This window comes from Flavobacterium ginsengiterrae, from assembly GCF_039539785.1.
In the GTDB taxonomy this organism is placed as follows: domain Bacteria; phylum Bacteroidota; class Bacteroidia; order Flavobacteriales; family Flavobacteriaceae; genus Flavobacterium; species Flavobacterium ginsengiterrae.
In genome coordinates this window covers 461,371-518,318 of sequence record NZ_BAABDU010000004.1, presented here as the reverse complement: position 1 = coordinate 518,318, position 56,948 = coordinate 461,371, and the positions used below count along the sequence as shown (strand labels likewise).

Genomic DNA, 56,948 nt, shown 5'->3' with positions numbered 1-56,948 from the left:
AGTTGTACCAGAACCGTCGGCATTTTTAAATTTATCTAACTGCCAAGTATGCGGGTGTATGTTTAATGTAAAAGTATTTGGAACACCAATTACATCTGAAATGTCCTGCATAGCACCAAACTCCCAGCTTCCAAGTTTTGTTTCTCCTGTTTGGTTGTATAAAGTATTCCAGGCAGTATCAGTTCTTTTATGGTTCATATTTAACCACGGCTTATTTTGTTTTGTTGCAATGTTATACTGCCACACATAAGAATCGTGTTTTGCATCTGCATAATAGCTGTCACCGTCTTCCTGAATATAGACATAGTTTTCTGTAACACAAAGGTTATCTGGGTTAATTACCCCGGTTCCCGGCGTGCTGTCACCTTCGACAACAAGTTCTAAATTTCCTTTTAAAGGATCTGCTGCATCCATTTTCAGCCTGTAAACTCTTCCCCACATAGTAAAACCATCAACTGGAGCGTTGTTTGTTGCTTGTCCTGTTGCAGTAAAATAGATTTCTCTGTTATTGGCAGCGCTTCCTTTTCTGTAATCTACGTCTTCAACTCTGGAAAAACGAATAGCACCAGCAGCATTTACTGTAGTATTAATTTCGGCACCAGTAAGGTTTTTTGCGTTTGGAATTTCAACAAAAGTTACGGGATATGAATTGTTTAATGTCATTGAAGTTTCTACCTGATTTCCGTCAGTTCTTTTCAATGCATATAATTTTCCATTTGAAAGATCACCAACAGTACTCATATACATAATTAACTGACCAGCACTTGCATGTGCAGTTGTATACGATTGATCTTCTCCGATAATGATAATGGTTTTACCAGGATAAGCTTCTTTTGTTAACGGAACCGCATTTTCCATACTTGCTTTGCCTAGAGCAGGAAGAATTCTGTCTTTTCTGCTTTTTTCAGATGTTAATCCAAGCGGATTAATTCCGTGAACCATGCTTTCCTGGTTCGTTTCTCCTGCTGTTAAGAAAAGCGGTCCAAAACCGTGAACTTCCGGAGTAGCCAAAGTTGCAGAACATAAACGCGTCATTCCTCCAACTGCATCTACAATATAATCTCCTTTTACAGGTTTAAAAGTTTTATCAAGATAAACTCTTGAAACTGATTGTATTATTTCGTGATTAGTAATCATGATATAGCCATCTCCATTTGGATCTTTCATTAATCCGGCACCATCTGGCTGAGCACCATAAATAAAAGCTGGAGAATCTGTCAATACATCTTCACTACTAATTAAAGTGCTGATTTTAAGATTTTCAAATCCTGACATAGCATAAACGAAAGCAGGAGTTTTTGAATGTGATGTAAAATCGACAGCAGAATTTACTGTATCCGAATTTTTGTTGTCGTCATCGTTGCAGCTTATTACAGCAAAACTGGTAATGCCTAATACTGCGATTGACTTTAGTAAGTTAACTTTCATAATTGTTTTGTTTTTTTGATCAACACAAAGCTATCTTTCAAAAACAAAATACATGTTATGGCTAGTTTTCCTTTTTGCTAATATTTATAAGTCTAGTATTACTAAATAGTAAAATACAACGACTCAATGTAAATTTAAGATTGATAAAAAAATCTTAAAATAATTTAAAAAGCTGATTAAGATTAATCGCTTTTTTCTCTTTTAATTTCTTAACAATTTTTAAAAATGCAATGGCGGTTATGTAAGCATCGCCAAGTGCGGTATGACGGTCTTTTTTTGAAATATCAAACTTGTCTGCTAAATCGTCTAATGTATAATGATCTTTGCGTTCAAATAAATGAGACTGAATTAAAGTTTTCTTATATAAATAAGCAGTATCTAAAGTTTTGTTAGTGAGCTGAGGCAGATTATTTCTTTCCAATGCCTTGTTAATCATTGTAACATCAAAAATGGTATGATGCGCTATAATGATAGAATCTCCCAAAAAAGTCAAAAACTGCTCTAAAGCTTCTAATTCAGAAGGTCGTTTGACCACAAAATCTCTTAAAATTCCATGAATTTGTGCTGTTGATTTATCGTAATGATCTTGCTGCAGATATATTTCAAAACTATTTTTAACTTCTATTATTCCGTTTTGAAGAGCCAGAGCGCCTATACATAAAATGCGATCATTTTCATAATCAAAACCAGTTGTTTCGGTATCCAGAACCACAAATCTTGTTTCTTCGATTGTAATATTTTCATCGAATAGATTTTCTTCTTTTTTCCAAAAATTAAATAATCCCATTTATACCAGATTTGAAATATTAAAACGCACCGAAATAAGTTCCTGAAGTTCTTTAATAGTTTTAAAAGTACGTTTCAGTTTGATTTTTTCCATTTTTGTCAGAGATTCTAATTCTATAAATTGTCCAGAATCATGATGAAGTAATCCTTGTTTGGTTCTAAATTTTAGTAAAGCTTTAAACGAATACGAACACGATAAATACAATTCTCTATTGTTTGGCTCCAGTTCAGCCAGTTTTTCAAAGCGTTCAGCAGTATTGCTGATTCCTTTTACTGAATGGGATAAAATTAAAACCCTGGCAGCATCAGTTAAAGGCATTAAAGCTCTTCTTTTTATATCGAAGTTATCTTTATTAGCGCCGTCTTGTTCAACCAAAAATTGTCTGAAAAAGCCGGTAGGAGAAGGGCTTTGCAAAGCACCGCTCACTAAATGCATATAAAAAATAGGATTTGCTTTTATGGTTTCAAAAATATAATCAGATAATTGATCTACAGTTTCTGCATCGCCATAGGTTTTACTGTAATCAAAGAAAATAAAGGATAATAAAACCTCATTTTTTCCCGGATTGGTAATCCAGTGATGCACCTGATTTTTCCATTCGTCAAGACTCATACACCATTTTGGGCTCGACGCCATCATTTCGGCAGGGCAGTAATCGTAGCCAATGTCAAAAAGACCTTTATTGACTAATGAAGCAAATTTTGAGAAATAAACTCTGGTTTCATCTCTAAAAACTTCATTTACATTTTCATATACAATCGCATTATCCTGATCGGTATGCAGCATTTGTTCGCCGCGTCCCTGACTTCCCATGGCTAACCACGCAAATTTTACCGGAGGCGGAGTGCTCATTTTTTCTAAACAAATCTCGATAACACGATTTGTACAGGCTTCATTTAATTCTGTAATAATTTTAGAAATCAATGTCATAGGAATATTTTGGTCTAAATATCCTTGAAGCAATTGCATAATCTGGTTTCGAATAGGTTTTATTTCTTTGGTTTTCTTAGCTCTTTTTAAAGCTTTAATTAAAACCGCCGGATTATTTCCTAAAGCGACCATAACGTCATGTTTGGATAAAATTCCAACAGCTTTAGTGTTAACAGTTCCGTCTTTTGTTAGACATAAATGGCTGATATTACTTTTCATCATCGCCATTTGTGCTTCGGTTACGGTCATTTTTTTAGGATATGTAATAACCGGTTTTGTCATGATTTCTTCTGCAATTGTCGTGATAGGAAAATCTCCTGTTACGATTTTATTTCGAAGATCTTTATCGGTTAAAATACCTATTGGAAGCATTTCGTCTACAATCAAAATCGCGCCTACTTTTTTCTTGCTCATGATTTTGGCAATATCTTTTACCGTGGTTGACGGACTGCAGGTTACGATTTTTTTTGAATATTTTATTGGAGTTAAATCAAATGAATCATTGTTTGAATGACTGTTTTCATTTAAAAGATCATCATCACCGTATAATTTGTCTTTGTGAATATCTGAATATGGATTTCGGGTATTAGAAGCATAACTTTCAATAAGGAAATTACCAACGTTTCTGTTTTCTAACGCATAAGGTTTAAAAACAGCAATAGGGATAGCATATAAAATACTTTCTTCATGCGCCACGGCTTCCATAATGTAATTTTCCTGTGCCAAAAGCGGACGCAGCCCAAAAATATCGCCTTCGTCGCACATATCCAGAACGGTATTTTTAGTGCTCTTTTTAAGTGCAACAGCGCCTTTGTGAACCACGTAAAAGGAATCGTGAGTTTTATCATTTTCGGCAAAAATTACCGCATCTTTATCTTTATAAATAATAGAAATTTGTTCCGAAAGTTTTTCCAGATCCTTAGAATGAAGGAAATTAAACGGCGGATAATTCTTTAAAAAGTCCGCAACTCTTTGCGAAATGGTATTTTTCATTGGGTTAGATTAGAATTTTAAAAATACTATTTAAAATAGAAATGTAAAAGAAACACGATTGTTTTTTAGTGACAAAGGGGCAGAGTGGCAAAGATTCAAAGTTTTTTTAGGAACTGAGATCCTAAGTTTTCCTGAAAGAGTAAAATACTTTGCATTTTAGCGTCTTTGCGGGAGATTTAACTGCAGCTCAAAAAAAAGCTCCCAAAAAAGGAGCTTTTATTATATACAAAATTTGTTTAGTCAACTTTATAAACTTTACCGCGTTGTTTTTCTTCAGAACCTACCATACCAAATTCAAATGTGTATGAATCTTTTGCTGTAGTTAGAATTTTCATGCTGATGGCTTTTTCTTCAGCCATATTTTTAGGATGTTTTTTTTGTAAAACATATTCGCAGTCACTAACCCAGCGAATTGTTGCTGTATCTGTTTTTCCTTCAAAAGTTTCGATTTCGATACTGTCTTTGCGTTCAAAAAAAGTTGTTTTTTTTACGCCGTTTACTTCAAACTCAAATTTAAATTTTCCGTTTTTGAAATCTTTGCAATTGTGTTCGGCATTATAGCATGAAATTAAAGCCAGAAAAGGAAATAAGAATATAATTTTTTTCATTTTAAATATTGTTTTAGGAGCTTTTTGATAACGAGTTTAGATTTTTGGAATGTAAAATTCTTTTAGTTTTTTTGATTCTTTAACTTCTTCTCTAATCTCTTCTTTTGATTCACTTTTTGCAGTTTTTGGCCAGATATGAAATCCGCCGTGGGTCATTGCTTTTACTTTGTTTAAAAATGCAGGCGGATAATCGTTAAAAAAGCTGATGTCTTCCGGATTGTCCCATAATCCCCAAATACCATTTTCGTCGATATCTCCTTTATAATTAATGATATGCGTCGCGTATTTTTTGACCATGCTGATTTTAAATTGCTCAAGATTGTAATTCCCGCTCCATTTAAATGAGTTTATGTCATCAATTCCTGAACCTGAAACTACAGAATTTGCAAAACTCAATTCTATCGACATTTTGTGCTGTACTGTTTCATTAGAATAACAATAAAAACCTTCCCATTCTCCGCTTGGTAAAAAATGATGTGTTTCGTTATCGGTTGATTTCATGGGCTATTTTAAGCGCTTAAGTTCTTCATCGGTAAAGTTCTTGATTTCTTTTTCTTTGGCAAACTTTTCGGCGTTATAATTTCCTGATTTATTCTTTGGGATCGATAAACTTTCCCACGGATTGTTTTTGAGCTGTTTGGCATAAAAAACAATCTGCCCAATGTGATACGGATAATGCGCCAACTGACGATTTATGGCTTCAATAACAGTATGACCTTCGTTGCGGATATATATAATTTGAGAAAGCTGTTCTGGTTTTAAAGAGTTTAAAGCATTTTGTAAACAGTTCCAGCCTTTGTTCCAAAGTTCTAAAACTTCATCTTTAGATTGTAAGTCATTTTCAAATTCGGCATCGCGGTTTCGCCATTCTTTTTCGCCGTCAGAAGTTAAAAAATCGGTCCAGCGCGAAAGCATATTGCCCGAAATGTGTTTTACAATAGTGGCAATGCTATTTGTGTCTTCATTTACGGCAATAAAAAGCTGTTCAGGTTCAAGCTGATTTATGGCTTTTTCGCCTAGCATTTTATAATATAAAAATTGCTTTTTAACGCTTTCTAAGTAAGATTGATCGGCATTCATAGTTAATTTGTTTTACCTCGAATGGCTCAAATTTTTACAAATTCTTTCTCATTCGCAGATTGAATTGTAATTCAGCTTTTTTTATTCTATCAAACGATTTTAATGTCGTATTTATCTAAAAGTCCTGCAATTCCCTGAGTTGAAAACTGTGCTTTTCGCATGGCGTTAAATTCAGGATCGATTTTGTAATTATAAGCGGTTCTAAAATCAACCGAAGCCAGTTGTGTTTCGTTAAAAATGGCGCCATCTAAATTACAGTCGGTAAAAACAGAACTTGTTAAATTAGTTCCCACAAAAGTAACTTCGCGGACTGACGAATTAATAAACTTTGTTTTGGGCATTTTTTTATTTGAAAATATGGCATAATCCAGCGTACAATCTTCAAAATTTACCTGAAATAAAAAGTCATCGCATTCATTAAACGCAATTCCTAAAAGTTTACAGTTTCTAAAAGAAACATTTTTTAAACTCGTTCCGGCCAGACTTGTCATCGATAAGTTACAGTCGATAAATTCGCAGTCTAAAAAAGAATTCGAACCGAAATTACTGTTAGAAAAATCACAGTTTTTAAAAATACAGTCTTCAAACTCTCTGTTATTGATTCGTTTGTCGATATAAACAACTTTTTCAAATGTTTTCTGAATGTGAATTATATCTTCCATATTTTTTTTACTAAAAGTTTGATTGTAGATTTTACTTATATGACTGAATTAGTCATTAAATATACCTTTCATAATGATTTTCAAACCTAAGAAAATCAAAACCATTGAACCCAGACAAGCCGCAATTCCAATTCCTAAAACCAAATAATGCCAATTTGTATGCTGATTCATAAAAGCATTATAAATTAATGTTGGTCCTATAAACATTAAGGGCAGAGCGCCTGTTAAATATTTAATCCCTTTTCCTAATAACTGCTTGTTTGTTGCCATTTTGTTTTGTTTAAAGTCTAAGGTTTAAAGTTGTAACACTTTACCGAAACTTTACTTATTATAATTATCGACAGCATTTCTTACGCTGCCGTATTTTTTTAATAATTGAGAAGCTTCGTCGTATGAAACTGGAATTTCTCCCATAATCATTTTTACGCCTCGGTCAACCAGTTTAACATTGCTTAATTGCATATCAACCATTTTGTTGCCTCTAACTTTTCCTAGCTGAATCATAGATGCAGTCGAAATCATATTTAAAACCAGTTTTTGTGCTGTTCCGGCTTTCATTCTGGAACTTCCGGTAACAAATTCCGGCCCAACGACAACCTCAATTGGAAATTGAGCAGTCAACGCCAGCGGACTTCCTGCATTACAAGTAATACAACCTGTTATAATATTATTTTCATTGCATTTTTCTAAACCGCCAATAACATACGGAGTTGTTCCAGAGGCAGCAATTCCTATAACAACATCATTTTCGCCTATATTATAGGATTTTAAATCAATCCAGGCTTGCGTTGGATTATCTTCTGCGTTTTCAACTGCGCGTCTAATTGCGGTATCGCCGCCAGCAATAATACCATTTACTAAATCAAACGGAACACCAAAAGTAGGAGGGCACTCAGATGCATCAACAACACCAAGTCTGCCAGAAGTTCCTGCGCCTATATAAAACAATCTGCCGCCAAGCTTTAATTTTGCCACTATATGTGGTATTAAAGCCTCTATTTGCGGAAGCGCTTTTTCAACAGCGAAAGGAACAGTTTTGTCTTCCTGATTAATATTTGATAACAATTCATGAACAGACATTTTTTCTAAATGTTCGTACTTGGAGGATTGTTCAGTTGTTTTCGTAAATGTCATTTTTATGTTATTTAGACTGGTCAAAATTAATGTTTTTTATTGCAATCTCGCAAGGTCTCAAAGATTTATAACATGTTTTTCTTCTATTTTTTCTATCTGTAAAGACGAATTTAATCTGACATTGTTACAAGAACTAAAATATTATATTTGTTTAATATTAATAGACAAATGGATAAACTAAGTTTTTTAAATAGTATTGCCGTAATTGCCGTTTTTGTTTCTATACTTTTGGCTTTCTTCTTATTTACTGTAAAAACCGAAAATAAACTCGCTAATCGTTTATTTGCCTTCTTTTTTATTTTAACGGCAGTCGATCTCAGCGGTTTTTTTGTCTATGAATTTATAGAAGGACAACTAAATCTCGAAGTTTTTAGATGGACAACATGCTTACTGGGAATGCCTTTGTATTATTTGTTTGTTCTGGCTGTATGTTATTCTGATTTTCGATTAAAATGGAAACATTTACTGCATGCAATTCCATTTTTGGCTGTTAATTTAATTTTTGTTCCCAGATTTTATTTAGTCGGAGATATCGAAAAAATCCAGTTTTTTAAATTACACGATCAAATGCCCGAAATGTTGATTTTTCGTTTTGTGGTTGAGTTTCAGTACGTGTATTATATTGTAGGCGTATTTTTGATTTTAAAGAAATACAAAGACATTTATTTAGAGAATTATGCCAATACAAGCTTTTCAACTTATATATGGCTTTTTCAAATCACCACGGTTTTTCTTGTTGCGCATACAATCGTTGTATTGAAAAATCTATTGCGTTATACTGACTTTAATGAAAGTTTTATTTGGGCCAATATAGTAGTAGGAAGCGTGGCACTCCTAATTACTTGCTGGTTTATCCTGAAAGCTTTAAATCATCCTGAACTTTTTAGAGGAATTAATTCTAAACTGAAGCTGACAAAAAATATTCTGCCTGAAGTTGAAATTAAAGCAGAATCAGGAACGGAGCAAAACGATTTAATAAAAACTCAAATAATTACGTTAAAACAATATATGAGCGAAAAAGAACCTTTTCTGGATCCTTCACTTACTATTCAGGAATTGGCCAATCAAATTAATATGCCAGTTCGGGATTTATCTATTTTGATAAATCATCATATCGATCAGCATTTTTTTGATTTTGTAAACGAATACCGCATTCAAAAAGCCATGCAGATTTTAAAAGATACTTCAAAAAAAGATCTTACGGTTCTGGAAATACTATACGAAGTAGGTTTTAATTCAAAATCTTCTTTTAATACTTCATTTAAAAAATATACTAATTTAACGCCAACGGCTTATAGAAATAGTTGAAAATAAAGGTTTTGTAAAAAGTCGAACGCCTGACCTGATAAAGTCGAACCAATTTTTGAAATACAAAATGGTTCGACTTTTTTTTGTCGGTCGCACAGGGAGATTTTCTAAGGCAATTTTGCTTCAAATTAATCGAACAAGTAAAATTAGAAATCATGAAAAAATTACATCTCCTTATCTTTTTAGTACTGCCTTTATTTTGTTTAGCACAGTCATCATTTAAATTGAAAGGAAAAATAACAAGCGATAAAATTGCTTTAGAATGGGCAGAAGTTTCAATCTTAAATCTAGAAGGAAAAATTATCGATGGCACAGTGAGCAAAAACGACGGTTCTTTTGAAATTAACCTTAAAAACGATAATTACAAAATAACAATCAGCCTTTTGGGATTTGCTGATTATGAAAAAGAAATTTCCTTAGAAAAAGATACAGATTTAGGTGTTATTATTTTAAAAGAAAATGAAACGAAATTGAATGAAATTGTCATTCAGTCTAAAAAGAAAACCATCGAACAAAAAACGGATCGTTTGGTTTATAATCTGGAAAATAATGTTACGACAACTGGCGGAGATGCTTTAAATGCGATTAATACTGCGCCGGGCGTTGTGGTAAAAAACGATGCCATTACAATATTAGGAAAAGGAACTTCCCGCGTTATGATCGATGGACGTTTGATTGAATTAACGGGTGAAGAACTGAATAATTTTTTAAAATCAATTTCGGCAGCAGATATCAAAAATATTGAAATTATAAGCAATCCGCCGGCAAAATATGAGGCTGATGGTTTTGGCGGACTTATTAATATTGTTATGAAAAAAGGTATTCGTGATTCTTGGAAAAATACGGTAACAGCTTCTTACGACCAGAACAAATACGGAATTTATACTTTGAGAGATAATTTCTTTTACAATAAAAATAAGTTCCGATTTTCGGCAAGTGTGAATGGGAAAACAGGTTACAAAAATGCCGATGAAAATCTGGAAATGTATTTTCCTGACGGACTTTCTAAAATGAGCAGCGTAACGAAATTAAAAGATGAAAATTTTTCTGGAAAACTGGCTTTAGATTATGATTTATCGAAACGTACAACGATTGGTTTTCAGTTTATAAATGACAGAAATAATCCTGATTTTGGTTCAGATATTAAAATCGAAAAATACAACACGCAAAGCCAATTAGATAACGTAACGCTAAATAAAAGTTTTACTGATAAAGGTTCAAAAAACCAGACTTACAATGCGCATTTGATTACCAAACTGGATTCTTTAAACAGAAAATTATCTTTTGATGTGGATTACTTTAATTACAACTCGAAATTTGACAGGGATTTTACGGCAGATAATTATACACCTAATATGGAATTTATCGATATAAATCAGGCGGGGAGAAACATTTCAAACCAAGATATTGATAACTGGAGTTTTAAAGCCGATATGGAGCATCCATTTCAATCCTTTAATTTGTCTTACGGAGCAAAAATGAGTTTTACAAACAGTTTAAGTGATGTTGTTTTTTATGATAAAACTACAGGAACACCGGAATTAGATCCAAATCAGTCAAACCGATTTAAATACACCGAAAATAATCAGTCAATATATATTAACGGTGATAAAAAAATAAACGAAAAGTGGAATCTGCAAATGGGATTGAGACTGGAAAATACGCAGACAAACGGATTTTCTGAAACCATGAATCAGGAAAATGTAAATGATTATTTAAAGTTATTCCCAACTTTTTATGCTTCGTACAAGAAAAATGAAAACAATAGTTTTAGCTTTAATTATGGAAAAAGAATCAACAGACCGCGTTTTGATTTGCTGAATCCGTTTAGGGTTTATATTAACAGTAATAGTTATTCTGAAGGGAATCCGTTTTTAAAGCCTTCATTCGGCGATAATTTTGAATTGTCACATTCGTATAAAGAAGTTTTAAGAACAAGTGTTTTTATGAATGTTGTTACAAACGGATACGGAGTTATTTTTACCTCAATCCCTGAAACCAATACGCAGATTATAACGCGCGAAAATTATTTTAAAGGTTTAAATTATGGTGTAGGCGAAAGTTATTCAGCCAGTTTTGCAGATTGGTGGCAGAGTGAAAATACGTTGTATTTTTTAGGTTCTAAAACTGAGTTTATAAAAGATTTAAATGCAGTTGCGTCTAACAGTCTTCAAATTGATTTTACAACCAGTAACACATTTATTTTAGGTAAAAGCACCAAACTTCAATTTGATTTTAATTACAGTACGCCTTTTAAAAATGGTTTATATGAGATAGGTTATATGTCGAGTTTTGATATTGGTTTTAAACAGGATTTATTGAATAAAACGCTTCAGATTGCTTTTTTAGCCAATGATATTTTTAATACGTCTTATTTAAAAGATTTTACTTCGGTTGTAAATGGCGTGAAACAGGTTTACAGCCAAAATGAAAGTAATCGTTTTGTGCGTTTGTCTGTAATTTACAATTTTGGAAATAAAAAGATTACTATTAAGGAACGCAATTTTGGTAATCAGGATGAAAGAAAACGCGCCAATTAGAAAATGTAAAACTGGAGCTGGGAATTTGGAATTTTCTCTTGTAGTTTGATTTGCGTGAGGGATAGGAGCAAACTACCGAAGTAGTGCGGATAGCCCGGCCGGATTTGCGAAAGGCGCACATAAACGGCTTGTTAAATAGCGCCTTTTGTAAATTTGGGCACGCCCAGATTATAAAAAGAATGCCAGTAAAATTCCAAGAACAATCATTGAAACTTTGGCAATATTAAATTTATGTCCTTCGCTGCTCTCAAAAATAATGGTCGATGAAATGTGGAATAAAATACCAATTACAATGGCTGTAATTTCAGTATAATAATCATTTAAAAACTGCAGATATTCTGATGCTATGGTTCCAAGCGGCGTCATAAGAGCAAAAGTAATCATGAAAGCAAAAATTGCTTTTTTGTTTAAATCGGCATTGATAAAAAATGTAGTTAAAATAACGGCAATTGGTAAATGATGAATGGCAATTCCTACGGCCAGATCATGATGATGACTTACCGGAAATCCTTCTAAAAATGCATGAATGCATAAGCTGATGAATAGAAGCCACGGAATTTGCGACATTTTTGCATGTCCGTGAACGTGCCCGTGTTCTGCACCTTTTGAGAAAAATTCTAATACAATTTGAAATAGAATTCCAATCATTATAAATACACCAATTTTATGATTATGCGTGCTGTAAACTTCTGGCAGAAGATGCATTACGGTTAATGATAACAAAAATGAACCGCTAAAAGCCAGCAGTAATTTTAAATTGGTTTTGTTATTTGGTTTAATAAACAAAGCCACACTATATCCTAAAAGTACAGAAAATAAGGGTAGTAGATAATTCATTTTTTGTTTAATCGGTTTTTGTTTAATCGTTTAATCGGTTTTTGTTAGTTTGTTTACAGATGAAACAAGTTAACACTTTAACGATTAAAGCTATTTAAAAATCATGATTAATCTTTCGCTTTCGGTTTTATGGAATTTTTTAAGCTTGTAATCGCCAAAAATGTCTAAAAGGAAAATTCCGGCTTCGTCCATTAAATCCTGAAAATCTTGTAATGTAAGGGCTTTTACTTTTTCGGTAAAATGAAATTTTCGGCCTTGGTCTTCAAAATCAATTTCTTTAAAAATGTGTCCGTCTTCAACATATCTTTTTATATGAAAATCAATTCCGTCAACAGTTTTAACTTCCTGCGGCACGAGCGTTTCAATAACCTGATTTACGTTCATAAAATCGATAACCGCAAAACCGTATTCAGATAAACTTTCTTTAATTGCTTTAAGAGTTGTCAGGTTATCTTCGTCATTTTCGAAGTAGCCAAAACTGGTAAAAAGATTAAAAATAGCATCAAATTTTTCTTCAAAAGGTTCGCGCATATCGTGAACTTTAAAATGAAGATGTTCGTTGCTGTTTTTATTGGCTTCGGCAATGCTGTTTTCAGATAAATCGGCACCTAAAACATTATATCCTAATTGATTTAGATAAATAGAATGACGTCCTTTTCCGCAGGCTAAATCAAGGACTTTTGCTTTTTCCGGAAGATTTAAATAATGGGTTAAGTTATCCATAAAAATCTGAGCTTCTCTATAGTTTCTATCCTTGTAAAGAATGTGATAATATGGAGTATCAAACCATGATGTAAACCAGTTTTCGGTATTTCTTTCCTGATTTGGTGTTGATGAGTTAGGTGCGTCAGACATTTATTCTATTTCAATTAATTCAAAGTCCGGCAAATTTAGTGTATTTTTACCGAAAAATAACTATTAAGCAGCGATATCAGTAATCGTTCATTGTTAGAGATGTACCGTAGTGCATTTTTTAGTTTTTTTTAATTAAAAGAAAAAATGGAAGAAAATTTTAGAATGATAGCCAAATGTTTTTTTGGTTTTGAAGAAATATTAGAAAAAGAATTACGCACTCTGGGAGCTCAGGATGTAGAAAAAGGCGTAAGAATGGTAAGCTTTAAAGGAGATAAAGGTTTTATGTACAAAGCTAATTTATCACTTAGAACGGCTCTTAAAATCTTAAAACCAATTTATTCGTTTAGAGCAAATAATGAGCAGGCATTATACAAAGGAATTTCTGGTTTAAACTGGTCGAAATTTTTAAATGCCAATCAGACTTTTGTAATCGATACAACGGTTCATTCTACTTATTTTAATCATTCTGAATTTGTTTCTCAAAAATGTAAAGATGCTATTGTCGATCAGTTTAGAGAAAGAACAGGGCAAAGACCCAGTATTGATAAGCAATATCCTGATTTAAGAATCAATGTGCATATCGATAAAGATCAGGTTTCGGTTTCTTTAGATACATCGGGAGCTTCACTTCATCAGCGCGGTTATAGAACAGCTACCAATATTGCGCCTATAAATGAGGTTTTAGCAGCAGGAATTCTATTATTATCCGGCTGGGATGGTCAAAGTCATTTTCTAGATCCAATGTGTGGTTCAGGAACTTTCCTGGCAGAAGCTGCAATGATTGCCTGCAATATTCCAGCAAATATTAACCGAAAAGAATTTGCATTTGAAAAATGGAAAGACTGGGATAACGATTTGTTTGATACAATCGTAGACAGTTTAATGAAGAAAACAAGAGAGTTTCATTATACTATAAAAGGTTTTGATAAAGCGCCAAGTGCTGTAAGCAAAGCAAAAGACAATATTAGAAATGCTAATCTTGAAGATTATATTTCGGTTTCAGAAAATAACTTTTTTGATACTGAAAAAGAAGTTGAAGGTAAACTGCACATGGTTTTCAATCCGCCTTATGATGAGCGTTTAGATATTCACATGGAGCGTTTTTATGCGAACATAGGCGATACTTTAAAGAAAAATTATCCGGGAACAAACGCGTGGTTTATAACGGCAAATCTTGAAGCTTTAAAATTTGTAGGATTAAAACCTTCCAGAAAAATAAAACTCTTTAACGGAAGCCTTGAAGCTCGTTTGGTAAAATACGAAATGTACGAAGGAAGTAAGAGAACGAAATTTCAAGTTAACGAATAAAGTAACAAAGGAGCAGAGGTTCAAAGAAACAGAGGTTTAAAAACTTTGTGCCTTTGAACCTTTGTAACTCTGAACCTCAAAAAGAAAAAAAATGACAAAACTACAATTAAGAGCATTTCTCTATCAATTAGCATGTTTCGCAGTTTTATTTCTGTTAAGCAGATTTACAATTGCAGCTTATACAGGATTAACCGGAATCTGGATTCCGCTGACGGCATTTGTTATTGCCACTATTATTTCGCCTCAGTTTAGAGCGGTAAAAACAAAAGACGGCGAGAAGCTTTTTATGAAATGGATTTTTATAAAAGGAGTTAGAGAAATTGGATAATTTTTAAATCAGCAATATGAAAAAAATTGGACTTATTGGCGGTATAAGCTGGGTTTCGACTTCAGATTATTACAAACTTATAAATCTGGGAATAAATGAAAAACTGGGAGGATTAAATTTTTCTGAGTGCTTGGTTTATTCTTTTAATTATGCTGATATTAAAAAGAATAACGATAACAACGATTGGGATTCGACCTTTAACATGCTTTTTAAAGGATGCGAATTTTTAAAATCGGGCGGGGCAGAAGCTATCGTTTTATGCGCCAATACAATGCATTTAATTGCCGATCGACTTCAGGAAGCAATTGATGTTCCGGTGATTCATATTGCGGTTGAAACTGCTGCTGAAATTCAAAAACAACAGCTTAAAAAAGTAGGTTTATTGGGAACTAAGTTTACAATGGAACTTGATTTCTTTAAAGATAAACTCAAAGAAAAAGGTATTGAAGCTATAATTCCTGAAAGTGAAGAAGTGAAAGATTTTGTTCATTATACTATTTTCGAAGAGTTAGGAAGAGGAATCGTAACCGACGAAACTAAAAAACGTTATTTAGAAATCGCTGATGAACTTATTAAAAACGGAGCCGAGGGAATTATTTTAGGATGTACTGAAATTCCTTTAGTAATCAAAGAAGGTGATTTATCAGTTCCTATTTTTGATACTACTTTAATACATGCCAAGGCAGCTGTAGAATTTCAGTTATCTTGATTTATATAGTTTAAAAAAAAGCCTCGAATTTATTAAATCTGAGGCTTTTTTTTATTTTAGAGAAACTACTTTTTCTTAGGAGTTTCGTTTATCAGCTGCGGTACAACTATCTTTTTCTTGTAAATAGGAATAAAATATGAAACTGTATAGTTAAATCCTACTCCAAAACTTCCGTCATACGTTCTGTTGAAACCCGGAATGTAAAGATTATCAAATCCCGATGGTTTATTGTTCATGGCTAAAAGTTTCAGCTGTACACCAAATCCAACAAATACATTATTAAAAACTTTTGCTTTAATACCAAGAGCAACTTCAAGCCATGCAGCAGATAAACCGCTGTATTTTTGACCGTCAGCAACTGGAGGCTGTTCTCCCCAATACGGATTTGGATTGTAGATTTTATAACTGTTTAATTCCTGGCTGAAAGAACTGAAACCACCTCGTAAACCAATCGTTATAAGGTTTTCCATATCAAGCCAGTTGTCGTATAAATTATAATCAAAACCTCCTTTTATGTACGTTCCTGTTGCTGTAGAATTTAATCTGGTGTCGTCTGTAGTCTTATCTTCAAAACCTAGTTCGGCAGCAATATAATATTTCTTTGTTAAACGCCAGTCTGCTGTAAATTCAATTCCTTTATAGTCTTTGTCATAAAAGGCTCTGGTTAATTTATATAAATCAACACCTACTCTTAAACCATAGCGATCTGTTCTTACAGGAACGGGAATACTATCTTTTTTTACTTTTTGAACAGCTGGTTTTACGGGTTCAGTTTTTGGTTTTTTATCATCGAGATCTCTTACTGTTACGGTATCTTTTACTACCACCTGAGAATGTCCCAAGAACATTGATAAAAGAAAACAAAGACTAAAAATATACTTTAATGTGTGTTTCATCTTCAAATTCGATATTAGAATTTACTACATTTATATTCTGCATCCAAAAACCGTCGCCTGCCGGATCTGTTTTTATAAATCCTGAATTTGCGCTGTTATCGCGCGGATTTAATGTAAATGTGGTTTTAAAACCGCAGGCTCTTGAAACATAAACACTTTGAGTTGCATAATTAAATGTCAAAACATCTGTATTTGGGTTTGTGCTTGTTGCGTTAAAAATTAACTTATAGGTTGTCGTTGCGGCATCTGTTTTTAATGGAAGCGATATAGTATTCGCATTAGTTAAATATTTAGTTACCGAAGTTCCCGTTTCATTAAAAATAATCGCATCAGTATCTTCTTTACCTTCGCCTACTACTTTTAAATTCGTAACATTTCGAAGTGTAGTTGGGGCTGCGTTATCATAAAATGTAATTACAAGTCTGGGAGTTGTAGGCGTATTTGCATCGCAAATATCATCTTTCTCACAGCTGGACAAGCCAAAAGTAAAAAGTAATAAAAGAGAGATTATTTTTTTCATTTACAATTTTAAATTATCGAAGTTCTAAAAGTACAACATTTTCAACGTGATGTGTCTGAGGGAACATATCAACCGGACGCACTCGTGTTACCTTGTATTTTTCGTCCATTAAAGCTAAATCACGTGCCTGTGTTGCTGAATTACAACTTACATACACTACTTTTTTAGGAGCAATTTTTAAAATCTGATCAATTACCGCAGCGTGCATTCCGTCTCTTGGCGGATCTGTAATAATAACATCCGGTTTTCCGTGCTGTGCAATAAAAGCTTCGTTGAATACCACTTTCATGTCTCCAACAAAAAACTCACAATTGGTAATATTATTGCGTTCAGCATTTGCTTTAGCGTCTAAAATAGCTTCAGGAACACTTTCTACACCAATTACTTTTTTTGCTTTTTTAGAAACAAACTGCGCTATAGTTCCAGTTCCTGTATATAAATCGTAAACTGTTTCTTCTCCGGTTAATCCGGCGTAATCACGCGTGATTTTGTATAATTCGTAAGCCTGATCTGAGTTGGTCTGGTAAAAAGATTTAGCATTGATGCTGAATTTTAGACCTTCCATTTCTTCCAGAATATAATCTCTTCCTTTGTAAAGTTTGATATCCTGATCGTAAATAGTATCGTTTTGTTTTGCATTTACTACATATTGCAATGAAGTAATCTGCGGGAATTTTTCGTAGATGTGATCTAAAACTAATTCTCGGTTTTCTTTATCATCTTCAAAAAACTGAATCAAAACCATGATTTCGCCTGTAGAAGCCGTACGAATCATTAAAGTTCTTAAAAGACCAGAATGTTCTCTTGGGTTAAAGAAAGCTAAATTATGCTCGTTTGCAAAAGCTCTGATTTCGTTTCTAATGGCGTTTGAAGGATCTTCCTGTAAGTGGCATTTTTCAATATCAAGAATTTTATCCCACATTTTTGGAATATGGAAACCTAATGCATTTCTGTTTCCTAAATCTTCTGTGCTTCCAATTTCTTTTTCGGTTAACCAACGGCTGTTAGAAAACGAAAATTCCATTTTATTTCTGTAGAAAAACTGTTTTTCTGAACCTAAAATAGTTTCAAATTCAGGTAATTCAACTTTTCCAATACGCTGTAAATGATTTTTTACTTCGTTTTGTTTGTAATACAGCTGCTGGCTGTATTTCATATTCTGCCATTTGCATCCGCCGCATACACCAAAATGTTCACAGATTGGATCAATACGGTGTTCTGATAATTCGTGAAATTTTACGGCTTTTCCTTCGTAATATGCTTTTCTTTTTTTGAATGTTTGTACATCAACAACATCTCCAGGAACCACATTTGGAATAAAGATAACTTTTCCGTCAGGAGCTTTTGCTACTGATACTCCCTTTGCTCCGGCATCAAGAACCTGAATTTGATGAAAGACAACTTTGTCTGTATTTTTTCTTCCCATAGCGCAAAAATAAGCCTTTGTAAACTTTTACAAATTTTATTTTCATAATATTTTATCAAATTATGTAAATTGCTAGTTTAATTAACTTTAAAAGTTAACTTTGTTTTTGTTATTAAGCCCCAAGCTGCAGTATCTAACCTATAGTTTTGTTATGTATTATGAAATTATATCATAACCTTTCGCAAATTGGCTTTTTGAAAAAAAGTTATGCGTTTAAATTTTTGTTTGTTGCTTTTGTAGGTATTCATATTCCGCTAATCGGAATCCTTTTTTTTGTTCTTTTTTTCGAACATACAGTTTCTCCAACGTCAATTTTAGTTTTTTCTTTAATAATGACATTGTTAGCCACAGCAATAACACTTTTAGTTTTAAAACAGCTTATAGAGCCTATTTCTATTGCATCAAAGTCTCTAAATGATTACAGAAACAGTAGAAAATTGTCGATTCTTCCAACAGAATATACGGATGAAGCTGGTTTGTTAATGTGTAATATTCAGGAATCTATCTATGAATCTGAAAGCTTTATAAATGAAAAACAGGATTTGATTTATATGCTTTCGCATGATTTAAAAAATTTCGCAGGAAATCCGCAAGGTCTGGCAAAATTAATTTTAAGCGAAAATCCATCTGAATCTGTAAAACATCTGGCAGATTTGATCTGCGAATCGACCAATTTGCAGTTTCGATACATTGAAAATTTCATTAAACTTTTAAAAGAGCAGGATCAAATCTCAAAAATAACAAATGAGTCTAAAATAATTTCTTTTCAAAATATTCTGCCTTTTATTAATGAACAGGTAGAACAGCGTTTACTAGATAAAAATATAGTGCTTAATTTGAGTATTGAAACTGATGAAGCGAAGCTTAGAATTGATGAAGGACTTCTGGTTCAGGTTGTAGTAAATCTAATTAGCAACGCTGTGAAGTTTTCTTATTTTGACAGTGAAATTAAAGTCAGAATTTATAAAGAACAAGCTCATTTAATAATTACTGTTGCTGATAAAGGAATTGGTTTTGACAAACATCAAATAGATGAATTGTTTAAGAAGTTTACCAAAATGAGCCGATTAGGAACGGCAAATGAATCTTCTACCGGAATTGGACTTTATTTATGTAAAAAAATAATCGAAAAAAATAAAGGCCGACTGAGCGCTGTAAGCGAAGGTAAAAACAGAGGCGCCGAATTTAAAATCGAATTCGATATTAACTAATAAAAAAGCTTATTAAGGTTTAAAATAAACTCTTAATAAGCTTTTTTATTTCGCTTTATTTCAGGTTCTAGAAAACAAGAGATGCTTTTCCATCAACACATTTTACGCTGTTTGGCGGGTTCGTAGGAGCACAATCGCTTAAAACATTCCATTTTATCACATATTCAGATCTTAGCTTTTGATATTCTTTTATTTTAGCATCAAGTTTAATCTTATCAGCTTTTTTAGAATACAAAATGTAACCTCTGTTAGTTCCACACGCTGATGAACTGATTAATTCATAACCCCATTCGTCCGGATTTGTACAGGTTTCTGTATTGACTAATGAAATTGCGATGATTTCAGTATACATTTTGTCTAGTCTTTTTGAGGTTTCTTCTGCAGATTCTTCATCGTTACTGCTGCAAGAGGCAAATATTAAAGAAACAGAAAATAGAATAAAACTTAGTTTTTTCATGGTTAGTGAATTTTAGGGTTAGTTTTATTAGTAAGATGTTTCTTTAGTAAAAGGGTTGCGTAAAACGGTAAAAAAGATTCTAAGATGTTAAGTTCCTATGCATATAAAAGACTTAGTATCTTAGAACCTTAACATCTCAGAATCTTTTAAAAAAAATTACCAAAGATGGTGTACAGAAGGTTTTATATAATCTTCGTATATTTTATTCATTGCCGAAATTTGTTCAGAAGACAATTTCGTTAAATCATAAACAGATAAGTTAGAAAGTACATGGCTTTCTTTTGAAGCTCCCGGAATAATGCAGCTTATTTCGTTAAAGCTTAAAATCCACTGCAAAGCAATAGGAGCGAGGTTAGTGGTTTCCGGAAATAAAGCTTTTAATTCTTCAACAGCTTTTAATCCTAAATCATAATCAATTCCGGAGAAAGTTTCGCCTTTGTCAAAAGCATCTCCGTTTCGGTTGAAATTACGGTGATCCTGAGCGTCAAAAGTCGTTTTAGCATCAAATTTACCCGTTAAAAGTCCGCTTGCAAGAGGAACACGCGCAATGATTCCAATGTCTTTCTTTTGGGCTTCTGAGAAAAATAACTGCGAAGGACGCTGACGAAATAAATTAAAAATAATCTGAACGGTCGTCACACTCGAATATTCAATTGCTTTTAAAGCTTCTTCAACTTTTTCAACGCTAACACCCAGATTTAAGATTTTACCCTGTTCTTTTAAGCGGTCAAAAAGTTCAAAAATTTCAGGACGATAATATACTTCTGTTGGCGGACAGTGTAATTGAACTAAATCCAGAGTTTCTAAACCGGTTCTTTTTAAGCTGTCTTCCACAAATTTTTGAAGCACTTTTGGCTGGTAACCTTCATTTACGTGCGGGTTAATCTGGCGTCCGCATTTTGTAGCGACATAAATACGTTCAGAACGCGAACGAACCACTCGGCCCACAGCAGTTTCGCTCAATCCGTTTTCGTAGACATCGGCAGTATCAATAAAATTTACGCCATTGTCAATTGCTGTGTTTATAAGTTCATCAGCCGTTTTATCATTAAATCCTGATCCCCATTTTCCGCCAACCTGCCAGGTTCCCAGAGAGATTTCAGAGATATTAAAATTTGTTTTTCCTAGTTTTCTGTAGTTCATTTTTTCTTTTCAGTTTCAAAGGTTCAGAGATACAAAGTGACAAAGGTTTTTAGAGAGATTGAAAAAACTTTGCAACTCTGGATCTTTGTTACTTTGTATCTAAAAAAAATTAGTCAAATAAATCCGAAGACAAATACCTGTCTCCGCGGTCGCAGATAACGGCAACCACAACTCCTGATTCTAATTGTTCTGCGATTTTAAGGGCAACTGCAACAGAACCGCCGCTGCTCATTCCTGCGAAAACACCTTCTTCAAGAGCGAGTCTTTTTGTCATTTCTCTGGCTTCTTCTTCGCTTACATCGACTACAGTATCTACTTTTGAAGCATCAAAAATTTTAGGTAAATATTCCTGAGGCCATTTACGAATACCCGGAATCTGAGACCCGTCGCTTGGTTGTGCACCAATAATCTGAACCGCTGGATTTTTTTCTTTTAAATAAGTCGAAGTTCCAATAATGGTTCCTGTAGTTCCCATTGCTGACACAAAATGTGTAACGGTTCCTTCGGTATCGTTCCATATTTCGGGTCCGGTAGTTTTGTAGTGTGCTTTCCAGTTGTCATCATTTGCAAACTGATTCAGCATTAAATAACCACCTTGAGCCACTTTTTTATCGGCATAATCTCTTGAGCCAATAATTCCTTCTTCAGCAGGCGTTAAAATAACCGTAGCGCCGTAAGCACGCATGGTTTGTGTTCTTTCTTTTGTAGAATCTTCCGGTAAAACCAATTCTATTTCTATTCCAAATAATTGCGCAATCATAGCAAGGGCAATTCCGGTATTACCGCTTGTTGCTTCAATTAATTTATCTCCTTTTTTAATTTCGCCTCTTTCAAGGGCTGCTGCAATCATGTTATATGCCGCTCTGTCTTTTACGCTTCCGCCCGGATTGTTTCCTTCCAGTTTCAGTAAAAGTTTAACGTTTTTATTTTTAACCAGATTGACAGTTTCCATTAATGGAGTATTTCCAATCAGGTTTAGCAATTTCTGTGGACCCATTTTTATTTTTTTTCTTTTATTTTAACTTCTGTTGTGGTGGTGTTTAGTACGATAGAATCTTCGGGAATAGATTTAGTAATCCATGAGTTTCCGCCTATTACGCTGTTTTTGCCAATAATAGTGCCTCCGCCCAAGATTGTAGCATTGGCATAAATGCATACATTGGCCTCAACGGTTGGGTGTCGTTTAGCATTTTTCATGTCTTTGCTTACGCTTAAAGCTCCCAAAGTTACACCCTGATAAATTTTAACGTGTTTTTTAATTACAGTGGTTTCGCCAATAACAATTCCGGTAGCATGATCAATAAAAAACGGCGAAGCAATATCGGCGCCGGCGTGAATATCCGTTCCGGTAATTCTATGTGCATATTCGCTCATTAATCTCGAAAATAATAGTAAATCCAGTTTGTATAATTCGTGGCTTAGTCTGTAAATCGCAATGGCGTAAAATCCGGGATATCCCAAATAAACTTCATCAATGCTGTTTGAAGCCGGATCGTTTTCTAAAATGTAAGCCGCGTCCTGATTTAGTTTTTCTAAAACACCCGGAAGTTTTTCTACAAATCGATCCCAGATTGATTCGCAGAGATTTTCGGGCTTTTTGCAGGCTAGAACGGCAATTTCTTTAAAACGAATTTCAAGCTCGTCAATGCTTTCGTCCAGAGCGGCATTCGAATCAAAAAGTGTATAAAAAAGCTTCTCGGTAAAATCTTCTGTTTTGGTTTTGATACCGTAATTTATATTAGAATGGCTCTTTAAAGCCTTAATATTTTGTATGATATTGTCTTTTGTCACAATAAAAAAATTGAGTGGATATTTTAAAACGTTAAAAGTAAGGTGTTTTTTGTAAATAAGGACATGAATTAACTAAAGAATTTTTGTTTTAAGAATGGTATTTGTGATAAATAATGTATCTAAAATGGCTTTTATTTTATGTGATTCTTAAGAAGTTATTTGTGTAAATTAGCAGATAAAAATTCTTAAAAATGAAAAATAATTCAACTTTTAAAAGTTCGATTTCTAATATTTCCTTCCCCGAAAGTGAGAAAATTTACGGTAAATCTATTCATGATCCTATTTTAAGTCTTATTGTTAAAGAACATCCTTCATTTTGTGAAGATGATTCTATTTCGGTTCAGGAATTAAATGAGTATCGCCAAAAATACATTTCTAACTATTTGTCTACAGAAATAGGTATGCTTTCCGATCTGGAAAAAAATGTTATTTCGTCTTTAAAAGAAGATAAATCGATTGTAAGTATTGTAGAAGATGAAGAAGAAACTAGAAACCTGGGGCAAAAAATAGCCGATAAAGTAGCCGATTTTGGCGGAAGCTGGACTTTTATTATTTCGTTTGTTGTTTTTATTATCGTTTGGATTGGCTCAAATGTTTATATTTTGGTCAACAAAGGATTTGATCCGTATCCGTTTATTTTACTTAATTTGATTTTATCCTGCATTGCCGCACTTCAGGCTCCGGTAATTATGATGAGTCAAAATCGTCAGGAGGAAAAAGATAGAAATCGTGCCAAAAAAGATTATATGATTAATCTAAAATCCGAATTAGAAATCCGAATGATTCATGATAAAATTGATCATTTGATAATGCATCAGCAGCAGGAATTAATCGAAATTCAAAAAGTTCAAATTGAAATGATGAACGATATTTTAAATCAGATTAAGAAATAAATCCTACTCAAAAATTAAAGATAGAAGTGTTTGTAGTAATAACCAATGCACATAAAAATGACATTTAGAGTAGCCGCTTTCCAGATAATTTTTTGGTAATTTCTTGATTTATCTAAATAATAAAGTGCCAGTAAAATTAAAAAAAGCAGGGTAGTATAAATAGCCGGATACATATAAAAGGCGGCTGAAAATTCACCTTTAAAAAGTAAGAATAAAGAACGCTGAAAACCACAGCCCAAACACTCAAAACCAAAGAGTTTTTTGAACAGGCACGGGATCATATATTTCTCTAAATTCACTAGATGATTTTTTTACAATTTTACAAAAAAATATTGGATAACATTTCAAAAGAAAACAACTGCTAGTTTAAAGTTTTATACTTTTGGATTCTTAAACTTTGAAAAATGAAAACGTTTAAAATTTTAATTATGATTCTTGCTATTTCAGTTGCATTGTATGAGCAGGTTTCAGATCAAAAAAACATCTATATAATGGTTATTGCAATCGCTGTTTTTATGTATGGAATGATGCAGCTGAGTGCCAAAACACCAAGTAAAAATCAAGAAAAAGAAGAACAGGATGCTGACTAAAGGAGATAAGGTTTCGGTTTTAGACGAGGCGATAAACGGAACAGTACTTTCGGTAAAAAACAATGAAGTTTCGATAGAAACTGAGGATGGTTTTATGATGACATTTTTTGTCAATGAATTGGTTAAAATTCAGGATTCCAGTAATTTAATGAATTCTATTAAAAGAATTGATTTAGAAGAAATTACAAAAGAGAAAACTGAGCCAAAACCAAGAAGTTTTGTAAAGGAAAAGAAGGATAAACGAGAAATTACTGCTCCGGAATTTGATTTACACATCGAAAAACTGGTTCCAAATAAACGCGGTATGTCAAATTATGATATTTTGACTCTGCAGACAGAAACGGCAAAAAGACATATTGAGTTTGCTATAAAAAATCGTATTCCAAAAATTGTTTTTATACACGGCGTTGGCGAAGGTGTTTTAAAAGCCGAACTTGATTTTTTATTAGGCCGTTATGACGGAATTGATTTTCGGGATGCCAATTATCAAAAATACGGCTTGGGTGCAACCGAAGTTTATATTCGCCAGAATAACAAATAAAATAATTTTCGGGGTTTAAAAAACTTACTTTTTAGACGTAAAAAAACGTCTGATTTTCATGCGATTTTTGATTAAAATCAATGCAGAAAATCAGACGTTTTTTTGTAAGAAAAAAACAAGTATTTATTTTCTTAAAAATGTTTTTTTGTTATAAGTCTACTGTAATTTTTCCTAAAAGGAAACTGCTTCCTAATTGGAAATAACTGTTTCCTTTTGTTAGCAGTACATTCTTTAAAACGACAGTATGTATAATAGTGCTGTCACCTATTTTTTCTGTAGTAACTTCTATAGTTGCTTTTTTGCTTGTACTAGTATCAGCACCAATCCAGGTTTCATTTAAAGCAGGTAAAGTTGGAATTTGTGCTGCACAAAAATTATAAGTATTAGTAATACTTCCAGATCCATTAACGAAATTTCTATAAACGACTTTGTTTGTTGTTGCGCTTATTGGCTGAGATCTTGGCTGTCCCGGAAGAGTTGCTTCATTAGCCAATAAAGCAGGATCTAAGTTTTCTACCATTAAAGTAAATGATGCATTGTAGTTGTAAACTTTTGTATTGTCATCACATTTAAATGCTTCGCCGGTATCAGTATTTTGAAATGTTAAATCAGCTGGAGTTACAGTAGTTTGAAAAGTACCATATTCAAATAATGCTTCGACCTGCGGGCCTGCTGGTTTTTGAAAAGTAATATTTTCAAATGTAATTACATGATTGTATGCTTTTATTCGATATGAATCATTCGCATCTGTTTCTGTAGGAACCTGCGAACTAACAATTTTTATTTTTCCGGCAGATCCTATCCATTCTTCTGTAACGTTTGGTGAACTCGGCGGAATTGTACCGCATATATTGTCTTTTGCCACAGTTCCGTTATAAGCTCTGTATAAAACACGATATTGTGAATTGTCTATGTCATAAGTTACAGAACCATTATCATTTACAAGACCTTCAGCATGCGGAAGTTGTAAAACCATAGCTTCCTGACTTTTTAGTTTGTAGATTATTGTAGGATCTGTAATAAGAGAGTTTTCAACAAATGGCGAACAACTAACCGGGGTGACATTATCAAAATTAATTTCGTCTACAGTTAAATCACCATCGTCGCAGCCGTTTAACAAAAACGCCAGAAATATAAGGCTTGCATATTTTTTCATCGTAATTTTATTTGTGCCAAAAATAGTGAAAAATTTGGCAATTGATATTTAAGATTAGACAATTGATATTTCATAACTTTGCAATAATGAAAAAAGTATATCTCGATAACGCCTCAACGACTGCGATGCGTCCTGAAGTTATTCAGGAAATGACAAAAATTATGAGCGAGGATTTTGGAAATCCATCATCTACACATAGTTTTGGACGAAATGCTAAAACGATTTTAGAGCTTTCAAGAAAAAATATTGCAAAACATTTAAATTGCTCTGCGCAGGAAATTCTTTTTACTTCGGGCGGGACAGAAGCTGATAACTGGATTTTAAGATCGGCAGTTGAAGATCTTAAAGTTGAGAGAATCATTACATCAAAAATTGAACATCACGCAGTTTTGTATACCACTTTGGCTTTGCAATCAGATTACAATATTCAGGTTGATTATGTAAATGTAAATAATGACGGAAGTATCGATTTAACGCATCTTTCTAATTTATTGGCAGACGAAAAGAAAACCATCGTTAGTTTAATGCATGTAAACAATGAAACAGGAACTGTTTTAGATTTAGAAAGAGTAGGAGTTATTTGTAAGCAATATAATGCCTTATTTCATTCAGATACGGTTCAGTCGGTTGGAAAAACTGAAATTGATCTTCAAAAAACGCCTGTAGACTTTATTGTAGCAAGTGCACATAAATTTCACGGACCAAAAGGTGTTGGTTTTGCTTTTATTAGAAAGAATTCGGGTTTACAGCCTTTAATTTTTGGAGGGGAACAAGAAAAGGGATTACGCGCCGGAACAGAAGCTGTACATCAGATTGCCGGAATGGCAAAAGCATTATCTGTTTCGTATGAAAATTTAGATCAGGAAAGAAAATATATTTCTGACTTAAAAAAATATCTGATTGAAAAGTTAGAAGCTGATTTTCCAGGTTTTACAATTAATGGAAAAAAAGAAGATTTCTATAATATTATCAATATTACACTGCCATTTTCTACAGATAAAACCTCTATGCTTTTGTTTAGTCTGGATATGAAAGGAATTGCAGTTTCCAGAGGAAGTGCATGCCAGTCCGGAAGCATAAAACCTTCACATGTTTTAAAAGAAATGCTTTCAGAAACGGATTTAAAACTCCCAAATCTCCGAATTTCTTTCAGCCACTATAACACAAAAGATGATATCGACTGGCTGATTGAGAGTTTGAAGAAGGTTTGATTTTTAAGTTGTTAAGGTTCTAAGGTGCTAAGCTTCTAAGTTTTACTAAGTTTTGTAGATAAAAAAAATGGATGAGATTTATCTCATCCATTTTTTTATAAGTAAAATCTAAAATCTAAAATCTAAAATCTAAAATCTAAAATCTAAAATCTAAAATCTAAAATCTAAAATCTAAAATCTAAAATCTAAAATCTAAAATCTAAAATCTAAAATCTAAAATCTAAAATCTAAAATCTATTTTCTGATTATTTTTACTTGTGAATCGTTTGTCAGTTTTATAATTGTCGAAGGTTTTCCCGCCACTTTATCCTGATTCAGTTTTACCACATAGTCAACACCATTGATAATTTCGGGACTAATATCTTTAAAAGACATTGGGGTTGGCTGTCCGGAAATATTAGCTGATGTAGAAACCAAAGGTTTTTTCATTCTTTCCATTAGTTTGTAGCAAAAAGGTTCTTTTACCAATCGAACTCCAAGCGATTTATCAGCCGAAATCACATTTGGAGCTACATTTCTGGCGTCGTCTAAAATTAAAGTTGTAGGTTTTTCAGAAAGGTCTAAAATCTGCCAGGCAACTTCAGGAATGTTTTTAAAAACATTGTACATCATCTTTTCTCCATTCATTAAAACAATCATGCTTTGTGTTTCTGCACGCTGTTTTAATTTATATATTTTGGCAACGGCTTCGGCATTAGTTGCATCACATCCAATTCCCCATACGGTATCTGTTGGATAAAGTATAATGCCTCCTTCTTTTATAACTTCGTAAGCGTTGAGGATTTCTTCGTTCATAATCTTGTAATATTAAATTCTGATTTTAGTTTTTATTTAAAGCAAAAACTAAATGCCATTTCTACATTATTAAAAAGTAGCTTTTAAAATGTCAAAAATAAACTATTTTTGGAGTTAAAATTATTTCCTCTCAACGAAAATATAATAATAATTTATTCGAAGATCGTTGTTGAATTACAAGGCAAATAACAAATATTAAAATACCACAAATGTTTAAAGCAGTAAAATTATATTTTAGGCTAAAATCGTTAGCGCGAAAATTTCAAAAACAAAAAAAAGTACTTGATTTTACGAGTAATTTAAAATACAAAACAAATGTTATAATAGTTGATACTAAACTGCCTGAATATGATAAAGATTCAGGATCAAGACGTTTGACTGAAATTATAAAACTGCTTATTAAAAATGATATAGGCGTTTTTTTACTGGCAGATTTTAAAGAATATCGTTTTACTACAGATTATTTACAATTTTTTAGAGATTTAGGAGCTGTGGTATATGAACCTGCAATAGATAAATCAGGTAAATTAATAACAAAAAAAGATTTTGTAGAACAAGTTCTGCCTTTTGCAGATTTTGCCTGGCTGCACAGACCTGAAATTTTTGCAAAATATTATCCAATTGTTAAAAAATATAAGCCAAGCGCGAAATTATTTTTTGATATGGTAGATTTTCATTATTTGAGATTTAAGAGAGAATCAGAGTTAACGAATAATTCCAGTGTAATGAAAAAAGCAGATAAATTTTTGAAGCTGGAACTTGAAAATTGTAAAAAAGCAGAGAAAGTCATTGTGATTTCTGATGTTGAAAAAGAAACACTGCAGAAATATTACAATGAAGAATCTAAAATAATAAGTATTAGTAACATTCATCAATATTTAGAAAACAATAATTCGCCTTCTTTTGATGAACGAAAAGATTTACTGTTTATAGGAGGTTTTGATCATAAACCAAATGTTGATGCGGTAAATTATCTTGCTAAAGAAATTATGCCTTTGTTATGGAAATCTAATCCTGAAATTTCAATAACTATTATTGGGAGTAATCCTCCGGAATCAGTTGTTAATTTGAACTCTGATAAATTTAAAGTTTTAGGTTATGCAGAAAATGTTGCACCTTATTTTTTAAATTCAAGAATTTTTGTCGCACCGCTTCGATACGGTGCAGGAATTAAAGGAAAAATAGGGCAGAGCCTGGAATTTGGACTTCCGTTAGTTACAACAGATATTGGGGCAGAAGGCTTTAATTTTTATGATAATAAAAGTATTATGGTTGGTAATACAAGTCAGGAAATAGTAGATAATATTATACTTTTATATCAAAGTAAAGAAGTTTGGGAAAAAGTAAGTTCTGGATCAAAAAATGTTATAGAGCCTTTTTCAATTTCTTCTATTGAACAAAAAATTCTGAGTTTAATTAAATAACTTATAATTTAAAAACCGTTTTTACCCAATTTTCAACGGTGTATTTGTGATATATTTCATCACTTAAAGGTTCGTAAGGCGTTGTAAGGAAATCTGGATTTATATCTATAGTTTTATTTTCATCAAGAATTAGAATATTATTCGGATTGTAGAAATCATATTGACTGATTGATTGATTGGTCGTTATAATTTTTCTTTGCATAGCCATAGCTTCAAAAATTCTAAAGCTTAAACCATTATGGTCATGTCGAATTAAGTCAAGAAAAATTTTTGAGTTTTCTAAATCGTCTTGTAAATCTTCGGCAAAAAGTTTTTTGCGCTGGTAAATTATATTTTTATTGATGTTTTTTGGTGCCTTTTTTCCAATAGCAATAAACTTGAATTTAATATTATGGTCAGAAAGGTAATTTGCCAGATTGTTTAAAAAGTTAAAACGTTCATCAATCGATACAATTATAAAAATATTGTCATTTACATTTTTTGCAGGAAGTTCTTTTTTATCATTATAGATAAAATTAGAAATGAATTTAAAATTATATTTTGTTACATCGACAAAGTCAAATGAAAAGATTTCATCAAATATACCATCCAGTAAATGATCAATTGGAAATCTTTTACAGCTGTCGTAAATGTATGCGATATACTTATCAGTAAAAGTTTTAATTTGTAAATGAGTTTCTTTTGATAAACAGTCAGGACGCATTACTAAAATTACATCCTGCTGGCCAAGATTTTTAAGACGTTTTAAAACGTCTTTTTCCATTTCGATTATCTTTTTATTTTTTTTAAGAATCTTTTTGTTGAAAAAATTTGATACTCTGTCTAAAATTGAAGTGTACTTATATATAAATTTAGATATATCAATATGTTCAGCTTCAATATTTCTTTTTTTGAGCTCAAGAATTATATTGTGATCGAAATTAAAGAAATCAAAGCTGATTAAACAAATTTTCATAATTGAATTGATTTTGAGATAATTTTTTGATAGTTTTTTAGTTTGAAGCTAAAGTAAATCAATTAAAAAAATAATACAGTTTTTAAGCCATATTGGTTTTTATTTTGACAAAAATAGATATTATATACTAACTTGCAACAAGTTTTATATTGACTTTAATGATAGGTAAGATACAAGTAGGTTATTTAGTTTCGTATGATTATGAGTTGTTAAAAAATTCACTGCCAACGGTATATGCAGAGGCTGATACAGTTTTTTTAGCAATTGATAAAAATAGACGAACATGGAATGGGGAATATTTTAATATTGACAATTCTTTTTTTGAATGGCTTCGGGTTTTTGATGTCGATAAGAAAATTGTTATTTATGAAGATGATTTTTATGTTCCGGAATTTACAACAATGCAGTGTGAAATTAGAGAGAGAAAACTGCTTTCTCAAAAAATGGGATTGGGAAATTGGCTGATTCAAATTGACTGCGATGAATATTTTGTTGATTTTAAGAGGTTTGTCGCTGATCTTAGAAAATATGATTCTTATATTAAACAGCCTTTAAAGAAGACAATTCAAGTTGCTGCTTTTTGGGTTATTCTGTATAAGTATACTTCAAGTGGTATTCTTTATGTAGATAAACCTACTAAGGCGATATTTGCAACTAACAATCCTGAATATGTCAATGGCAGAAGGGTTAAAGCTCAGGTTATTTATACAGATAATCTTGTTTTACATGAATCTTTATCAAGAACTGAAGAAGAATTAAGATTTAAATTTGAAAATTGGGGACATAACAAAGAAACAAATAAAGACTTTTTAAATAAGTGGGTTAAGGTTAACGAAACTAATTTTAAAGAGTTTAGAAATTTCTATTACATAGAGCCTGAAAGATGGAAGAAATTAGATTTCTTCCCAACGAAAGATATAATTGAGATTAAAAATTTTATTCAAAAGGAAAAAAGACTGACTCTTTCTAAATTTTTCATTTATAAAAAAAACTTTGGACAATGGTTTAAGTTTTTATTTAAATAAAAAAAGAGGGATAAATTTGAAACTCAAATTTATCCCTCTTTTTAATTAATGTTTTTTAATAAACTACATTTTTGATCCATCCTTCAACGGTATACTTATTAAAAATTTCGTCTGGAATTTTTTCATATTCATTTTCGAAAAAAGACTTTGGAATTACAGGATTTTTTTCGTCAATAATTAAAATGTTATTTGGATTATAGAAATCATAGTTTTTGATATCGGCATTTGTTGTAATAAGTTTTTTTTCTAATCCTAAACTTTCAAATACTCGAAATGTTAAACCAATTTGACCGTCTCTATTAATATCCATCAAAACTTTTGATTTACTTACGTAATTATCTACTTCAGATAATGTCAAAAACTTATTGATGTAAGTAATATGATCGTCGCTTGGTTTATGTTTTTTTGAAAATGCAATAAACTTAAAGTTTATTTTCTTAGATCTTAATTCTTCGGCAATTCGTATTAAAATTGGTAACCTTTTATCAATTGAACAAATAGTAAAAACATCGTATTCAAAAGTATTTTTATCTTGATCTTCTTTTTTTGTGTAAATCCAGTTAGAAGCAAATTTAAGATCAAACTTTTCACAGTCTTCTTTTTCAAATGAATAAACTTCATCGTAACTGTCTAAAACACGTTTAATGTTAGGACAGCGATATATGTTATCATTAAAAAAACCAATTGTTTTTTTTGCATGTTTTTTAAACTCCAACGTACTTTTAGGATCTATAAAATCACCTTTTATAGTTAAGATTACATCTTGTTTTTCATTTTTTTCTAACTCCTTTATAATTTCTCTGCCGTGATGCTGATGTTTAAGATTAGTTTTAAAAAATGCCTTTAGAATAAAATTATGAATTTTATGAAATATAGAAGGATATTTGTACTTAAAGTGCTTAAAATTTATATGTTTCACATTATGTCCTTCTTTTTCAAGAGTAGTTCTAATGTGATCATTCATTCCCAGGTTATCAAGACTTATTAGGGTTATATTCAGCATTTTTTGGGGCTATAGTCAGTTGAAATTATTTATACTTTTTGGCTTAAAAATTGAAATTACTGTAGAACAGTTTTGTAAACATCTAAATATTCTGAGGCTGCTGTTTTCCAGTTAAAACATGCAGCTCTTTGTTTATAGATCGTTTCGTATTGTTCTTTATTGTTTTCAAAATCATTTAATCCGTCAAACAATACTGTTTTCATGTATTCCGGATCAAAATTAGACCAATATTTAGAAGCATTTCCTCCAATTTCCGGAAGGGAAGTTTTATCAGATAAAAAAGTAGGTTTTCCAAAACTCATAGCTTCTATTGGCGGTAAACCAAAACCTTCTCTAATAGAAGGGAAAAGAAACGCAGTACAATTTTTCATAAAAAACTGTTTGCCTTCATCGCTGACCTTTCCGGTTAAAAATACTTGGTTTGTTAAACCGTTATCATCAATTAATTTTTTTATTTCTTCACCGTATTTTTTATTGTTGTTCCCAGAAATAATTAGATTAAAGTCTTTTATTAATTTCATCATATTAATAATCGACTCATAATTCTTTCTTTCAATAAAATCACCAATAGCGTAAAAAAATGGTTTATCGACAGGAACATCGGCAACATATTTAGATGTATCTAATAATGTAGAAATAGGGTTTCCGTTATATATTACATATTCAGGTACATTTGGTACTTTAAAATGTTTGTGTGTTTCAGCTTTTGCAAATTCTGATATATAAGTAATTGCTGTAGATTTTTCTAATTTGGCATTAAAGAGTCTGTTAACACGATGATTAGGATCTGAAGAAACCTCGTCAACAAAATTTACATCATGAACAGTCAAAAGATATTTATTGCAATGATAAGGTTCAACTTTTATATTTTGATTTACAGAATGCCATAAATCGTATTTTTTTCTTATTCTAAACAAAGGATGCCTCGATAAACTTGTGTATTTATGATATTTAAATTTGTCTTTAAATTCTTCTTTTAGAATATCAGGATTAGAGGAGTTTAAGGTTAATTCGTAATTTTCAAAATCTAAACCAGATAAGCCTTTTATTAATTCATAATTAAAAGTTCCTAAACCGCCTGCTCTATTGTTTATGTTATGAGTTTCTAAAAAAATACTTTTTTTATGGGACATTTCTTCTTTTTTTTGCGAAAATACAATAATAATTTGAAGTCTTAGAACGGATGTGTACTTTTGTTGTTTATAAATAAAAACCTGATGAATTTTAAAGTAAATCCAATTTTCGGAAACAATACTGAATCAATACTTGATAAAATCAAAATGTTTAGTTCTACCGGAGAACTTTTTGGAAATGGAGATCGTAACAAAATAAAGTTATTTGATTTTAACGGGAAGACAATCAATATAAAATCATTTAAAATTCCTAATTTGATTAATAAAATTGCATACAGGTATTTTAGAAAATCAAAAGCAAGGCGCTCTTTTGAATATGCAACTATTTTATTAGAGAAAGGAATTGGAACTCCTGAGCCTATTGCATTTCTTGAAAATTTTAATATTCTGGGATTAAAAGACAGCTATTATGTTAGCGAACATTTAAATGCTGATTTGACTTACAGAGAACTTGTGGAAATTCCTGATTATCCAGATCATGAAAATATATTAAGACAATTTACGAGATTCAGTTTTGGACTTCACGAAAAGGGAATTGAGTTTTTAGATCATTCTCCGGGAAATACTTTAATTAAAAAGAATAACGAAGGAAATTATGATTTTTTTCTTGTTGATTTAAACAGAATGGAATTTCATAATTCGATGAGTTTTGAAATGAGAATGAAAAACTTATGCCGTTTAACTCCTGTAAAAGAAATGGTTGCGGTTATGAGTAACGAATATTCAAAATTATACAAAGAATCTGAGCAAAAAACTTTTGATACTTTATGGAAATACACTTCTGATTTTCAAGAGCAGTTTTACAGAAAGAAACGCTTAAAAAAGAAACTTAAATTCTGGAAGAAGTAATCCTGAAAAATTCTTTGTAGCGTATATAAATACTATAGGCATTTAAGTAACAAATCGTTATTCCTTTTGTGCCGTCTAGAAAACCAAGACGGATCAAATATTGATATAAAAATGTATAAAGAGGATGGAAATACAGTAATAATCGAGCTGGTTTCCGTCCTTTTTTTATTTTTTCATTGGCTTTTAAAACACCATATTTATACATTTTCAATTTATATTCTTGAAATGAAGTATATGAAAAATGAATAATTTTATTTTTTAAAACAGCAGTTTCACCATTCACGATTAATTTTTCGTGAACCATTCTGTCTTCTGTATATCTGCAATTTGTTTTATTAAAAAGCCTGAAAATTTTATCAGTCTGCCAGCCGCTAAAACGTAATTTACGGTTTTTAAACATAAAAATTCTGTAAATCAAATAAGCACTTACATTGTCTTTACGATGTATCGTTGAAATGATTTCAGATTTAAGTTCTGGAGTTAAACGTTCGTCAGCGTCAATAAATAATATCCAATTGTTTCTTGCCTGATCTATGGCAAAATTTCTTTGAGAAGTATAATCAACAAATGATTTCTCAATCAAATTAACATTAGCGAATGTTTTGACTATTTCAGCTGTTGAATCTGTACTGTAAGAATCTACTACGATGATTTCATCAGCAAAATCAATATCTTCAAGAAGAGATTTTATATATCTCTCTTCATTAAAAGTAATAATTAAAACCGACAGTTTTTGTTTATCAATAGTATTCATTTGACGTTTTTACTTATCTCAATTTTTATATTCTTGAAAATAAGTTTCTAATTTTTCCAGCATTAAAGGCAAAGGATATTCAGCGTAATATTCAAAAGTATGTTCCTTAATATATTGTTCAGTATGCTGTTCGTATATTTCAGGTTTTAAGTCTTTTAAATGTATTGAAGCATTTTTGGCTTCATTTTCGAATATCTGCCAAGTTTCTTTTCTAACAGAAGGTGTAAAAATTGAAAAAGTTGGAATTTCAAGAGCTTTCGCCATATTTACTGCACCGCCTTCATTTCCAATCAACATTTCACATTGAGAAAGTAAAGCTAAAAACGGACGAAGGTCTGTACAGTATAAATCGAAAACAATATGTTTTTTTGTCTCTTCACTGCAGTAATTATATACTTCTAAAGCTAAATCTTTTTGAAACGGAACGTAATTAAAAATTATGGTTGCATTTGTTTTGGCAACTGTAAAATCTATAATTTTTGCCATTCCCTCAAGAGGATAAGTTTTGTAAACTTCGCTTCCTAAAATACCAAACATAATAAGTGGTTTTTCGGCAGTATCTATGTTGTAGCTTTTTAAAAGCTGTTTTGCTTCGTTAATTTCAGATTCCTTTAAAAATATTTTAGGTTTAACATCTGTAATTTTTTCTGAAATAAAAGGTTTCAGCAATAATAATCGGTTTTCAATTGCCAGACCATGTTCAGACTCTATGGCGTCAAAACGTTCGTATGTATAATTGTAGATTATTTTAGTATATGATTTATAATAGGAAACTTTGTATTTTGCTCCTGAAAATAAGGTAATTAAATTTGTTTCTAATTTAGAATATACATCAATTACAGCATCGTATTTTTTACGACGAATTTGAAAAATAAATTTAAAAAGAGAAGGGATTGATTTTCTGACTTTATTCGACAATGGAATAATATTGTCAATATTAGGATTTCCTATTAGTACATCTACAGAATTAGGATAGCACATATAATCGATCACTGAATCAGGAAACTTAGTCTTTAAGTTGTTACAAATAATTGTGCTAGTTAACACATCTCCAATTCTTTTTTGCTGAATGACTAATATTCTCATTTATTTATATGTTCAATTTGAAGGCTAAATTACAAACTATTTTATGAAGTGTGCAACCGTTGTAAATATTAAAGATAAACTAAAATAAAAATGTTATATTTTTGTCGGTAATAAATTAAATTTTACAATGGAAATTAGTGGTCTGGTTATTACTTTCAATGAAGAAAAAAATATAGGTAAATGTATTGATGCTTTATTAAAAGTCTGTAATGAAGTTATTGTAGTTGATTCTTTTAGCAAAGACCGTACGGTTGAAATTGCTAAAGAAAAAGGAGCAATTGTAATAGAACAGGCTTTTTTAGGAGACGGCCCGCAGCGAACACACGGTTTGCCGTATTGTAAAAACAACTGGATTCTAAATCTCGATGCCGATGAGTTTTTAGATAAAGATGCAGAAAAATTTATTTTAAATGGAAAATATCTTGAAGGTAACTATGATGCTTTTAGTTTTAGAGTAAAAAACTTTTTGGCCGATAAATTAATTGATTTCTCAGGATGGTATCCAGATCATAAAGTTCGTTTTTTTAATAAGCTTACGGCACACCCATCTGATTCTAAAGTGCACCAAAAAATAGTTACTCAGAATGAGAAAAAAGTAGCTGTGCATATTTTACACTACGGATGGGATTCTCTAGACCAGATTATTGCCAAAAAAAATCAATATTCTGGATGGCATGCACAACAATTGTTCGATCAGGGAAAAAGAATAAATGCTTTTAAACCGGTTTTAAATGGAACTGTGGCTTTTATTCGTTGTTACTTTTTTAAGAAAGGTATTTTTAATGGAATCGATGGATTATCAATAGCCATGATTCAAAGTTTTTTCTCTTATATGAAATATGCTAAGCTTTTAAAGCTTCAAAAAAAGAAATAAAAAAAGGGATGATTTTAAAATCATCCCTTTTTAGTCTTATATATTTTGTACTTGATTAAACAGCTACATCGTACTCACGAAGCGCATTATTTAAAGATGTTTTTAAATCTGTAGATGGTTTACGTGTACCAATAATTAAAGCACATGGAACTTGAAATTCTCCGGCAGCAAACTTTTTAGTATAACTTCCAGGAATTACAACAGAACGTGCAGGAACAAAACCTTTCATTTCAACTGGCTCATCGCCTGTTACGTCAATAATTTTTGTTGAAGCAGTTAGACAAACGTTAGCTCCAAGAACAGCTTCTTTACCAACGTGAACACCTTCTACAACAATACAACGAGAACCAATAAAAGCACCGTCTTCAATAATTACCGGAGCAGCTTGTAATGGCTCAAGAACACCGCCAATTCCAACACCACCGCTTAAGTGAACATTTTTACCAATTTGTGCACAGCTTCCAACTGTTGCCCAAGTGTCAACCATAGTTCCTTCATCAACATAAGCACCAATATTTACATAACTTGGCATTAAGATAACACCGCTTGAAATATAAGCTCCGTAACGTGCAACAGCATTTGGTACCACACGAATTCCTTTTTCAGCATAATTTCTTTTTAGTAACATTTTATCGTGATATTCAAAAATACCAGATTCCCATGTTTCCATTTTTTGAATCGGGAAATACATTACAACTGCTTTCTTAACCCATTCGTTTACCTGCCATTTGTCGCCAACTGGTTCAGCAACACGTAATTTTCCTGCGTCAACTAATTCGATAACTTCTCTAATAGCATCAGTAGTAGTTGTTTCTTGTAATAAAGCTCTGTTTTCCCAAGCTTGTTCAATTATAGTCTGTAAAGAATTCATAGTTTAAATTTTTGGCAAAGATAAAGTATTTAAAGAAAAGCAAAAAAGTAAACGAGATTGAAAATGTTACAAATACAACATTTTGTTTTTAATTTGATAAACTTTTTCAAGCGTCATTACTTAAAAAGATTTTTAAAAACATCCTCTAAAAGTTTTTTTTATATCAAAATATGACAAAAGTCAGATTTTCCACTTTTTCTTCTATCTACTTTTGTTTAATTAATTCTTACAAACCAGAATTAAAAAATCCAATCCAAAAACATATTAAATTTACAAGACATGAATCAAGAAAACCCACTTCGAACACCGGTTACAGTAATTGACAAAGAAGTTACATGGGATAAGTCACAGGTAATTATGAGCAAAACAAATGCTTTTGGTATTATAGAATATGCCAATGAAGTTTTTGTAGATGTTTGTGGTTACGAAGATTACGAATTAATGGGACAGCCTCATAATATTATTCGTCATCCGGATATGCCAAAAGTTATTTTTAAAGTACTTTGGGAAAATCTTAAAAACGGAAAGAACTTTCATGCGATTGTAAAAAACCTGGCAAAATCTGGAAGATACTATTGGGTAATAACAGACTTTGATATTGCAAGAGACGAAAATGGAGTTATTGTAAATTATTTCGGCAGAAGACAGGCAGTTCCTCATGAAGTTATCGCAATGCATATTGAACCTTTGTATAAAAAACTTCTTCAAATCGAGGCCGCCAGCGGTGTTGAATTCAGTGAAAAATATTTAATAGGTTTCTTAGAAGAAAAAAAGAGAACTTATGTTGAATACATAAAAGAACTAATTTTTGAACACGAAAAAAACCAGGCAAAATTTGCTAATTACGAAGAAGAAAAAGATGGAGAAGAAGAGGAACACAGAGGTTTTTTTGGCAGATTATTTAATAGATAAAAAAATTTAGTTTTTAAATATTTAGGTTCGGGTCCGTTTTGAGTTTGCTCAGGGCGGGCCTTTTGGGTTTATGAGGTTTTTGTATTTTAAAAAAGTATTTTTTTTAAATTTGTAAAAAAATAAATGCCAAGAATTCTCTCCATAGATTACGGACAAAAACGTACCGGAATTGCAGTAACCGATGAAATGCAAATAATTGCATCAGGCTTAACTACAATTCCTACACATACTTTAGTTGACTTCCTTAAAGATTATTTTACCAAAGAAAAAGTAGAAGCTGTTTTAATTGGCGAGCCAAAACAAATGAACGGCCAGCCCTCTGAAAGCGCATCAGTAATTAATGGGTTTGTAACTCATTTTTCGAATATTTTTCCTGATATGAAAGTTATTCGTGTCGATGAGCGTTTTACTTCAAAAATGGCGTTTCAAACTATGCTTGACAGCGGACTTAGTAAAAAACAACGCCAAAACAAAGGCTTAATAGACGAAATTTCGGCCACAATTATGCTTCAGGATTACCTTTCTTCTAAGCGTTTTTAAGTTTATTTAGGGCTAATTTCTCTTTTTTAGAAAAAATTATAGTTTCCTAACTTTTATCATGTAAAAATTAGTTTTTTTTTGCGATTGAAAGAAGTACCTTTGCACTTTAAAAACAAATTACTGTTATGCCTGACAATACAATACGTTCCAATAGTGAAGTAGTGCTTATTGGAGCTGGAATTATGAGTGCAACTCTTGGATTAATTTTAAAAGAGTTACAGCCGAATATAAAAATTGAAATTTACGAAAGATTAGATGTGGCAGCGGCGGAAAGCTCTGATGCCTGGAATAATGCAGGAACGGGACACTCTGCTTTTTGTGAACTAAATTATACTCCGGAAAAGGCAGATGGAAGTATTGACCCCAAAAAAGCAATCAGCATAGCTGAATCATTTGAAATCTCACGCCAGTTTTGGTCTTATTTAGTACAGCAGAATAAAGTTCCGTCTCCGGAAAATTTTATTAAAAGCGTTCCGCACATGAGTTTTGTGTGGGGAGATAAAAATGTAGAATATTTAACAAAGAGATTCGAAGCACTTCAAAGCAACCCAATTTTTGCTGATATGACTTTTAGTACTGATTTTAATCAGTTAAAAGAATGGATGCCTCTTGTAATGGAAGGAAGAGAGCCAGGCGAAAAATTAGCTGCAACTCACATGGAAATGGGGACCGATGTAAATTTCGGTGCTTTAACAAGAAGCATGTTTAATTATCTTGAAAAATTAGACGGTGTTACATTATATTTTAATCACGAAGTTAAAAAGTTAAGACAGCGCGAAGATAAATCATGGAGAATTAAAATTACCGATTTGTCTACAGGACAAAAACGTAAAGCATATACCAAATTCGTATTTATTGGAGCTGGCGGCGGTTCGTTGCCATTATTAGAAAAAGCGGGTGTTCCGGAAGGTCATGGCTATGGTGGTTTCCCAGTTAGTGGACAATGGCTGAAATGTACAAATCCGGAAGTTATTGCAAAACATCAGGCAAAAGTTTACGGAAAAGCAAGCGTTGGCGCACCTCCTATGTCTGTGCCTCATATTGATACACGTGTTATTGACGGTGAAAAAGCACTTCTTTTTGGACCTTTTGCAGGTTTTTCAACACGTTTCTTGAAAAATGGATCTTACTTAGATTTACCGTTATCTATAAAAGCAAACAATTTAATCCCAATGCTTTCTGCGGGATTTCATAATATTCCGTTGACAAAATATTTAATTGAGCAGGTTCGTCAGTCTCCAAAAGACAGAATGAAGGCGCTTCGTGAATATCTGCCAAGCGCACGATCTAAAGACTGGAAACTTGAAAAAGCAGGTCAGCGTGTTCAGGTTATTAAAAAAGGTGAAAATGGCGGCGGTGTATTAGAATTTGGTACGGAAGTAATCAATACACACGACGGGACTTTAGCTGTTTTGTTAGGGGCTTCTCCAGGAGCTTCAACTGCTGTAGCAATTATGGTTGACTTAGTAAACAGATGTTTTGGAAACCAACTTAAAACGCCGGAATGGGAAGCTAAAATGAAAGAAATGATTCCGTCTTATGGAAAAACTCTGAATGATAAACCAGAGCTTTTAGCCGAAATGAGAAAACATACAGCTGAAGTTTTAAAAATTAAATAATTAAAATTTCAATGAAATAATACCAAAGGACTTAGTTTGTAAATAACTGAGTCCTTTTTTAATTTTAAACAAATAAATATGGCAATTTCTAAAACAAACAATCCGGCTTTAATTTTAATTGATATTCAAAAAGGATTTGATGACATTGAATATTGGGGAGGAGAAAGAAATAATTTAGATGCAGAAACAAACGCTGCGGAAATTTTAAAATTGTGGAGAGAAAATAACCTTCCAATTTTTCATATTCAGCATTGTTCGTCTAATCCAAAATCGTTACTAAACGAAAATAATGCAGGAAATGCTTTTAAAGATTTAGTAAAACCAACAGAGGATGAAATCGTTATTAAAAAGAATGTCAACAGCGCTTTTATTGGTACAAATTTAAAAGAGCAATTAGATAATGCCAATATTGAAACATTAGTAATTCTTGGCTTGACAACAGATCATTGTGTTTCGACTACAACCAGAATGGCAGGAAATTTTGGTTGTAAAACTTTTGTTGTTTCAGATGCGACCGCGACATTTAACAAAAAAGGAATCGACGGACAGGATTTTTCTGCAGAATTAATTCATCAAACAGCTTTGGCGAGTTTAAATAACGAATTTGCAAATGTTGTAAAAACAGATTTTATTCTGCAAAATATAAAATAAAAGGAAATACAGTAGAAGAATTAAAAGCCTTAATCATTTTTTACGGCTTTTAATTCTTGTGTTATTTTTAAAATTTTCTCTGCCAGATTACTCATCCAGATTAACTGTTCAATAACCATCGAAGCTTCCTGCATTTTAGCCTGACGAGTTTCTTTGTCCAATTCGTCATCGGCAGCAAGACGTGTAAAGTTTTTACGCTTTAGTTCTTCAAATTGCAGCGTTACATCTTCTTTATCAAAAAAAGTATCCGTAATAATAGTTTCGTTTCTTAATATTGAAATAGAATGTTCTAAATTCAGTAAAATTGTTCTGATAATATAATTGAACGATTCAGAAGCAGATGTAGTCTGATGCGATTGAATATACGTTGATAAAGAAGCCAAAGCGGATAAAAGCGAATGGTTTAAAACTACAAGCTTATTGACCAAAGGCATTGTTTTTTGTTTTGATTTTGGCTCCTGCATCATTCTTTGAAACGATGTCATCAAATTTCCAATTTCAACAAAAGCATTTTTTCGGGCTAATCGGTATGATGTTGGAACTTCTCCTTTAGCATTATAAAAATCAGCTATTTCTTTTAAATAATTTTTATTGGCTCTAATAGAGTTTTCCAAATGAATCGGTGTATTGATAAATTCCCAGGCCGGCCATAAAAACTGGTTGGCAATAAAAGCAAGAGTTGCTCCGGTAAGAGTATCCAGTATTCTAAACTGAATAACTTCAACAACATTTGGCGTTAAAATCCCGTAAACAAAAACAACGTACATCGTTACAAAAGTAGCGCTGATTTTATAATTGATTTGCGTAAAGGAAATTCCGAGTAGCATACATACAATCGAAAAAATACTTAAAGCAACATGATTTTGGATAACAGAAACAATTCCAAAAGCCAATAATCCTCCTAAAATAGTTCCAAACATACGATTATAAGAACGTTCTTTGGTTAAACCATAGCCAGGGCGCATAATCACGACAATGGTCAGCAAAATCCAGTAAACGTTTTGCAGATCCAGCATTTCGCCAATAAACAAACCAACCAAAATCGTAATCGTTAAACGCAGTGAATGCCTAAAAATAGACGAAGAATAACTTAAATTTTCAGTCAGCGTTCTTAAAGGATAATATTGAGGCGTTAAGAATTTTTCTAACTCTTTGTCTTTATCTTTTAATTTATAAGACTGCATAGCCAGAGATAAAGCTCGCTGAATAGTTTTAATTTTACCAACCTGATTTTTAGCATATTTCAGCATATTGGTCAACATTAAAACACCTTCTGCGGCTGCTTCTTTTCCTAATGTTTTTTCGTAATCAAAAATGGCAAACTCTAAAGCATCTAATTCGTTTTTAAGATCATTTTTGTCAACATACACTGCAATATGATGTACATTTTTAGAAAGCTTTTTAAGTGTAGAAGCTAATTTATAAGCTACATTTTGATACGTACGTAATACTTCCGGATGTTTGGCAAACTTTACATGAAGTTTACTGTGGTCAAATGAAGTGTAAAGTGCCAGTTCCTGAATTTCGACTAAAGTAATAAAAACCAAAAGCATTTTTCGGTTCTGGCTCGTAGTTCCAGATGTGTTTTGGTTACCAATTAGCATTTTTCTTAAGTCTTCATGAATCAAATTCAAATCAACTTGTATGGCCAGTTGTTTTTCAATAATTTTTTCACGATTAGCTTCAGGACTCCATAAGTCACCTCTTAATTTTAAATATTTAGCAGTCAGTTTTATACCTTCTGCAATTTGCAATTCTATATATTTATAAGGTTGTACAAAGTGAAAAACAAGCGAAACTATAAGGTATAAAATTCCTCCAATAAATATGAAACCTGAATATTGAAATGCCTCCAATCCTTCATGTAAATGTCCGAATGATAATGAAATAGATAATAAAGCAGAAAACGAAACCAATGTAGCACGCTGTCCGTAAACTGAAATCATCGAACATAAAAAAAGCAAAAAACCTAAAAATGGATAAAATAAAAACGGATAAGGATAAGCAAGGTTTACTAATAAATTTACACCCGAAACAATTAGCGATGCAACGATTAATCCTTTAATTTTGTGGCTTAAAGAACTCGGAATATCACTGGGATAAGTATAAAATGCGCCTAATGCAATAGTAAATCCAATTTCAAAATGACCTAAAAAATTCAAAATTAAAACGGGCACAACCGAAGCTATTGTTACTTTTGAAGCATTTAAAAAAGAAGTACTGTTTGTAAATTTTGAGATGCGGTCAAACATATTGTGAGGTTTACTAGCAAAGTTAAGAATTGTACGAAATATTTTGGCATAATTATAGTTGAGTTTTCCAATGCTTATAAAAAATATGTTATAATATGTGTTTAGAACTATTCATTGACTATTTTTTACTATTTTTGCCAGCTGAATTATGAGAACCAATTTTAAGGTTTTCGTTAGAAAAACATTAAATAAAAACAAATGATTTTACCAATTGTAGGATATGGTGATCCTGTTTTAAGAAAAGTAGGTACGGTAATTACGCCAGATTATCCTAACTTAAAAGAGACAATAGCAAACATGTATGAAACCATGTACAATGCTTACGGAGTTGGACTGGCTGCACCGCAGGTAGGTTTGCCAATTCGTATATTTGTGATCGATACAACACCTTTTAGTGATGATGATGATTTACCGGCAGATGAGCAAAAGGATTTAAAAGGTTTTAAAAGAACTTTTATCAATGCTAAAATTGTTAAAGAAGAAGGTGAGGAGTGGAGTTTTAACGAAGGATGTTTAAGTATTCCGGATGTTCGCGAAGATGTTTACAGAAAACCAACCGTTACAATCGAATACTGCGAAGAAGATTTTGTTATGAAAACCGAAGTTTTTGACGGATTAATCGCAAGAGTTATTCAGCACGAATATGACCATATCGAGGGTGTTTTATTTACAGATAAAATATCTTCTTTAAAAAAGCGTTTGATTCAGAAGAAATTGAAAAATATTACTGAAGGAAAAACATTTCAGGAATACAGAATGAAATTTGCAGCCGCTAAAAAAGGCAGATAATGTTCTAAAAAAGAACATCAAAATATATTAGAAAATTCTTAATACTAATTTTAATAAACATGAATTTAGACAAAATTTTAGCCATTTCTGGGAAACCAGGTTTATATGTATTGAAAGTGCAGACTCGTACAGGTTTTGTGGCAGAATCATTATTAGATGGAAAAAAAATTACAGTAAACTTAAAAAGCAATGTAAGTTTATTATCTGAAATTTCAATTTATACATACGAAGGAGAAAAACCATTGACTGAAGTAATGCAAAAAATTGCAGTAAAAGAAAACAAAGGTCAGGCTATCTCTCATAAAGAAGATAATGCAACTTTAAGTGCTTATTTTAAAGAAATTTTGCCAGAATATGATGAAGAAAGAGTTTATCCTTCAGATATTAAAAAAGTATTAAACTGGTACAATACACTGCAAGCAAAAGGTTTAGTTACTGATTTAGCTCCAGCTCCGGCTGAAACTCCGGAAGAAGCTCCTGCTGCTGAAGAAAAACCAAAAAAAGCACCAGCTGCTAAAAAAGCAAAAGCTAAAAAAGAAGAATAGTAGTTTACTGCATTCAAAAATATATTAATCCTGTTAAGACATTTCTTGACAGGATTTTTTACTTTTACAGTATTCGGTTACAATGTCAAAAAAACTTCTAAAATGAGCAAAGAACTTCAATTAAAAGCCTTCGAAAGATTATTAATTATAATGGATGAACTTCGTGAGCAGTGTCCGTGGGATAAAAAACAGACTTTGCAAACGCTTAGACATTTAACTATTGAAGAAACCTACGAATTAGGCGATGCCATTTTAGACAATGATTTAAATGAAGTAAAAAAAGAATTAGGCGATTTATTGCTTCATATTGTGTTTTATGCTAAAATAGGCTCAGAAACCAATGATTTTGATATTGCTGATGTATGCAATGAAATCTGCGATAAATTAATTCACCGTCATCCACATATTTACAGTGATACAGTGGTAAAAGACGAAGAAGAAGTAAAACAAAACTGGGAAAAACTAAAACTTAAAGAAGGAAAAAAATCGGTTCTTGAAGGTGTTCCAAGAAGTCTTCCTGCATTAGTAAAAGCCAGTCGAATTCAGGATAAAGTAAAAGGCGTAGGTTTTGACTGGGAAGAACCGCATCAGGTTTGGGACAAAGTTCAGGAAGAGCTTGAAGAACTTCAGGTTGAAGTGCAATCAGGCGATCAGGATAAGATTGAAGCCGAATTTGGAGATGTTTTATTCTCGATGATAAATTACGCCCGATTTTTAAACGTAAATCCTGAAGATGCTTTAGAAAGAACCAATAAAAAATTCATAAAACGTTTTCAATATTTAGAAAGTAAAGCTTCTGAATTAGGAAAACCTTTAATGGATATGACTTTGGCAGAAATGGATGTTTTTTGGAATGAAGCGAAAAAGCAGTAGAAATTATTCTGCCAGCTTTTTTAATGCTTTTACATTTTTCAATATGATTTTTTTACCTGCTAACTCGATTAATTCCAATTTGTTGAAATCAGATAATAAACGAATACAGCTTTCGGTAGCAGTACCAATTATTCCGGCAAGTTCTTCTCTTGTAAGCTGAACTTTAAGTGTTTTGTCTGGGTTTTCACCAAAATCATCATGAAGCTGCAGTAAAGTTTCAGCTAAACGTTGTTTTACAGTTTTTTGGACTAACGCAATTTTATCATTATCAGATTCCTTTAAATCTTCACATACAGACTGCATTAAGTTTAAAGAGAATTGATTGTTGTTATTAAAAAAATGGATAATTTCGGTTTTCGGAATAAAACAAACCTCCATATCAGCAATCGCCTTTGCAGATAAATTTGCAGGCTCATTGCTAATCATAGAACGTTGTCCTAAAAGCTCACCAGATTTTACAAGTTTTACAATTTGGTCTTTTCCGTTAGCACTCAATTTAGAAAGCTTACCAACACCATCTTTTACACAAAAAACACCGTTTGTAACTTCGCCCTCTTCAAATATAGCTTCACCTTTTTTAATAGTATAGGTCGTTTTGCTATTAGCTAATTTGATAACTTCATCTTTATTAAGAGCTTTAAGTGAAGAAAGCTGTCTTACGATACATTGATCACATTTATTCATAGCAAAAGTAATTTAGTGCAAAATTAACGAATATTGCGGTTCAAAGGTAATTTTATTATTAAAAAAACCACACAAAAAATGCAACAATGTAATTAGAGCGTTTTATTTCATTATATTAGGATTTCAGTTTCATTTTAACATGATAAATGTCATAGTTACAATCACTACTTATTTGGAATATTTGCAGAATTAAAAAAACAAATTATGAGTGGGCAGAGTTGTTTTCATTGCGGGCTGGAAATTCCGAAAGATGAAGAGATCAATTTTGATGAAAAAACGTTTTGTTGTACAGGTTGTAAAACAGTCTACGAAATTTTTAGTCTTAATGATCTAACCTGTTATTATGATTTTGAAAAATCGCCTGGAGCCACACCACAGGACATTAAAGGAAAATATGACTTTTTAGACAACGAGTCTATTCTGGCTAAAGTTTTAGAATTTCAGGAAGCAAATACTTCAATAGTTTCCTTAAATATACCACACATTCACTGCAGTTCATGTATTTGGATTCTGGAAAACCTTAACCGTTTAAATACAGGCATAAGCAGTTCGCAGGTTAATTTCCCGGAAAAAAGAGTTAGAATAACTTTTAATTCAGATACAGTGTCTTTAAAATCAATCGCTTATCTATTAAGTTCAATTGGTTATGAACCTTATATTAGTTTAGAAAATTACGAAACGGGAAAAACAAAAGTCGACAGAAGTTTAACCTATAAACTTGGAGTTGCATTTTTCTGTTTTGGAAACATTATGCTGCTTTCATTTCCTGAATATTTCGAAATGAAAGAATTTTGGTTAGATAGTTATAAACCGTTTTTTAGATTATTGATTTTTCTTTTAGCACTTCCAAGCTTTTTTTATTCAGCAAGCGGTTACTACGTTTCGGCATATAAAAGTATTAAAAGCGGTATGCTTAATATTGATATTCCAATTGCTTTAGGAATCATTGTAATGTTTATACGTAGTACATACGATATGCTTATGGATCACGGACCAGGCTTTTTTGACAGTTTAGCCAGTTTGGTTTTCTTTATGCTGCTCGGAAAAATGTTTCAAATTAAAACATACAGTTTTCTAAGCTTTGAAAGAGATTTTAAATCTTATTTTCCCATTGCCGTTACCAGAATTAATCCGGACGCAACAGAAGAAAGTGTGCCTATTTATGACGTTTTAAAAGGAAACAGACTTTTAATTAGAAATCAGGAATTAATTCCTGTTGATGGTATTTTGATTAGCGAAAAAGCTGATATTGATTATAGTTTTGTTACCGGAGAAGCCGTTCCAATTACTAAGAAATCAGGTGATAAAGTATTTGCCGGAGGAAAACAAATAGGTAAAGTAATTGAAATGGAAGTATTACATTCTGTTTCACAAAGTTACTTAACACAGTTGTGGAGTAATGAAGTTTTTCAGAAAAAAGTACAGCAAAAACACAAAACTATTACTGATGCTATAAGCCGTTATTTTACACCAATTTTACTACTTATTGCCTTTGCGGGATTTGGATATTGGATTTTTATTGATGCTAATACTGCATTTAATGTTTTTACCGCAGTATTAATTGTGGCCTGTCCTTGCGCACTTGCCTTAACGGCTCCGTTTACATTTGGTAATATCCTGAGAATAATGGGAAAACAAAAAATGTATCTGAAAAATGCCTTAGTTATAGAACAATTGGCGAAAGTTGATACTATAGTTTTTGATAAAACCGGCACAATAACCACCAACAAAAAATCGAATATTATATACGAAGGAAATACCATTTCTGAAGGGAACCTTTTATTGATTAAAAATGTTCTTCGAGGTTCAAATCATCCATTAAGCCGAATGTTATATGATTTTTTACCAGAATACAAGCGAATTAAAATTGATGATTTTCAGGAAATTACCGGAAAAGGAATTCTGGCAGTCGTAGAACGTAACGAAATAAAAATTGGATCTTCGACATTTGTAGAAAGTCCTGTTTTAGAAACCTCAGAAATAGAAAAAACAGCACTTCATATTAAAATTGATGATCAGTATTTTGGAAAATTTGTTTTTCAAAACCAGTATCGCGATGGTCTTGAAAAATTATTTAATACACTAAGCAAAGATTATAATATAAAGGTGCTTTCTGGCGATAATGACGGAGAAAGAGCTGTTCTTGAAGATATTCTGCCTAAAGATACAGAGCTTGTTTTTAATCAAAAACCAGAGCAGAAATTAGAATTTATCAAGAACCTGCAGTCAGAAGGAAGAAATGTTATGATGGTTGGAGATGGCTTAAATGACGCCGGAGCATTAGCGCAGAGTAATGTTGGTATATCAGTTTCTGAGAATGTTAATGTGTTTTCGCCTGCCTGCGATGCAATTTTAGACGCCAGTGTATTTTCAAAAATAAATTACTTTTTAAAGCTTTCACATAAATCCATTTTAATCATTAAAATGAGTTTCACTTTATCATTGCTTTATAATGTTGTAGGACTCGCATTTGCGGTTACCGGAAACCTCAATCCTCTGGTAGCTGCGATCATAATGCCGTTAAGTACAATTACCATTGTGAGCTTTGTAACGATTATGTCTAACTATTTCAGTAAGAGTAATTTAGAATGATTTTAGATTATTAAAAAGATATTTTTTTTAATTTTAACATTCTTCTCTGCCTATGATAATTATCATATTTTAAACGCCAGCCACCTAGTAATTTTGTTAATATAAATTTAAAGGTATGAGTGTTATTTATCTATTAATTTCGGTAAGTATTTTCGTGGCGATTTGTTTCTTTATTGCCTTCATTATCGCTGTTAAAACCGGTCAGTACGATGACGATTATACGCCCTCAGTCAGAATTCTTTTTGATGATGAGACAAAAATTACTTCCCAAAATAATAATTCACCAATTGAAGAAAAACAAGTATAAATTATGGAAATGGAACAGTTTTATTACGACAACAAAATTGTAAAAAAATTCATTTACGCCACCATTCTTTTTGGAGTCGTGGGTATGTTAGTGGGACTGACCTTAGCGGTTATGTACCTTTTTCCCAATATCACAGATGGGATTTCATGGCTTAGTTATGGTCGTTTAAGACCTTTACACACAAATGCCGTTATTTTCGCCTTTGTTGGGAATGCCTTTTTTGCAGGAATGTATTATTCAATGCAAAGATTGCTGAAAGCCAGAATGTTTAGTGACTTTTTAAGTAACCTTCATTTTTGGGGCTGGCAGTTAATTATTGTTGCTGCAGCAATCACCTTACCATTAGGATATACATCTTCAAAAGAGTATGCAGAACTTGAATGGCCTATTGATATTGCAATAGCGTTAATTTGGGTTGTAATGGGAATTAATATGATAGGTACAATGCTTAGAAGAAGAGAGCGCCACCTGTATGTAGCAATTTGGTTTTACCTTGCTACGTTTGTTACAGTTGCTGTACTGCATATTTTTAACAACATCGAAATCCCTGTTTCAGCATTAAAAAGTTATTCTGTTTACGCCGGTGTTCAGGATGCTTTGGTGCAATGGTGGTACGGACATAATGCGGTTGCATTTTTCTTAACAACACCATTTTTAGGGTTGATGTATTACTTTGTTCCTAAAATTGCAAACCGTCCAATTTATTCTTATAGGTTATCAATTATTCACTTCTGGTCTTTAATTTTTATCTATATCTGGGCAGGACCTCACCACTTATTATATTCAGCGTTACCAAACTGGGCTCAAAATTTAGGTGTAGCATTTTCTGTAATGCTTATTGCTCCATCTTGGGGAGGTATGATCAACGGACTTTTAACTTTAAGAGGTGCGTGGGATAAAGTTCGTGAAGAACCAGTTTTAAAATTCTTCGTTGTAGCAATTACAGGTTATGGTATGGCCACTTTTGAAGGTCCAATGTTATCTCTTAAAAATGTAAACGCGATTGCGCACTATACAGACTGGATTGTTGCTCACGTACACGTAGGAGCTTTGGCTTGGAACGGATTTATGTCATTTGCGATTATTTATTGGTTAATTCCACGAATGACAAAAACAACATTATTCTCTAAAAAATTAGCCAACTTCCATTTCTGGATTGGTACTTTAGGAATTATTGTATATACAATTCCACTATATGTGGCTGGTTTCCAACAAGCTTCAATGTGGAAACAGTTTAATCCTGACGGAACTTTAACATACGGAAACTTCCTTGAAACAGTAACAGCTATTATGCCAATGTACTGGATGAGAGCGATAGGAGGTAGTTTATATCTAATAGGAATGCTGACATTGGTTTACAATATCATCATGACAGTTAAAGCTGGCGAAACAATTGAGGATGAATTAGCTCAGGCTCCAGCTTTACAAAAAATAAGCAGCAGTAGATTAAGTGGAGAAAAATTCCACTCATGGTTAGAAAGAAAACCAATTCAGTTAACCATTTTAGCTACGATTGCTATTTTAATTGGAGGTATTATTCAGATTGTGCCAACGATTATGGTAAAATCAAATATTCCAACAATTTCTAGTGTAAAACCATATACACCATTAGAACTTGAAGGACGTGATTTATACATTAGAGAAGGATGTGTAGGCTGTCACTCACAATCAGTTCGTCCGTTTAGAAGTGAAGTTGAACGTTATGGTGTTCAGTCAAAAGCAGGAGAATTTGTTTACGATCATCCATTCTTATGGGGATCAAAACGTACAGGTCCGGATTTATTAAGAGTAGGTGGTAAGTACAACGACAACTGGCACTTTAACCATATGTGGAATCCGCAAAGTACTTCCGCAGGATCAATTATGCCAGGTTACAAATGGCTATTTGATAATAAACCAATGGATATTTCATTGACACAGAAAAAAATGCAGGCAATGATTTCATTAGGAGTTCCTTACACTGAAGCTGATGTTGCAAATGCTCAAAAAACATTACGAGATCAGGCAGTTAAAATTGAGAAAAGTTTAGAAAGCGATCCTGACTTTGTGAAAAGTTATGAAGACAGCCGTAAAAAAGCTGCTGCAAAAGGTGAAAAATTCATTCCAATGAATGAAAGAGAAATTGTGGCTTTGATTGCTTATATACAAAGACTTGGTACTGATATTAAAGTAAAAGAAACTAAATAACAGCATTATGTTTGAACAAATAAAACACAATATGGAAACAATATCGGGTGTAGAAATTTACCCGATACTTTCCCTCTTGATTTTCTTCTTATTTTTTGTAGGATTAGGCATTTGGGTGTTCTCTTATAAAAAAGATAAAATTCAGGAAATGAGCAATATACCTTTAGAAGAAGGGCAAGTTATAATCTCAAAAGATAGATAAAAAATGAAAAAGTTTTTCCCAGTATATGTTAGAGTACCGTTGATTTTCTTCATCGTATTTGCTTTGATGGAATATTTTATAGATTCAGGCGACAAACCGGCTTTTATTAAGTATCCAATGGTATCTGTCTTTTTATTTGTTTTCTTATTCATATTAATTGCAATCGAAGTTACTCTAAGTGCAGTAAATAGAGTAATGTATCAATTAATGTCACCGGAAGAAAAAGCAAAATTAGAATACGAAAATAGTTTAAGCTTTAAAGAAAGCACTTGGTTCAAAGATTTGATGCACAAGCTTACTAAAACAGAACCAATGTCTAAAGAGGCTGATCTTTTAATGGATCATGACTATGACGGAATTAAAGAGTTAGACAACAATTTACCGCCATGGTGGGTATATTTATTCTACATCTGTATCATTTTCGGAGTAATCTATGTAGTTCGTTATGATGTATTAGGAGCTGATGATCAGGAAATGGAGCTGAAAAAAGAAATGGCTCAGGCAAAAATAGATGTCGAAGAATATTTAAAAACGGCACCGGATTTAATGGATGAGAAAACCGTTGTTTTACTTACAGATGAGCCAAGTTTAGCAGCAGGAAAAGAGATTTTTACAAATAATTGTGCGGCCTGCCACAGGGCAGATGCCGGCGGACAAATTGGACCAAACTTAACAGATGACCGATGGATTTTAGGTGGAGGAATTAAAAACTTATTCCACACCATTACAAATGGAGGTCGAGATGGAAAAGGGATGATTGCCTGGAAAGGAACTCTAAAACCAAAAGAAATTCAAAAAGTAGCGAGTTATATCTTATCGTTGCAGGGATCAAATCCAAAAGATCCAAAAGAAGCTGAAGGAGAAGTTTGGGTAGATGAAAGCGCACCTGTAAATGATGCAACATCTGCCGCTCCAAAAAAAGATACCACAGAAGTTAAAAAATAAAATAGAATACCATGTCAAATTTACCAGACGAAGCTTTTAGAGATACCATTGGAACGATAGATGAAGGTGGTAAACGGAAATTCATTTTTCCAAAAAAACCGTCTGGTAAATTTTATGATTACCGTAAAATTGTCAGTTATGTTTTATTGGCAATCTTATTTATAAATCCATTTATAAAGATAAACGGAAACCAATTTATGATGTTCAATATTATTGAACGCCGTTTTAATATTTTTGGATTTCCTTTCTGGCCTCAGGATTTTTACCTCTTTGTAATTTCAATGCTTATAGGCGTTGTATTTATACTCTTATTTACCGTTGTTTTTGGCCGAATATTTTGTGGGTGGATTTGTCCGCAGACTATTTTTCTGGAAATGGTTTTCCGTCGAATTGAATATTGGATTGACGGTGACCGCGGTGCACAATCACGTTTGGCAAGACAAGAATGGAACGCTGAAAAAATCAGAAAAAGACTGATTAAGTGGACTATTTTCTTTTTAATCTCTTTTATTATTGCTAATGTTTTTCTGGCTTATTTAGTAGGAAGCGATGCTTTGCTGTTAATGGTTGAACAAGGGCCTATTGAACAGGCTAGTAATTTTATTGCACTGCTTATTTTTACCGGAGTTTTCTATTTTGTTTTTGTATGGTTTCGTGAACAAGTATGTATTATCGCTTGTCCTTACGGAAGACTGCAAGGTGTTCTTTTAGATAATAAATCAATAAACGTTGCGTATGATTTTGTTAGAGGCGAAAAAGAAGAGGGAAGAGCAAAGTTTAATAAAAAAGAAGACAGAGCTTTAACCGGAAAAGGAGATTGTATTGACTGTCTTCAATGTGTTCATGTCTGCCCAATGGGAATTGATATTCGAAACGGAACTCAGTTAGAATGTACAAATTGCACTGCGTGTATCGATGAATGCGATCATATCATGGAAAGTGTAGGACTTCCTAAAGGACTTATACGCTACGCATCAGAAGATGAAATTGCTAAAAAAGAACCTTTTAGGTTTACTGCCAGAATGAAAGGCTACAGCGCTGTTTTGTTTATTTTATTGAGTATTTTTGTTGGAATGTTATTTTTAAGAACTGATCTTCAGGCAGTTGTTTTACGTTTACCAGGGCAGCTTTTTCAGCATAAAGGAGAAAAAATAAGTAACGTATATACGTATAAAATTGTCAACAAGACAATGAAAGATTACAACGATATTCACTTTGAGTTAATAGATCAAAAAGGTGAAATCAGGAATGTTGGAAAACAGCATTTTAAAGTAGCAAAAGAAGGAATTTCTCAAGGAACTTTATTTATAGAAATAGATGAAGTTTTATTAGAAAGCGACAAAACCAATGTGAAAATTGGCGTTTACAACGGAAATGAACTTCTCGAAACTACCAAAACAAATTTCTTAGGACCACGAAGTTTTAACTAAAACATATTTATCATGAAAATTAATTGGGGAACCGGAATTGTCATTGCATTTGCATTGTTTATGACTTTTATTTTATATTTTGTTTTTGAAGTACAATCAAATAGTAAATATGATAACGATTTGGTTGTAGAAGAATATTACAAACACGATACGCATTTTCAGGAAGAAATGGCCCGAATTCAAAATGCACATGATTTACAGCATAAACCTTCGATTAAATTTGAAGAACAAGGTGTAAAAGTAACTTTTCCAGCTACTTTTGAAAGCGACAAGATAAAAGGAAACATTTTATTATATCGTCCTTCAAATAAAAAGTTTGATTTTGATACTCAGATTGCTTTAACAAATTCTTCTATAGTTATTCCACACAAAAAACTTATAAAAGGACGCTGGGATGTTAATATGGAATGGCAGTATGAAGGTAAAAAATACTTAACAAAAGAAGTTATTTACGTAAATTAATAAAAATGTTATTTTCTGCTTTCATATTAGGTCTTATAAGCAGTCTGCATTGCGTTGGCATGTGCGGACCAATTGCGATGATGCTTCCTGTTGACCATCAAAATGAAGTTAAAAAAGTAACACAAATACTGACTTATCATTTAGGAAGATTAACTGCCTATGCTGTAATTGGGTTAATCTTTGGGTTATTAGGCAGAGGCTTTTTCTTGGCCGGAATGCAGCAAAAAATGTCAATTTTTATTGGTATTGCGATGATCTTAATTGCTTTAATACCAGAAAAAGTTTTTGCTAAATACAATTTTTCAAAACCAGTTTACAAAGTAATTTCAAATATAAAATCAAGTTTAGGAAGCCAGTTTAAAAAGAAGAGTTATAAATCTCTTTTTACAATTGGCTTATTAAATGGATTTTTACCCTGCGGTATGGTATATGTTGCTTTATTTGGAGCAATTGCAATGCAGAGTGCAGGTTTTGGTGTTTTGTATATGCTATTGTACGGATTAGGAACAATTCCTTTAATGACCGTTGTAGTGTATGTGAAATCACTTTTAAAATTACCATTTAGAAATAAACTTCAAAAAGCAATTCCTTATGTTGCCGTGATAATTGGAGTATTGTTTATTTTGCGTGGTTTGGGTTTAGGAATTCCCTATTTATCTCCTTCAAATATAAGTTTGTTTGTTCAGGGAACTCCTAATTGTCATTAAACTGTCATCGAAAACAAGTTTGTTTCCGGTGATTTTCTTTTTAAATGTAAATCAAAAGCCATGCAGATGTTACGAACAAATGGTCTTCCTGCTTCGGTAATTTTGATTTTATTTTCTTCAATTATAATTAACTGATCGTTTTCTATTTCTTTTAAAGAGCTTAATACTTCCGGCAATTCTTTAAAGTATAAAGAATCCTGATTCCAGGAAGTTTCGAGTTCGCAGGTTAAATTTAAAATATGTTTTCTGATGATAAGATCTTCTTTATTTAAAATATGGCCTTTTACAACCGGAATTTGATCCCATTCGAGTAATTGATAATAATCCTCAAGATTTTTAGTGTTTTGAGCAAAACCATACCAGCTGTCACTAATAGAAGAAACTCCTAAACCAATCATAAGCTGTGTTTTTGAGGCGCTGTAGCCCATAAAATTTCTATGCATAGTTTTGTTTTGTGCCGAATGATACAAACTGTCTGATTTTAAAGCAAAATGATCCATTCCAATTTCATGATAACCATTTGCAGAAAGCAGTTGTTTGCCAGTTTCGTATAATTCTCTTTTTTCGGCATCCTTAGGAAGGTTTTCTTCATTAAAACCTCGTTGGCCATTTCCTTTAATCCACGGAACATGAGCGTAACTGTAAAATGCCAGACGATCTGGTTTTACAGAATTTGTTTTTTCAACAGTATCAATTACATCTTCAACGGTTTGAAAAGGAAGACCAAATATAATATCATGACCTATTGAAGTATAACCAATTTCTTTTGCCCAAAAAGTAACTTTTGCAACGTTATGAAAAGGCTGAATACGATTAATTGCCTTTTGTACCTTTTCTGAGTAATCCTGAACGCCAAAACTAACTCGGCGAAAGCCTAAATCATATAGTTTTTTTAATTGTTCGTACGTTGTATTATTAGGGTGACCTTCAAAACTGAATTCATGGTTTTCGGCTTTATTGGCAAAGCTGAAAATGCCATTTATTAAATGTTCTAAATTATTTACAGAAAAGAAAGTAGGAGTTCCTCCGCCCAAATGTATTTCTTTTATAAGAGGTTTTTCCGGCAGTAATCTGCAGTATAAACTCCATTCTTTTAAAACGGCCTGAATATATTTTTCTTCAACAGAATGATTTTTTGTG

The 56,948-nt window shown here is 32.3% G+C and carries 59 protein-coding genes (2 of these 59 only partly in view); 29 read left to right on the top strand and 30 right to left on the bottom strand.

Annotation, left to right across the window (positions count from 1 at the left end):
* The 9 genes from ABD859_RS12750 to murQ all read right to left on the bottom strand — a co-directional run.
* Positions 1–1,428, bottom strand: partial view of a PhoX family protein gene (locus ABD859_RS12750; RefSeq protein WP_345144848.1) — the 5' portion only. It extends 51 nt beyond the left edge of the window; 1,428 of the gene's 1,479 nt are visible here — the first part of the coding sequence; the start codon lies at positions 1,426–1,428; its stop codon lies off the left edge, out of view.
* Positions 1,429–1,582: 154 nt separating this feature from the next.
* Positions 1,583–2,215: a 3'-5' exonuclease gene (locus ABD859_RS12745; protein WP_345144846.1), complete on the bottom strand. Its 633-nt coding sequence runs from the start codon at positions 2,213–2,215 to the stop codon at positions 1,583–1,585.
* Positions 2,216–4,138 (bottom strand): DUF294 nucleotidyltransferase-like domain-containing protein, encoded by a 1,923-nt coding sequence (locus ABD859_RS12740; protein ID WP_345144844.1) that lies wholly within the window; start codon positions 4,136–4,138, stop codon positions 2,216–2,218.
* Positions 4,139–4,374: 236 nt separating this feature from the next.
* Positions 4,375–4,746, bottom strand: coding sequence for a DNA topoisomerase IV (locus ABD859_RS12735; protein ID WP_345144842.1), 372 nt, complete (start codon positions 4,744–4,746; stop codon positions 4,375–4,377).
* A 36-nt stretch (positions 4,747–4,782) separates the two neighbouring features.
* Positions 4,783–5,247: a hypothetical protein gene (locus ABD859_RS12730; RefSeq protein WP_345144840.1), complete on the bottom strand. Its 465-nt coding sequence runs from the start codon at positions 5,245–5,247 to the stop codon at positions 4,783–4,785.
* Between the two features lie 3 nt (positions 5,248–5,250).
* Positions 5,251–5,826, bottom strand: coding sequence for a DUF1572 domain-containing protein (locus ABD859_RS12725; protein ID WP_345144838.1), 576 nt, complete (start codon positions 5,824–5,826; stop codon positions 5,251–5,253).
* An 89-nt stretch (positions 5,827–5,915) separates the two neighbouring features.
* Complete coding sequence (locus ABD859_RS12720) at positions 5,916–6,488, bottom strand: pentapeptide repeat-containing protein (protein WP_345144836.1); 573 nt, start codon at positions 6,486–6,488, stop codon at positions 5,916–5,918.
* Between the two features lie 48 nt (positions 6,489–6,536).
* Positions 6,537–6,758, bottom strand: a complete 222-nt coding sequence (locus tag ABD859_RS12715; RefSeq protein ID WP_345144834.1) for a DUF6095 family protein — start codon at positions 6,756–6,758, stop codon at positions 6,537–6,539.
* A 51-nt stretch (positions 6,759–6,809) separates the two neighbouring features.
* A complete protein-coding gene (murQ, locus tag ABD859_RS12710; protein ID WP_345144832.1) occupies positions 6,810–7,622 on the bottom strand; it encodes an N-acetylmuramic acid 6-phosphate etherase in 813 nt (270 codons plus the stop codon).
* A gap of 168 nt (positions 7,623–7,790) precedes the next feature.
* Between murQ and ABD859_RS12705 the strand changes: the two genes are divergently transcribed.
* Together ABD859_RS12705 and ABD859_RS12700 are read left to right on the top strand one after the other, a co-directional pair.
* Positions 7,791–8,930: a helix-turn-helix domain-containing protein gene (locus tag ABD859_RS12705; RefSeq protein WP_345144830.1), complete on the top strand. Its 1,140-nt coding sequence runs from the start codon at positions 7,791–7,793 to the stop codon at positions 8,928–8,930.
* A gap of 155 nt (positions 8,931–9,085) precedes the next feature.
* Positions 9,086–11,470 (top strand): TonB-dependent receptor, encoded by a 2,385-nt coding sequence (locus ABD859_RS12700; protein ID WP_345144828.1) that lies wholly within the window; start codon positions 9,086–9,088, stop codon positions 11,468–11,470.
* A 168-nt stretch (positions 11,471–11,638) separates the two neighbouring features.
* On the opposite strand, the gene ABD859_RS12695 is transcribed toward ABD859_RS12700, so the two are convergent.
* Together ABD859_RS12695 and ABD859_RS12690 are read right to left on the bottom strand one after the other, a co-directional pair.
* Entirely contained in the window at positions 11,639–12,307 is a 669-nt protein-coding gene (locus ABD859_RS12695) for a ZIP family metal transporter (RefSeq protein ID WP_345144826.1), read from the bottom strand.
* A gap of 90 nt (positions 12,308–12,397) precedes the next feature.
* Positions 12,398–13,162, bottom strand: coding sequence for a class I SAM-dependent methyltransferase (locus ABD859_RS12690; RefSeq protein WP_345144824.1), 765 nt, complete (start codon positions 13,160–13,162; stop codon positions 12,398–12,400).
* A 144-nt stretch (positions 13,163–13,306) separates the two neighbouring features.
* Here ABD859_RS12690 and ABD859_RS12685 point away from each other — a divergent pair, with 144 nt between their 5' ends.
* From ABD859_RS12685 to ABD859_RS12675, 3 genes are all read left to right on the top strand, one after another.
* Positions 13,307–14,470, top strand: a complete 1,164-nt coding sequence (locus tag ABD859_RS12685) for a THUMP domain-containing class I SAM-dependent RNA methyltransferase (protein WP_345144823.1) — start codon at positions 13,307–13,309, stop codon at positions 14,468–14,470.
* Positions 14,471–14,561: 91 nt separating this feature from the next.
* The gene (locus ABD859_RS12680) at positions 14,562–14,798 is read left to right on the top strand and encodes a hypothetical protein (RefSeq protein ID WP_345144821.1); all 237 of its coding nucleotides are present in this window, start codon (positions 14,562–14,564) and stop codon (positions 14,796–14,798) included.
* A gap of 16 nt (positions 14,799–14,814) precedes the next feature.
* Positions 14,815–15,507, top strand: a complete 693-nt coding sequence (locus ABD859_RS12675; RefSeq protein ID WP_345144819.1) for an aspartate/glutamate racemase family protein — start codon at positions 14,815–14,817, stop codon at positions 15,505–15,507.
* A 65-nt stretch (positions 15,508–15,572) separates the two neighbouring features.
* On the opposite strand, the gene ABD859_RS12670 is transcribed toward ABD859_RS12675, so the two are convergent.
* Genes ABD859_RS12670 through rlmD form a run of 3 tightly spaced genes read right to left on the bottom strand, consistent with a single transcriptional unit; the run spans position 15,573 to position 18,349 of the window.
* Positions 15,573–16,403 carry a DUF6048 family protein gene (locus tag ABD859_RS12670; protein ID WP_345144817.1) on the bottom strand — a complete coding sequence of 277 codons (831 nt, stop codon included), beginning with the start codon at positions 16,401–16,403 and terminating at the stop codon, positions 15,573–15,575.
* Positions 16,375–16,923: a DUF6452 family protein gene (locus ABD859_RS12665; RefSeq protein ID WP_345144815.1), complete on the bottom strand. Its 549-nt coding sequence runs from the start codon at positions 16,921–16,923 to the stop codon at positions 16,375–16,377. Before ABD859_RS12665 ends, ABD859_RS12670 begins: the two co-directional genes overlap by 29 nt.
* 13 nt (positions 16,924–16,936) lie before the next feature.
* Positions 16,937–18,349 (bottom strand): 23S rRNA (uracil(1939)-C(5))-methyltransferase RlmD, encoded by a 1,413-nt coding sequence (rlmD, locus tag ABD859_RS12660; protein ID WP_345144813.1) that lies wholly within the window; start codon positions 18,347–18,349, stop codon positions 16,937–16,939.
* Positions 18,350–18,681: 332 nt separating this feature from the next.
* Here rlmD and ABD859_RS12655 point away from each other — a divergent pair, with 332 nt between their 5' ends.
* Positions 18,682–19,560, top strand: coding sequence for a sensor histidine kinase (locus ABD859_RS12655; RefSeq protein WP_345144812.1), 879 nt, complete (start codon positions 18,682–18,684; stop codon positions 19,558–19,560).
* 67 nt (positions 19,561–19,627) lie between these two features.
* On the opposite strand, the gene ABD859_RS12650 is transcribed toward ABD859_RS12655, so the two are convergent.
* From ABD859_RS12650 to ABD859_RS12635, 4 genes are all read right to left on the bottom strand, one after another.
* Entirely contained in the window at positions 19,628–20,017 is a 390-nt protein-coding gene (locus ABD859_RS12650; RefSeq protein ID WP_345144810.1) for a hypothetical protein, read from the bottom strand.
* Between the two features lie 156 nt (positions 20,018–20,173).
* Positions 20,174–21,160 carry an aldo/keto reductase gene (locus tag ABD859_RS12645; RefSeq protein ID WP_345144808.1) on the bottom strand — a complete coding sequence of 329 codons (987 nt, stop codon included), beginning with the start codon at positions 21,158–21,160 and terminating at the stop codon, positions 20,174–20,176.
* 109 nt (positions 21,161–21,269) lie between these two features.
* The gene (gene cysM, locus ABD859_RS12640) at positions 21,270–22,157 is read right to left on the bottom strand and encodes a cysteine synthase CysM (RefSeq protein ID WP_345144806.1); all 888 of its coding nucleotides are present in this window, start codon (positions 22,155–22,157) and stop codon (positions 21,270–21,272) included.
* A gap of 2 nt (positions 22,158–22,159) precedes the next feature.
* Positions 22,160–22,951, bottom strand: coding sequence for a serine O-acetyltransferase (locus ABD859_RS12635; RefSeq protein WP_345144804.1), 792 nt, complete (start codon positions 22,949–22,951; stop codon positions 22,160–22,162).
* A gap of 191 nt (positions 22,952–23,142) precedes the next feature.
* Between ABD859_RS12635 and ABD859_RS12630 the strand changes: the two genes are divergently transcribed.
* Complete coding sequence (locus ABD859_RS12630) at positions 23,143–23,844, top strand: DUF1003 domain-containing protein (protein WP_345144802.1); 702 nt, start codon at positions 23,143–23,145, stop codon at positions 23,842–23,844.
* 14 nt (positions 23,845–23,858) lie between these two features.
* Here the strand turns inward: ABD859_RS12630 and ABD859_RS12625 are convergent, their stop codons facing one another.
* Positions 23,859–24,143 carry a DUF2752 domain-containing protein gene (locus tag ABD859_RS12625; RefSeq protein ID WP_345144800.1) on the bottom strand — a complete coding sequence of 95 codons (285 nt, stop codon included), beginning with the start codon at positions 24,141–24,143 and terminating at the stop codon, positions 23,859–23,861.
* Between the two features lie 105 nt (positions 24,144–24,248).
* Here ABD859_RS12625 and ABD859_RS12620 point away from each other — a divergent pair, with 105 nt between their 5' ends.
* Together ABD859_RS12620 and ABD859_RS12615 are read left to right on the top strand one after the other, a co-directional pair.
* The gene (locus ABD859_RS12620) at positions 24,249–24,434 is read left to right on the top strand and encodes a hypothetical protein (RefSeq protein ID WP_345144798.1); all 186 of its coding nucleotides are present in this window, start codon (positions 24,249–24,251) and stop codon (positions 24,432–24,434) included.
* Positions 24,424–24,975: a Smr/MutS family protein gene (locus tag ABD859_RS12615; RefSeq protein ID WP_345144797.1), complete on the top strand. Its 552-nt coding sequence runs from the start codon at positions 24,424–24,426 to the stop codon at positions 24,973–24,975. Before ABD859_RS12620 ends, ABD859_RS12615 begins: the two co-directional genes overlap by 11 nt.
* A 148-nt stretch (positions 24,976–25,123) precedes the next feature.
* On the opposite strand, the gene ABD859_RS12610 is transcribed toward ABD859_RS12615, so the two are convergent.
* Complete coding sequence (locus ABD859_RS12610; RefSeq protein WP_345144795.1) at positions 25,124–26,131, bottom strand: hypothetical protein; 1,008 nt, start codon at positions 26,129–26,131, stop codon at positions 25,124–25,126.
* 86 nt (positions 26,132–26,217) lie between these two features.
* Here ABD859_RS12610 and ABD859_RS12605 point away from each other — a divergent pair, with 86 nt between their 5' ends.
* A complete protein-coding gene (locus tag ABD859_RS12605; RefSeq protein ID WP_345144793.1) occupies positions 26,218–27,342 on the top strand; it encodes a cysteine desulfurase family protein in 1,125 nt (374 codons plus the stop codon).
* Between the two features lie 234 nt (positions 27,343–27,576).
* Here the strand turns inward: ABD859_RS12605 and ABD859_RS12600 are convergent, their stop codons facing one another.
* Complete coding sequence (locus ABD859_RS12600; RefSeq protein WP_345144791.1) at positions 27,577–28,137, bottom strand: L-threonylcarbamoyladenylate synthase; 561 nt, start codon at positions 28,135–28,137, stop codon at positions 27,577–27,579.
* A gap of 209 nt (positions 28,138–28,346) precedes the next feature.
* Here ABD859_RS12600 and ABD859_RS12595 point away from each other — a divergent pair, with 209 nt between their 5' ends.
* Positions 28,347–29,561 carry a glycosyltransferase gene (locus tag ABD859_RS12595; RefSeq protein ID WP_345144789.1) on the top strand — a complete coding sequence of 405 codons (1,215 nt, stop codon included), beginning with the start codon at positions 28,347–28,349 and terminating at the stop codon, positions 29,559–29,561.
* A 1-nt stretch (position 29,562) separates the two neighbouring features.
* Here the strand turns inward: ABD859_RS12595 and ABD859_RS12590 are convergent, their stop codons facing one another.
* On the bottom strand, positions 29,563–30,516 hold the full coding sequence (locus ABD859_RS12590; RefSeq protein ID WP_486320589.1) for a WaaS/CpsH family glycosyltransferase: 954 nt from the start codon (positions 30,514–30,516) through the stop codon (positions 29,563–29,565).
* 158 nt (positions 30,517–30,674) lie between these two features.
* On the opposite strand from ABD859_RS12590, the gene ABD859_RS12585 reads away from it, so the two are divergent.
* Positions 30,675–31,541: a hypothetical protein gene (locus ABD859_RS12585; RefSeq protein ID WP_345144786.1), complete on the top strand. Its 867-nt coding sequence runs from the start codon at positions 30,675–30,677 to the stop codon at positions 31,539–31,541.
* Between the two features lie 55 nt (positions 31,542–31,596).
* Here ABD859_RS12585 and ABD859_RS12580 read toward each other — a convergent pair whose 3' ends face one another.
* Together ABD859_RS12580 and ABD859_RS12575 are read right to left on the bottom strand one after the other, a co-directional pair.
* Complete coding sequence (locus ABD859_RS12580; RefSeq protein WP_345144784.1) at positions 31,597–32,544, bottom strand: WaaS/CpsH family glycosyltransferase; 948 nt, start codon at positions 32,542–32,544, stop codon at positions 31,597–31,599.
* 56 nt (positions 32,545–32,600) lie between these two features.
* Positions 32,601–33,677: a glycosyltransferase family 4 protein gene (locus tag ABD859_RS12575; protein WP_345144782.1), complete on the bottom strand. Its 1,077-nt coding sequence runs from the start codon at positions 33,675–33,677 to the stop codon at positions 32,601–32,603.
* An 84-nt stretch (positions 33,678–33,761) separates the two neighbouring features.
* Between ABD859_RS12575 and ABD859_RS12570 the strand changes: the two genes are divergently transcribed.
* On the top strand, positions 33,762–34,526 hold the full coding sequence (locus tag ABD859_RS12570; protein WP_345144780.1) for a Kdo domain containing protein: 765 nt from the start codon (positions 33,762–33,764) through the stop codon (positions 34,524–34,526).
* Here ABD859_RS12570 and ABD859_RS12565 read toward each other — a convergent pair.
* Both ABD859_RS12565 and ABD859_RS12560 read right to left on the bottom strand, forming a co-directional pair.
* The gene (locus ABD859_RS12565) at positions 34,507–35,280 is read right to left on the bottom strand and encodes a glycosyltransferase family 2 protein (RefSeq protein ID WP_345144778.1); all 774 of its coding nucleotides are present in this window, start codon (positions 35,278–35,280) and stop codon (positions 34,507–34,509) included. The genes ABD859_RS12570 and ABD859_RS12565 overlap by 20 nt on opposite strands.
* 18 nt (positions 35,281–35,298) lie before the next feature.
* On the bottom strand, positions 35,299–36,366 hold the full coding sequence (locus ABD859_RS12560; RefSeq protein WP_345144776.1) for a glycosyltransferase family 9 protein: 1,068 nt from the start codon (positions 36,364–36,366) through the stop codon (positions 35,299–35,301).
* Positions 36,367–36,493: 127 nt separating this feature from the next.
* On the opposite strand from ABD859_RS12560, the gene ABD859_RS12555 reads away from it, so the two are divergent.
* Entirely contained in the window at positions 36,494–37,240 is a 747-nt protein-coding gene (locus ABD859_RS12555) for a glycosyltransferase family 2 protein (RefSeq protein ID WP_345144774.1), read from the top strand.
* A 55-nt stretch (positions 37,241–37,295) separates the two neighbouring features.
* Here the strand turns inward: ABD859_RS12555 and ABD859_RS12550 are convergent, their stop codons facing one another.
* Complete coding sequence (locus ABD859_RS12550) at positions 37,296–38,111, bottom strand: 2,3,4,5-tetrahydropyridine-2,6-dicarboxylate N-succinyltransferase (protein ID WP_125719511.1); 816 nt, start codon at positions 38,109–38,111, stop codon at positions 37,296–37,298.
* A 279-nt stretch (positions 38,112–38,390) separates the two neighbouring features.
* Between ABD859_RS12550 and ABD859_RS12545 the strand changes: the two genes are divergently transcribed.
* From ABD859_RS12545 to ABD859_RS12530, 4 genes are all read left to right on the top strand, one after another.
* Positions 38,391–39,023 (top strand): PAS domain-containing protein, encoded by a 633-nt coding sequence (locus tag ABD859_RS12545; RefSeq protein ID WP_345144772.1) that lies wholly within the window; start codon positions 38,391–38,393, stop codon positions 39,021–39,023.
* Between the two features lie 123 nt (positions 39,024–39,146).
* On the top strand, positions 39,147–39,563 hold the full coding sequence (ruvX, locus tag ABD859_RS12540) for a Holliday junction resolvase RuvX (RefSeq protein WP_345144770.1): 417 nt from the start codon (positions 39,147–39,149) through the stop codon (positions 39,561–39,563).
* Positions 39,564–39,688: 125 nt separating this feature from the next.
* Positions 39,689–41,182, top strand: a complete 1,494-nt coding sequence (locus ABD859_RS12535) for a malate:quinone oxidoreductase (RefSeq protein WP_345144768.1) — start codon at positions 39,689–39,691, stop codon at positions 41,180–41,182.
* Between the two features lie 78 nt (positions 41,183–41,260).
* Positions 41,261–41,833: a cysteine hydrolase family protein gene (locus ABD859_RS12530; RefSeq protein WP_345144766.1), complete on the top strand. Its 573-nt coding sequence runs from the start codon at positions 41,261–41,263 to the stop codon at positions 41,831–41,833.
* Between the two features lie 29 nt (positions 41,834–41,862).
* Here ABD859_RS12530 and ABD859_RS12525 read toward each other — a convergent pair whose 3' ends face one another.
* On the bottom strand, positions 41,863–44,085 hold the full coding sequence (locus tag ABD859_RS12525; RefSeq protein ID WP_345144764.1) for an FUSC family protein: 2,223 nt from the start codon (positions 44,083–44,085) through the stop codon (positions 41,863–41,865).
* 198 nt (positions 44,086–44,283) lie between these two features.
* Here ABD859_RS12525 and def point away from each other — a divergent pair, with 198 nt between their 5' ends.
* The 3 genes from def (at position 44,284) to mazG (ending at position 46,292) form a co-directional block, all read left to right on the top strand.
* Complete coding sequence (gene def, locus ABD859_RS12520) at positions 44,284–44,874, top strand: peptide deformylase (RefSeq protein WP_345144762.1); 591 nt, start codon at positions 44,284–44,286, stop codon at positions 44,872–44,874.
* A gap of 59 nt (positions 44,875–44,933) precedes the next feature.
* Positions 44,934–45,419: a DUF5606 family protein gene (locus ABD859_RS12515; protein WP_345144760.1), complete on the top strand. Its 486-nt coding sequence runs from the start codon at positions 44,934–44,936 to the stop codon at positions 45,417–45,419.
* A 102-nt stretch (positions 45,420–45,521) separates the two neighbouring features.
* Positions 45,522–46,292 (top strand): nucleoside triphosphate pyrophosphohydrolase, encoded by a 771-nt coding sequence (gene mazG / locus ABD859_RS12510; protein ID WP_345144758.1) that lies wholly within the window; start codon positions 45,522–45,524, stop codon positions 46,290–46,292.
* A gap of 3 nt (positions 46,293–46,295) precedes the next feature.
* Here mazG and ABD859_RS12505 read toward each other — a convergent pair whose 3' ends face one another.
* Positions 46,296–46,976 carry a Crp/Fnr family transcriptional regulator gene (locus tag ABD859_RS12505; RefSeq protein WP_345144757.1) on the bottom strand — a complete coding sequence of 227 codons (681 nt, stop codon included), beginning with the start codon at positions 46,974–46,976 and terminating at the stop codon, positions 46,296–46,298.
* Positions 46,977–47,180: 204 nt separating this feature from the next.
* Between ABD859_RS12505 and ABD859_RS12500 the strand changes: the two genes are divergently transcribed.
* From ABD859_RS12500 to ABD859_RS12465, 8 genes are all read left to right on the top strand, one after another.
* Complete coding sequence (locus ABD859_RS12500; RefSeq protein ID WP_345144755.1) at positions 47,181–49,568, top strand: heavy metal translocating P-type ATPase; 2,388 nt, start codon at positions 47,181–47,183, stop codon at positions 49,566–49,568.
* A gap of 115 nt (positions 49,569–49,683) precedes the next feature.
* Positions 49,684–49,875, top strand: a complete 192-nt coding sequence (gene ccoS / locus ABD859_RS12495) for a cbb3-type cytochrome oxidase assembly protein CcoS (RefSeq protein WP_345144753.1) — start codon at positions 49,684–49,686, stop codon at positions 49,873–49,875.
* A gap of 3 nt (positions 49,876–49,878) precedes the next feature.
* Positions 49,879–52,062: a cytochrome-c oxidase, cbb3-type subunit I gene (gene ccoN / locus ABD859_RS12490; RefSeq protein ID WP_345144751.1), complete on the top strand. Its 2,184-nt coding sequence runs from the start codon at positions 49,879–49,881 to the stop codon at positions 52,060–52,062.
* A 7-nt stretch (positions 52,063–52,069) separates the two neighbouring features.
* Complete coding sequence (locus tag ABD859_RS12485) at positions 52,070–52,264, top strand: CcoQ/FixQ family Cbb3-type cytochrome c oxidase assembly chaperone (RefSeq protein ID WP_345144749.1); 195 nt, start codon at positions 52,070–52,072, stop codon at positions 52,262–52,264.
* Between the two features lie 3 nt (positions 52,265–52,267).
* Complete coding sequence (locus ABD859_RS12480; RefSeq protein ID WP_345144747.1) at positions 52,268–53,209, top strand: cbb3-type cytochrome c oxidase N-terminal domain-containing protein; 942 nt, start codon at positions 52,268–52,270, stop codon at positions 53,207–53,209.
* A gap of 11 nt (positions 53,210–53,220) precedes the next feature.
* Complete coding sequence (gene ccoG, locus ABD859_RS12475; RefSeq protein ID WP_345144745.1) at positions 53,221–54,639, top strand: cytochrome c oxidase accessory protein CcoG; 1,419 nt, start codon at positions 53,221–53,223, stop codon at positions 54,637–54,639.
* A gap of 12 nt (positions 54,640–54,651) precedes the next feature.
* Positions 54,652–55,101, top strand: a complete 450-nt coding sequence (locus ABD859_RS12470; protein WP_345144743.1) for a FixH family protein — start codon at positions 54,652–54,654, stop codon at positions 55,099–55,101.
* Between the two features lie 5 nt (positions 55,102–55,106).
* Complete coding sequence (locus ABD859_RS12465) at positions 55,107–55,808, top strand: sulfite exporter TauE/SafE family protein (protein WP_345144741.1); 702 nt, start codon at positions 55,107–55,109, stop codon at positions 55,806–55,808.
* Here ABD859_RS12465 and hemN read toward each other — a convergent pair.
* Positions 55,805–56,948, bottom strand: partial view of an oxygen-independent coproporphyrinogen III oxidase gene (hemN, locus tag ABD859_RS12460; protein WP_345144740.1) — the 3' portion only. The gene runs 221 nt beyond the window's last position; 1,144 of the gene's 1,365 nt are visible here — the last part of the coding sequence; its start codon lies off the right edge, out of view — the gene reads right to left on this strand; the stop codon is at positions 55,805–55,807. The genes ABD859_RS12465 and hemN overlap by 4 nt on opposite strands.

What these genes read in the sequence shown, in the direction of transcription:
- ABD859_RS12745 (WP_345144846.1), bottom strand. Translation starts at nt 2,215, where the DNA reads ATGGGATTATTTAATTTTTGGAAAAAAGAAGAAAATCTATTCGATGAA.
- ABD859_RS12740 (WP_345144844.1), bottom strand. Translation starts at nt 4,138, where the DNA reads ATGAAAAATACCATTTCGCAAAGAGTTGCGGACTTTTTAAAGAATTAT.
- ABD859_RS12735 (WP_345144842.1), bottom strand. Translation starts at nt 4,746, where the DNA reads ATGAAAAAAATTATATTCTTATTTCCTTTTCTGGCTTTAATTTCATGC.
- ABD859_RS12730 (WP_345144840.1), bottom strand. Translation starts at nt 5,247, where the DNA reads ATGAAATCAACCGATAACGAAACACATCATTTTTTACCAAGCGGAGAA.
- ABD859_RS12725 (WP_345144838.1), bottom strand. Translation starts at nt 5,826, where the DNA reads ATGAATGCCGATCAATCTTACTTAGAAAGCGTTAAAAAGCAATTTTTA.
- ABD859_RS12720 (WP_345144836.1), bottom strand. Translation starts at nt 6,488, where the DNA reads ATGGAAGATATAATTCACATTCAGAAAACATTTGAAAAAGTTGTTTAT.
- ABD859_RS12715 (WP_345144834.1), bottom strand. Translation starts at nt 6,758, where the DNA reads ATGGCAACAAACAAGCAGTTATTAGGAAAAGGGATTAAATATTTAACA.
- murQ (WP_345144832.1), bottom strand. Translation starts at nt 7,622, where the DNA reads ATGACATTTACGAAAACAACTGAACAATCCTCCAAGTACGAACATTTA.
- ABD859_RS12705 (WP_345144830.1), top strand. Translation starts at nt 7,791, where the DNA reads ATGGATAAACTAAGTTTTTTAAATAGTATTGCCGTAATTGCCGTTTTT.
- ABD859_RS12700 (WP_345144828.1), top strand. Translation starts at nt 9,086, where the DNA reads ATGAAAAAATTACATCTCCTTATCTTTTTAGTACTGCCTTTATTTTGT.
- ABD859_RS12695 (WP_345144826.1), bottom strand. Translation starts at nt 12,307, where the DNA reads ATGAATTATCTACTACCCTTATTTTCTGTACTTTTAGGATATAGTGTG.
- ABD859_RS12690 (WP_345144824.1), bottom strand. Translation starts at nt 13,162, where the DNA reads ATGTCTGACGCACCTAACTCATCAACACCAAATCAGGAAAGAAATACC.
- ABD859_RS12685 (WP_345144823.1), top strand. Translation starts at nt 13,307, where the DNA reads ATGGAAGAAAATTTTAGAATGATAGCCAAATGTTTTTTTGGTTTTGAA.
- ABD859_RS12680 (WP_345144821.1), top strand. Translation starts at nt 14,562, where the DNA reads ATGACAAAACTACAATTAAGAGCATTTCTCTATCAATTAGCATGTTTC.
- ABD859_RS12675 (WP_345144819.1), top strand. Translation starts at nt 14,815, where the DNA reads ATGAAAAAAATTGGACTTATTGGCGGTATAAGCTGGGTTTCGACTTCA.
- ABD859_RS12670 (WP_345144817.1), bottom strand. Translation starts at nt 16,403, where the DNA reads ATGAAACACACATTAAAGTATATTTTTAGTCTTTGTTTTCTTTTATCA.
- ABD859_RS12665 (WP_345144815.1), bottom strand. Translation starts at nt 16,923, where the DNA reads ATGAAAAAAATAATCTCTCTTTTATTACTTTTTACTTTTGGCTTGTCC.
- rlmD (WP_345144813.1), bottom strand. Translation starts at nt 18,349, where the DNA reads ATGGGAAGAAAAAATACAGACAAAGTTGTCTTTCATCAAATTCAGGTT.
- ABD859_RS12655 (WP_345144812.1), top strand. Translation starts at nt 18,682, where the DNA reads ATGACATTGTTAGCCACAGCAATAACACTTTTAGTTTTAAAACAGCTT.
- ABD859_RS12650 (WP_345144810.1), bottom strand. Translation starts at nt 20,017, where the DNA reads ATGAAAAAACTAAGTTTTATTCTATTTTCTGTTTCTTTAATATTTGCC.
- ABD859_RS12645 (WP_345144808.1), bottom strand. Translation starts at nt 21,160, where the DNA reads ATGAACTACAGAAAACTAGGAAAAACAAATTTTAATATCTCTGAAATC.
- cysM (WP_345144806.1), bottom strand. Translation starts at nt 22,157, where the DNA reads ATGGGTCCACAGAAATTGCTAAACCTGATTGGAAATACTCCATTAATG.
- ABD859_RS12630 (WP_345144802.1), top strand. Translation starts at nt 23,143, where the DNA reads ATGAAAAATAATTCAACTTTTAAAAGTTCGATTTCTAATATTTCCTTC.
- ABD859_RS12620 (WP_345144798.1), top strand. Translation starts at nt 24,249, where the DNA reads ATGAAAACGTTTAAAATTTTAATTATGATTCTTGCTATTTCAGTTGCA.
- ABD859_RS12615 (WP_345144797.1), top strand. Translation starts at nt 24,424, where the DNA reads ATGCTGACTAAAGGAGATAAGGTTTCGGTTTTAGACGAGGCGATAAAC.
- ABD859_RS12610 (WP_345144795.1), bottom strand. Translation starts at nt 26,131, where the DNA reads ATGAAAAAATATGCAAGCCTTATATTTCTGGCGTTTTTGTTAAACGGC.
- ABD859_RS12605 (WP_345144793.1), top strand. Translation starts at nt 26,218, where the DNA reads ATGAAAAAAGTATATCTCGATAACGCCTCAACGACTGCGATGCGTCCT.
- ABD859_RS12600 (WP_345144791.1), bottom strand. Translation starts at nt 28,137, where the DNA reads ATGAACGAAGAAATCCTCAACGCTTACGAAGTTATAAAAGAAGGAGGC.
- ABD859_RS12595 (WP_345144789.1), top strand. Translation starts at nt 28,347, where the DNA reads ATGTTTAAAGCAGTAAAATTATATTTTAGGCTAAAATCGTTAGCGCGA.
- ABD859_RS12590 (WP_486320589.1), bottom strand. Translation starts at nt 30,516, where the DNA reads ATGAAAATTTGTTTAATCAGCTTTGATTTCTTTAATTTCGATCACAAT.
- ABD859_RS12585 (WP_345144786.1), top strand. Translation starts at nt 30,675, where the DNA reads ATGATAGGTAAGATACAAGTAGGTTATTTAGTTTCGTATGATTATGAG.
- ABD859_RS12580 (WP_345144784.1), bottom strand. Translation starts at nt 32,544, where the DNA reads ATGCTGAATATAACCCTAATAAGTCTTGATAACCTGGGAATGAATGAT.
- ABD859_RS12575 (WP_345144782.1), bottom strand. Translation starts at nt 33,677, where the DNA reads ATGTCCCATAAAAAAAGTATTTTTTTAGAAACTCATAACATAAACAAT.
- ABD859_RS12570 (WP_345144780.1), top strand. Translation starts at nt 33,762, where the DNA reads ATGAATTTTAAAGTAAATCCAATTTTCGGAAACAATACTGAATCAATA.
- ABD859_RS12565 (WP_345144778.1), bottom strand. Translation starts at nt 35,280, where the DNA reads ATGAATACTATTGATAAACAAAAACTGTCGGTTTTAATTATTACTTTT.
- ABD859_RS12560 (WP_345144776.1), bottom strand. Translation starts at nt 36,366, where the DNA reads ATGAGAATATTAGTCATTCAGCAAAAAAGAATTGGAGATGTGTTAACT.
- ABD859_RS12555 (WP_345144774.1), top strand. Translation starts at nt 36,494, where the DNA reads ATGGAAATTAGTGGTCTGGTTATTACTTTCAATGAAGAAAAAAATATA.
- ABD859_RS12550 (WP_125719511.1), bottom strand. Translation starts at nt 38,111, where the DNA reads ATGAATTCTTTACAGACTATAATTGAACAAGCTTGGGAAAACAGAGCT.
- ABD859_RS12545 (WP_345144772.1), top strand. Translation starts at nt 38,391, where the DNA reads ATGAATCAAGAAAACCCACTTCGAACACCGGTTACAGTAATTGACAAA.
- ruvX (WP_345144770.1), top strand. Translation starts at nt 39,147, where the DNA reads ATGCCAAGAATTCTCTCCATAGATTACGGACAAAAACGTACCGGAATT.
- ABD859_RS12535 (WP_345144768.1), top strand. Translation starts at nt 39,689, where the DNA reads ATGCCTGACAATACAATACGTTCCAATAGTGAAGTAGTGCTTATTGGA.
- ABD859_RS12530 (WP_345144766.1), top strand. Translation starts at nt 41,261, where the DNA reads ATGGCAATTTCTAAAACAAACAATCCGGCTTTAATTTTAATTGATATT.
- ABD859_RS12525 (WP_345144764.1), bottom strand. Translation starts at nt 44,085, where the DNA reads ATGTTTGACCGCATCTCAAAATTTACAAACAGTACTTCTTTTTTAAAT.
- def (WP_345144762.1), top strand. Translation starts at nt 44,284, where the DNA reads ATGATTTTACCAATTGTAGGATATGGTGATCCTGTTTTAAGAAAAGTA.
- ABD859_RS12515 (WP_345144760.1), top strand. Translation starts at nt 44,934, where the DNA reads ATGAATTTAGACAAAATTTTAGCCATTTCTGGGAAACCAGGTTTATAT.
- mazG (WP_345144758.1), top strand. Translation starts at nt 45,522, where the DNA reads ATGAGCAAAGAACTTCAATTAAAAGCCTTCGAAAGATTATTAATTATA.
- ABD859_RS12505 (WP_345144757.1), bottom strand. Translation starts at nt 46,976, where the DNA reads ATGAATAAATGTGATCAATGTATCGTAAGACAGCTTTCTTCACTTAAA.
- ABD859_RS12500 (WP_345144755.1), top strand. Translation starts at nt 47,181, where the DNA reads ATGAGTGGGCAGAGTTGTTTTCATTGCGGGCTGGAAATTCCGAAAGAT.
- ccoS (WP_345144753.1), top strand. Translation starts at nt 49,684, where the DNA reads ATGAGTGTTATTTATCTATTAATTTCGGTAAGTATTTTCGTGGCGATT.
- ccoN (WP_345144751.1), top strand. Translation starts at nt 49,879, where the DNA reads ATGGAAATGGAACAGTTTTATTACGACAACAAAATTGTAAAAAAATTC.
- ABD859_RS12485 (WP_345144749.1), top strand. Translation starts at nt 52,070, where the DNA reads ATGTTTGAACAAATAAAACACAATATGGAAACAATATCGGGTGTAGAA.
- ABD859_RS12480 (WP_345144747.1), top strand. Translation starts at nt 52,268, where the DNA reads ATGAAAAAGTTTTTCCCAGTATATGTTAGAGTACCGTTGATTTTCTTC.
- ccoG (WP_345144745.1), top strand. Translation starts at nt 53,221, where the DNA reads ATGTCAAATTTACCAGACGAAGCTTTTAGAGATACCATTGGAACGATA.
- ABD859_RS12470 (WP_345144743.1), top strand. Translation starts at nt 54,652, where the DNA reads ATGAAAATTAATTGGGGAACCGGAATTGTCATTGCATTTGCATTGTTT.
- ABD859_RS12465 (WP_345144741.1), top strand. Translation starts at nt 55,107, where the DNA reads ATGTTATTTTCTGCTTTCATATTAGGTCTTATAAGCAGTCTGCATTGC.